Raw genomic sequence first — 57,671 nt, forward strand, 5'->3', positions numbered from 1 at the left:
GTGCGCAGCCTGGCGCACCGCTCGGCGCAGGCGGCCAAGGAAATCAAGGTGCTGATCGGCGATTCGGTGGACAAGGTGGGGGCGGGCAGCCGGCTGGTGCAGGACGCCGGCAAGACGATGGGCGATATCGAGCAGTCGGTGCGCCAGGTGGCCGGCTACATGGCGGACATTACGGCGGCCAGCCAGGAGCAGAGCGAGGGTATCGAACAAATCAACCAGGCCATCACGCAGATGGACGACGTGACGCAGCAAAATGCGGCCCTGGTCGAGCAGGCCGCCGCCGCCGCGGCCGGCATGCAGCAGCAGGCCGTGCAACTGGCGACGCTGGTCGATTCCTTCCAGCTGGTGCGCAGTGTGGCGGCCCGGCCGGCAGCCCGGGCTGCCGCGCCGCGCAAGCAGTTATCAGTGACGAGCCTGCTGAAACCGCAACTGGCGTGATGCAGCGCCAGGCGCTGGCGCTGGAAAAGCCCGCTTACACCGCCTGGCTGACGGCGTAGATTAGCAGGCCGGCCAGGCCGCCGACGATGGTGCCGTTGATGCGGATGAATTGCAGGTCGCGCCCGATCGCCAGTTCGATGCGTTCGCTCATTTCTTCCTTGCTCCACAAGTCGAGCCGGCCGGCGATGAAGGCGCCCACCTCGCCCCGGTAGCGCCGTACCAGCGCGCCGCTGCCGGCGACGATGGCGCCATTCAGCCATGTGCGCGCATGTTCGTCCTTGCCCAGTACCTGGCCCGTGTTGCGCGCCACGCTGGCGACGGCTTGCGCCAGCACGGGGGCATCGGCGTGCAGGTCGGCCAGCAGGCGCGCGTGGATGGCGTCCCACAGCTCGCCCAGCATCGCTTGCACCGTATCGCTGGCGATCAGCTGCAGCTGGTAGCGGCGCACCGTGTCCTGCCACTGCGGGTCGGCCTTCAGGTGCAGCGCGCTGTCGGCGATCCAGCCGGCGATGCGCTGGCGCAGCGGGTGGGCCGGGTCGATGCGCACGGCGAGGGCGAATTTTTGCAGCGAGGCGATCATGCGCGGCTCGTACGCCTTCACGGCCTTTTTCACCAGCGCGTTCTCGATCTGGAAGGCGCCCAGCACGAAGTCGCCGATGGCGGCGTGGTGCGCCTCGTCGTCCAGGTAGGCGGCGCCCCGGTCGAGCAGGAAGTCCAGCAGCTGCTGCGGCTTGCCGTCGGCGATCAGCGCGTCGATGCAGTCGGCCGCCACGTCCGATACGTTCAGCTGGCCCAGGTAGCTGCTGGCCTGTTCGCGCAGCAGGCGGCCCAGCGTGTCGTGGTCGGCCATCGCCAGCAGCTGTTTCACCACGCCGGCGCTGGCCATCCCCAGTTGCCGCGCATGGACCTCGTCACTGAGCCAGGTGCCCAGGCGCGCGGCGGGATCGGCTTGCACGATGCGCTCGGCGATGCCTTGCTCGGTAATGAAATGGTTTTCCACGAAGGCGCCCAGGCTGCGCCCGATGTCCGCCTTGCTGTTCGGGATGATGGCCGTGTGCCACAGGGGGATGCCGAGCGGGTGGCGGAACAGGGCGACGACGGCGAACCAGTCGGCGATCGCGCCCACCATCGATGCTTCGGCGAATGCCTCCACATAGCCCCAGGCGGGGTGGCCGCCTCGTTGCGAGCGGGCCACGGCGAAGACCAGCGCGGCCAGCAGCAGCAGGCCGGCGGCCAGCCACTGCATGCTGCGCAGGCGCGCGCGCTTGAGCTGGTCCGTGCTCTGGTCCAGCTGGGCGATGAGGTCGGGGGAAGGTTGCATGGATGGCGGTCTGCACGGTTGCGTGACCGCCATCTTACTGCGATGGCGCAGTGACGGGCTTACTGTTGCGGATGCAGCAGCGAACGGCGGCGCGCGTAGCCGAAATAGATGGCCAGGCCGATCACCAGCCAGATGGAAAAGGCCATCCAGGTGACCCAGCTGAGGAAGGTCATCAGACCCACGCACAGGATCACGGCCAGCGCCGGCACGAACGGCACGCCGGGGCAGCGGAACGCGCGCGGCAGGTCGGGACGCTTCTTGCGCAGCACCACCACGGCGACGGAGACCATGGTGAAGGCGGCCAGGGTGCCGATGTTGATCAGTTCAGCGAGGATGTTGAGCGGGATCGTGGCGGCGATCAGGCCGAAGACGATGCCGACCAGCCAGGTGGCGAAGAACGGCGTGTGGAAGCGCGGGTGCACGGTCGACAGGCGCTTGGGCAGCAAGCCGTCGCGCGACATGGCGAAGATGATGCGCGTCTGGCCGAAGGCCATCACGAGGATCACGGTGGTCATGCCGAGGATGGCGCCCAGGTCGACGAAGCCGGCGATCCAGTTTTCGCCCGCATACTGCAGGGCCAGCGAGACGGGATGGTCGACACCGAGGAATTTCTGATACGGCACGATGCCCGTCATGATGGCCGACACCACCACGTACAGCACGGCGCACACGGCCAGCGAACCGATGATGCCGATGGGCAGGTCGCGCGACGGCTTCTTGACTTCCTCGGCGGCCGAGGTGACGGCGTCAAAGCCGATGAAGGCGAAGAAGACGAGGGCTGCGGCGCTCAGCATGCCGTGGTAGCCGAACGGCATGTAGGGCTGCCAGTTGGCCGGCTGCACGTGGCGCGCGCCGAAGATGATGAACAGCAGCACCACGCCCACCTTGATGGCCACCATGATGTTGTTCAGGCGCGCCGATTCGCGCACGCCCCAGCCCAGCATGGCCGTCAGCAGCAGCATGATGACGAGGGCGGGCAGGTTGATGAAGGTGGTCACGCCGGGCAGGGCGCCCGGTGCGGCCGTCAGGGCCACGGGCAAGGTGATGCCAAAGCCCGACAGCAGCGATTGGAAGTAGCCGGACCAGCCGACGGAGACGGCGGCCGCGGCCAGGCCGTATTCGAGCAGCAAGTCCCAGCCTATCATCCAGGCGGCCAGCTCGCCCAGGGTCGCATAGCTGTAGGTGTAGATGGAGCCGGCCACGGGCACGGTGGAGGCGAATTCCGCATAGCACAGGGCGGCGAAGCAGCAGGCGACGGCCGCCACGACGAACGACAGCGACAGGGCGGGGCCGGCCGTCAGCGCACCCGTGCCGGTAAGCACGAAAATACCGGTGCCGACGATGGCGCCGATGCCCATGAGGACAAGGTCGAACGGTCCCAGCACCTTGGCCAGACCTCCCGGCTTCTTGCTGTGGGCAATCATGTCATCCAAATTCTTGGTTCTAAATAAGCTCACTGTGTCTCCTGGTGGTTTTTGTCATGGCGCCATTGCCGCCTCGTGAGTAGCACGACGCAGCCAGATTCTAGCCCACGCGCCCGTGATTCTAGAAGGAAAACCGTACGCTACCGTGCGCGCCGGCCCTGTCAACTTGACCGGCAGGCAAAAAAACAGCCCCGGACGGTGGGTCGGGGCTGGAAAGGAGACTGCTACAGTTGGTTACTCGGGCTTACTTGGAAAAGTGCGCTTCGATCTCTTCCAGGGTCTTGCCCTTGGTCTCAGGCAACAAAAACGCGGCCGCCAGGAAGTACAGCACGGTGCAGCCGGCGCCGAAGAAGAACAGGGTCGAATAACCGTGCAAGCCCACGGTCGGCAGGAAGATGGCGGCGATCACCGTCGAGACGAACTGGTTGACCAGCAGGGCGATGCTCATGCCGTTCGAGCGGATGCGGGTCGGCATCAGCTCGGAAAGGGCCAGCCACACGCACACGCCCGGTCCCACGGCAAAGCTGGAGACGAACACGCAGATGGCGATCGCCACCAGCCAGCCGTGCGTGGACGGGGGCACGGGGCCCAGGCTGGCCTTCTCGATGCGCAGCGGCGCCTCGCGTCCGGCGGCCGGGTCGGCGAACGGGTTCAGGTGCAGCTTGCGGAAGAACACGCCGATCACGCTGTCGGCCTGTACGGCGTCTTCGCGGGCGATCGTCACCTGGCGCAGTACGGGGTCGTCGCTGCGCAGGCTTTTCACGTTGGTGAACGGACCGTAGGCGTAGGCGATGGTCAGCTGCTGCGGCGTGCCGTCGGCGGCCGCGCCCAGGGCCGTCAAGGTGGCCGCATCGAGGTGCACGGCCAGGCCGTCGTTTTGCACCTGGGCGGCGATGGCGGGGCGCACGTCGGCCAGGTGGGCTTCGGCGCCGCGGAACAGCAGCCCGGCCGCCAGCAGCGAGACGACGATGCCGCCCGTGCCCAGCATCAGCAGGAACTTGCGGCCCTTGCGGTCGACCAGCAGCACGGCCACCACCGTCATCACGGCGTTCAGCACTTTCAGCAAGACGTCCGCCATATTGGCCGAGGCGCCCGACAGGCCCGCCTGGTTCAGGATATTGACGACATAGGCGAGGATGGAATTGATGCCCGTCGCCTGCGTGCAGGCGAGGATCAGGCAGGCCAGCAGGAAGGGCAGCACGTAGCGGCGGCTCAAGAGCGGGTCTTTTGCCCTGGCATTGCCGCTGGCCTTGGCCGCGTTCTCGGGCGTATCGAGCATTTCGCGCAGTTCCAGGTCGGCGGCGGCGGGCAGGCGCGTGCGCAGCAGCGACTGGCGCGCCTGTTCGACGCGGCCGCGGCGCGCCAGCCAGCGCGGCGACTCGGCCAGCAGCAGGGCGCCGATGGTGAATACGAGGCCAGGCGCCAGGCAGACCCAGAAGATGCTGCGCCAGGCGTGGTCCTTGGCGGCGAAGATGGCGGCGATGCGGCCCGCTTCCGGCAACGACTGCGCCGCTTGCGTGGCCGTTTCCACCGTTTGCGCCTGCAGCAGGCCGATCAGGGCGGCCGCTACCAGGCCGATGGTCAGCAGCAGCTGGAACAGGGCGGCACCGCGCCCACGCTGTTGCGCGGGCAGGCATTCGGCCAGGTACAGGGGCACGACGACGCCGATCAAGCCGCCGCTGATGCCTTGCAGCAGGCGGCCCAGCAGCAGAGGCGTGTAGCCGTCGGCCAGGGCGATCAGCGGGATGCTGGCGCTGAACAGGGCGCCGGCCAGGAACATTACCCAGCGCCGGCCCAGGATATCGGCCAGGGCGCCGGCGAACAGCGACGACAGCACCGAACCCAGGAGCACGGCGGCGACGATAAAGCTCAGCTGCTGGGCCGTCAGTTTCCAGGCCACGGAGGCCGTCGATTCCAGGTAGGGCAGGGCGCCGGCGATGATGCCGATGTCTATGCCGTACAGCAATCCCCCCATGCCGGCAATAAATAGCAGGTAGCGCATGGCCCACACGGGGGCCTTGTGTGACGTGTCGTGCATGGTAACTCCGGGACGGGGTTGAGGTTGGGGGCTGGTTCTAGAGACGGAATCTAGCGAGTGGAAAGATCGATGGCCGCGCCTTCGACGAAGACGGACACGGGCTGTAGTGTGGAATCGAGGACGACGATATCGGCCCAGGCGCCCGGTGCCAAACGGCCCCGTTCGGATTCGCCCAGGTAATCGGCCGGGTACAGCGACAAACGGTTCGAGGCGTCGGCCAGGTCCAGGCCCAGGTCGACGAAATTGCGCAGGGCCTGGTCCATGGTCAGCACGCTGCCGGCCAGCGAGCCCGTGGCCAGGCGCACGCAGCCCATGCATTTATAGACGCGCTGCGTGCCCAGGCCGTATTCGCCGTCGGGCATGCCGGTGGCCGAGGTGGCGTCGGTCACGCCGTACAGGCGCGGGATGGCGCGCAGGGCCGCGCGCAGGGCGCCCTTGGCCACGTGCTGCAGGTCGGGGATGATTTCCGCATATTCGGCATGCGCCAGCGCCGCGCCCACCATGCCCGGGTCGTAGTGCGTCATGCCCGTCATGCCGTTGTACAGGTGGGTAAAGCCCGAGACGCCGGCCTTGAGCGCGGCCACGCCATCGTCATACGTGCCGGCGCTGTGGCCGATCTGCACGCGGATGCCCATCGCCGCCAGTTGCGGGATCAGTTCCAGGTGACCGGGGATTTCCGGCGCCATGGTCAAGACCTTGATCGGGGCGATGGCATGGAAGCGCTGCACCAGCGCCAGGCTCGCTTGCACCACGTCGGGCGGCTGCGCGCCCAGGCGGTGCAGGTTCAAAAACGGTCCTTCCAGATGCACGCCCAGCATGCGTGCGCCGTTGGCGGGACGTTCGGCGATAACGCCGGCCAGTCCTTGCAGCGCGCGCACGATCGACGGCTCCTTGGCCGTCAGTGTGGTGCCCAGCAGGGCCGTGGTGCCGTGGCGCGCATGCACCTGCGCCACGGTGGCGCCCGCGTTGCCGCCTTCCATGATGTCGACGCCGGCCGCGCCGTGCACGTGCAGGTCGATGAAGCCGGGCAGGATGGTGAGCGCGCTGTCGGCGGCAGGGTCTTCTTGTATCTGGACGATGCGCTGGTCAAAAGTGATGGTGCCCGTGATCCAGCCAGATGGGGTAAGGATTCTGCCGCTCAGCATGTGTTATTCCGCTATAAAAAGTTCGATGCCCAGCTTGTGCAGCCCTTCGCGGTATTCCTGGCTGATGCTGGCATCGGTGATGACGGTATCGACGCGGTCCAGCTGCACGATGCGGTGCAGGCTGACGCGGCCGAACTTGGAGGCGTCCGTGAGGACGATGATTTTCTTGGCCCGTTCCACCATCTTGTGGTTCAGGCTTGCTTCCGCTTCGTGGTGGGTGGTGACGCCGAACTGCAGGTCGAAGCCGTCCACGCCCAGGAACAGCTTGTCGAAGCTGTAGGCCTGCAAGCAGGTTTCGGCCTGGCTGCCCTGGATCGACAGCGACTGCTTGCGCAGCAGGCCGCCCGTGAGGATCAGGTCCACGCCGGGCGCGTCGGCCAGCTCCCACGCGATGTTCAGGCCATTCGTGGCCACCGTCACGCCGGTGGCGTCGCGCAGATGGCGCGCCAGCGAGATGGTGGTGGTGCCCGAGTCGATGATGATGTTGTCGCCCGGTTCCACCAGCCGCGCCGCATAGGCGCCGATGCGCTCCTTCTGCTCGTGGTTGATGGCATCCTTCTGGCGTATCGTATGCTCGGGCGGCGGCGTGCGCGTCAGGGTCGCGCCGCCGTGGCTGCGCGTGGCCATGCCTTGCGCTTCCAGCGCATTCAAGTCGCTGCGGATGGTGACCGCGGACACGCCGAGCTTTTCCACCAGATCGGTCACCTGCACCGAGCCCTGCTGGGCAAGCATTTGGAGGATGGATTCACGGCGTTGGCTGGTATTTCGCATGGTGGCGGGCTCAGTAAAAAATGAAAATACCGAGCTTAACAGATTGCCGCTTCGGCAATGACGGCCACTGCCGCATTGCGGTTGCAGGCGCGCGCATATTGCGCCAGCAAGCTGCCGATCTTGTGCTCGATCAAGGCTGGCGCTTCCGCTTTCAGGCTGCCCTGCACCACGGCCAGATACTGTTCCGGCAAATGCTGGCTCAGCAGCGGCAGTGGAATCGCCACGGCATCGAGGTTGGCCAGCAGCTTGCCGACGGCGGCCGCCACTTCCGGCTCGCCCCAGTAATAGCGGCAACGGTCGCTCAAGCCGTAGCGGCGCATCAGCCGCTGTTCTTCCGGCGTGCCCAGGTAATGTTTGATCCAGTTCTTCGGCTTGGCCACCATCACGTCGTCGAGCACCTGCATCAGCTGCGAGGTGGCGTGCGCCGGCAACAGTTCTTCCTCGATCTGGCACAGGGCGAACAGCGCTTCGCGCAGGGCGAAGGTGGCGGCCGGGCCCACTTTCAGGATGGCGAAATGGTCGCGCACCATGGCGTGCAGGGCGGACTCGCGCTGGTAGTCGGTCGAGTGGGCTTCGAACACGAGGCCAGGCTGCTCGGCCACGAAGGCCGACAGCTCGGCGGCGGCCTGCGCATCGTAGTGCTGGATGCTGCTCTGGTCGAAATCGACGCCCGGCTGCACCACCATGGCGATGACGCGGCGCCAGGCGTCGTGCAGGCCTTTGTCGAGGAAGGCGCGGCAATGCACGTCGAGGGTGCGGCGCGCGGCCTGCGGGCTGGTGACGGCGCCGGCCTGCGCCAAGGACGCTTCGCCGCCGGGAACCGGCACTTCCGTGCCGATCACGTAGACGGGCGGCGCGAAGCCGGCGGCGGCCGCCGCCGTTTCGGCGACGATGCACAGGCGCGCCGAACGGGCGGCCACGGTTTCATCGTCGAGCTGCAGGGGATCATCGGCACAGCGCATGCTGCAATCGAGGTGGATTTTATGGAAGCCGGCCGACGCATACGCGGCGATCAGGGTCTCGGCGTGGGCCATGGCGGTGGCCGCGTCGAGGTGCTGCCAGGCGTTCGGACCCAGATGGTCGCCGCCCAGCACCAGGCGCTCGGTCGGGAAACCCTGTTCCCGGGCCAGTGCCAGCATGGTGTCGCGGAAAACGTTTGGTGTCATGCCCGTGTAGCCGCCGAACTGGTCGACCTGGTTCGAGGTCGCTTCGACCAGCAGCACGGTGTCGTACTCGCTGGCCACGCGCATGGCGGCGCGCAGTACGCTCGGCTGGCTGCAGCAGACGGCGTACAGGCCCACGCGCTCGCCGCGGCGGTGCGCCTTGATCACTTGCTGGATGGGCGACAGGGTAAAACTCGGGTTTTCCGCTTGCTTCATCATGTTGACGCCTTTATATGTTGTCGTATCAAAAGGGCCGCGCCGCGCGCGCCGCCGGCGTCGCCAAAGCGGGGCGGCAGGATGGGCGGCACGTGCACGCCGGGGAACAGGTGGCGCTTGACGGCGGCCGGAAGCTTGTCGTACAGGTGCGGCAATTTCGACAGGCCGCCGCCGAGCACGATGACGTGCGGGTCGTAGGCCAGCACCAGGCCGGCCAGGGCGTGGCCCAGCAAGTCGAGATGCACGGCCACCGTGCGTTCGGCCACGGCGTCGCCCATGTTGGCGCGTGCCACGATGGCCAGCGGCTCGGCGCCATCGCCGCCAAAGTGCGCGTGGAGTTTGCTCATGGCGGGGCCGGAGACGTAGCGTTCCAGGCAGCCAGCCTTGCCGCACGGGCAGGCGTAATCGATCAAACCGTGCTGCGCCAGCAGGGTGGCGGGCAGGCTCCAGTGGCCCCATTCGCCGGCCACGCCGTTCAAGCCGCGCAGCAGCTGGCCGCCCACGCAATAGCCGCCGCCGGCGCCCGTGCCGAGGATGGCGCCGAACATGCTGGCGGCATGGTCGGCCGCGCCGCCTTGCGCTTCCGACAGGGCGAAACACTGGCAATCGTTGCCGATGGCGACAGGGCGCTGCAAGGCTTGTTGCAGGGTTTGCGCCACCAGGCGGCCGTTCAGGGCCGGCACGTTGGAGCTCAGTTGCCGGCCGCTGGCGCTGTCGATCACGCCGGGCAAGCCGATGCCGACGGGCGCCGTCGTGCCCAGGGCGGCGTCGCCGCGCGCCACCAGGTCGACGATCGCCTGCACGAAGGCGGCAAAATCGTCGCCCGGCGTGGCCACTCTCTCTCGGAACGTTTCGGTCAGCGCGCCGTCGCGGTCGGCAAAGGCGACCAGCTCCATCTTGCTGCCGCCGATGTCGATGCCGTGAAAGCCCTGGATGGAATTAGAATTGGTCATGGCCATAGATGGTGACGCCCTGCACGACACGGTTGACGATGCCGCCGGCGAATGGATTGTCGGGGCGCAGTTGCAGCAGCGCGGACTGGTGCAGCGCATATTGCTGCGCCATCAGCAGCCACAGCGGGGCAAGCCAGGCGTCGGGCCAGGCCGGCGCGTCGGCCGCCAAGTTGGCAGATAAGTCGCCGCCGATGCCCACCGTCAGGCACGTCTGCGCCACGCTGTCGCGCTGCAGTTCCTGCAGTAAGTCGTCTTCGTACTGGCGCGCCAATGGCTTGCTGCTGCGCAGCAGGATCACCAAGGACTCCGTGGTGACTGCCGATTTCGGGCCATGGCGGAAGCCCAGCGGTGTATTCGCCATGGCCATCACGCGCCCGCCCGTCAGTTCCAGGATTTTTAATGCCGCTTCCTTGGCCAGCGCTTCCAGCGGGCCGCTGCCCAGGTAAACGACGCGCTGCACCGGCTGCGAGCCCAGGTCCGCCACGGGAGCCGACCAGTCGCGCAGGGCGTCTTCGCCCAGCTGCGCCAGGGTCTCGAGGCGCGCCACGTCGACGTCCTTGCCCAGTACCGACAGGGCCGCCAGCAGCATGCTGCTAAAGCTGCTGGTCATGGCGAAGCCGCGGTCGCAGCTGCCTTCCGGCATCAGCAAGTTATATGTATTGCTGTCGTTGGCGCCCTGGCGCGCCAGCTTGCCATCGGCGTTGCAGGTGATGTTCAGGAAGCGCGCACCGGGCACGACCTGGCGCAGCAGTTCCACGGCCGCCAGGCTTTCCGGGCTGTCGCCGCTGCGGGCAAACGAGACGAGCAGGGTGGGCGCATCCGCTTCCAGGTACAGCTCATGGTGCGTCAGCAAAGTCGTGGTGGCGATGGCGCGGATCTGCGCGGGCCAGGCGGCATTCAGGGTATCGACGACGATTTCGCCCACATACGCCGAGCTGCCGGCACCCGTCAGGATCACGCACTGCTGTGGATGGGACAGCGCATCGCCCAGAAAGGCGGCCAGGCTGGCTTGCTCGCTGCGCAAAATGCCGGCCAGCGCGCGCCAGATGGCGGGCTGATGGGCGATTTCCTCGGCCGTGTGCAGGCCGCCGATGTCGCGCCAGGTTTGAATGTCACGCTGAAGAAGGGTAGTCATGAGAGGTCAGTAAAGTGTTTGTTGGAGAAAGCATAAATACTAAATTTCGAAAAGTCAAATACGAAAGTCAAACGAAAGTAAATAGTTGTGTGGCTTGCGAAATAATGGCGTCGAACTGGTGCTTTTCTGGACATCAATCATGTTGCGCTGCCGCATGAAACCCCGTCGTGCCGCCGCCTGTCGCTGAAATGCGACGATAACGAAAGTATGTTTTGTGAAATTTTGGTGAAACGTAAGAAAAATGCGCCAATTCTGGGCATTTTATTAATAAATAGGCTTAATAACTTTCTTTTGATTGACGATATTTATTTTTCTTCTTAAAGTATTTCCATCACTTCGATTTTCTGAAAGCCCGCAGATGAAACCTCTCCCGCTTCCCCGCCGCGCCCTTGCCGCCTGCGTTCTCGCCGCCCTTGCCACCCTGGCCGCCCCTGGCCTGCAAGCCGCGCCTATCGGCAATCTGCAGTCGCTCTCCGCCGTGCATGCGGCCGACGTGGCCAAGGGCGAGGCGCTGGGCTGGGATCTGCGCAGCGACACGGGCATGCAGCTGCGTATCAGCCTGCCGCAGGCGGACGTGTTGCGCATCCAGGCGGGCGGCAAGGGGGGCTTGACGGGTCCCGGCGACAAGGCCGCGCCCATCGTCGTGGGCCAGCCTGCCGCGCAGGTGGCGTACCAGATCGATGAGCAGCCCGGGCATATCCTGATCAGCACCGAAGCCCTGAACCTGCGCATCGACCGCAAACCCTTGCGCTTTACCTTGTACCGCATGGGCGATGCGGTGCCGCTGTGGCGCGAAGTGCAGCCGCTGTCGCTCGACGACAAGCAGGGCGTGCAGGTGCTATCGAGCTTGCCGGGCGAGCGCTACTTCGGCGGCGGGCAGCAAAATGGACGCTTCGAGTTCAAGGGCAAGCAGGTGCCCGTGTCGTATTCGGGCGGCTGGGAAGAGGGCGACCGGCCGAATCCCGCGCCATTCCTCATGAGTTCACGGGGCTGGGGCATGCTGCGCAATACCTGGTCCGACGGGCACTACGATTTGCGCGACAAGGAACAGATCTCGCTGCAGCACGCGGAAGGGCGCTTCGATGCGTATTTCTTCGTCGGCAAGGACTTGCGCGACGTCGTCGCCCGCTACACGGACTTGACGGGCCGCGCGCGCATGCTGCCCCGCTGGGCGCTCGAATACGGCGACGCCGATTGCTACAACGATGGCGACAACGTGAAAAAGCCCGGTTCCGTGCCCAAAGGCTGGAGCGACGGCCCCACCGGCAAGACGCCGGACGTGGTGGAAACCGTGGCGCGCCAGTACCGCGAACACGACATGCCGGGCGGCTGGATTCTGCCCAACGACGGCTATGGCTGCGGCTACACGAACTTGCCGGAAACGGTGAAGGGCCTGGCCGGCTATGGCTTCCGCACGGGCCTGTGGACGGAAAACGGCGTCGACAAGATCGCCTGGGAAGTGGGCCAGGCGGGCAGCCGCGTGCAAAAGCTGGACGTGGCGTGGACGGGCAAGGGCTACCAGTTCGCCATGGATGCGAACAAATCGGCCTACGACGGCATCCTGAACAACTCCGACAGCCGCCCGTTTTTGTGGACGGTGATGGGCTGGGCCGGCATCCAGCGCTACGCCGTGGCGTGGACGGGCGACCAGAGCGCCAGTTGGGACTACATCCGCTGGCACATTCCGACCCTGATCGGCTCGGGCCTGTCCGGCCAGGCGTATGCCTCGGGCGACGTGGACGCCATCTTCGGCGGCAGCCCGGAAACCTATCTGCGCGACTTGCAGTGGAAAAGCTTTACGCCCGTGCTGATGGGCATGTCCGGCTGGGCCGCGGCCGAGCGCAAGCACCCGTGGTGGTTCGAGCAACCGTACCGCGACATCAACCGCCGCTATCTGAAGCTCAAGATGCGTTTGACGCCGTATATGTACACCCTGGTGCGCGAAGCGGAGCAATCGGGCGCGCCGCTGGTGCGTGGCCTGATGTGGGATTACCCGCAAGACCCGGCCGCCTACACGGAAGCCTATAAGTATCAATTCCTGCTGGGGCGCGACGTGCTGGTGGCGCCCGTTTACCGCAGCCAGGCCGTCAGCGGCGGCTGGCGCAAGGGCATCCACCTGCCGCAAGGCACGTGGTACGACTACTGGGATGGCCGCCAGGCCACGGCGGACGCGAAAGGGCGCGACCTCGATATGCAGGTGACCCTGGACAAGCTGCCCGTGTTCGTGCGCGCCGGCGCCATCCTGCCCATGTATCCGGAAATGCTGTACGACGGCCAGAAACCGAAGGACCAGCTGACCCTCGATATCTACCCGCACGGCGATTCCGAATACACCCTGTATGAAGACGACGGCAACACGCGCCAGTACCAGGGCGGCGCCTTCAGCCAGCAAATCATCCGCATGCGCCAGACGGGCGGCGACGTGCAGGTCGACATCGGCGCCGTTGAAGGCAAGTACCAGGGCCAGGAAGCGCGCCGCGGCTATGCGCTGCGCATGCTGGCGGGCCAGCGACCTGCCGCCGTCAAGGCGGGCGAACGGCTGCTCGCGGCGTCCGCCGACCGCGCCGCCTACGACAAGGCGCTTGATGCCTGGTTCTTCGATCCTGCCGACCGCCAGGGCACCTTGCACGTGAAAGTGGCGGCGCAGGATATCCGCCAGCCCTTGGCCTTGCAGGTGGCTGGCGCGCTGGGCGTGGCGCGTATCGATGCCGACTTCCCCGCCGCCCCCGTGCCGGGCCGCGCCTTGCCGGCTGACGCCATGCAGGTGGTGTCGCGTCCTGCGGAAGAAAGCGGCTATCCGCTGGAAAACGCCTTCGACGGCAAGCCCGAGACCTGGTTCCGCACCGTGCGCAGCCCGTCCGTGAAAAGCGGACCGCATGAATGGGTGATCGGCTTTACGGAACGCCGCCTCGTCGATGGCATCGAACTGGCGCCGCGCAACGATCAGCACTGGAAGCATGGCCAGGTGCGGGATTACGAAATCTACATCGGCGACAACAACGGCGAGTGGGGCGCGGCGCTTGCGCGCGGCACGCTCAAATTGCAAGAGGGTACGCAGACGATCAATTTCCCCGCCACGGCCGGGCGCTTGCTGCGCTTCCGCGTCATGAGCACGCAAAATCCGGAAGGCGATGGCGCCGCATCCACCGACCCGATGGTCACGGCGGCGCAGGCCGGGCCGGTGGCGCGCGCGTTCGACGCGGCGCTGGCGACCGACGTGGCGCCCGTGACCTTGTCCGCATTCCGCGTGCTCGAGCACCGCGTGGCCGAAGCAGAAGAGGTGCAGCGCTATCTGTCGGACTTGGCGCTGCCGAAGACTGTCGCGAAAGACCGGCCGGCCGGCAAGGCCGCCGAGATGCGCATGAACGGGCTGTGGTTCCGCAAGGGCCTCGGCGTGGGACCAGCCAGCCGCATCGACTTGCAGCTGGCGGGCAACTGGAATCTGCTGCGCGCCGACCTGGGCGTGGACGATAGCTGCCGCAGCGCGGGCGGCTTGCAATTCCAGGTCTGGAGCGGCGAGCGGCTGCTGTACGACAGCGGCCTGGTCACGGCTCCCGGGGTGGTCAAACCCGAAATCGACGTGCGCGGCCTGAGCCAGCTCAGTTTGCGCACCCTGGGCGCGCGCGGCGCCCACCCGGCCCAGGTCTGCGGCAACTGGGCCAACGCCGTGCTGACCGGCACGGAGGGCGCGACAGTCAAGCCGCGCTAACTACTTCAATCATTTCACTAACAACGAGCCCCTCTTCGGACCGGGGAGGGGCTCTTGCAGCCTGACGAAAACAAATCACTTATAAAAGGGAGATGGGAATGCACTTGAAAAAACTGATGTCCGCCATGGTGGCGGTCGGACTTGGCTCAACCGCGTTGGCGTCGACGGCGCTGGCAGCGGAGGAAGAAAAACTGGCGCGCGTCGAAGTGACGGGTTCCAGTCTGAAGCGCATCAACGCGGAAACGGCGTCGCCCGTGCAGGTGATCAACGCCAAGCAGATCGAAAACATGGGCGCGCTCACCTTGCTGCAAGTGCTCGACAACCTGCCCGCGGCCCGTCCGGCGCAGCAGGACTTCCGCTCGATGTTCACGGGTTCCGATGGCGGCTCGCAGGCGAACTTGCGCGGCATGGGCGCGCAGGGCACGCTGGTGCTGCTCAATGGCCGCCGCCTGTCGTTCTATGGCGCGCCGGCCGGTTTCCAGACCATGTTCGTCAATATCGACGCCATTCCCGCCGCCGCCATCGAGCGCATGGAAATCCTCACCGATGGTGCGTCGGCCGTGTATGGCTCCGATGCCGTCGCCGGCGTCATCAACGTGATCACCAAGAAGTCGTATCAGGGCCTCGAGGCGCGCGCCAACGGCGAGTTTTCGCCCAGCGTGAAAGCGTACGGCGAGCGCCAGGCCAGCGTGCTGTATGGCGTGGGCGACCTGGCCAGCGACGGCTACAACGTCTACGGTTCCGTCAACGTCTACCAGCGCGACCGCATCGCGCTGGCCGATACCTGGCAGAAGCGCCCCTCGTATTTTTATGTGAACAATCCCAATTTCATCCCGAACATGCGCGTGGGCGTGGGCAGCGAGCCGGGCGTGATGAATCCGGGGACCTTCTTTGTCTTCGACAAGGCCAACAACAATGCCCGCACCCAGCGCGCCGCACCCGGCTGCAACAACAGCATCACCGAAGCGTCGGGCACGCGCTGCGTGTGGAATGCGCTGCCCAACCAGCTCGATACGGGTCCCACTTCGGAGCGCGCCACGGCCTACTTGAGCGGCCGGCTGAAGCTGGGCGGCGACATGGAAGCGTTCGCGGAAGGTGCGTTCACCCACATCAAGATGCGCGGCGAGAATGGCCCGTCCAGCTTCAACAGCGGCAGCACGAACAACTGGTTCGCGCGCAATACGGGCACTACCCTCAATACCTTCGCCACGCCTTTCCTGAGTCCCAACAACGTCTACCTGAAGGGCAAGCTCGATGCCGACATGGTGGCCAAGATGGGCGGCGCGGCCGGTTTGAATTACCTGCTGCAGGATGCCACGGGCCACTTCGGCCAGAAGAATGTCGATGAAAACTACCGCGCGCTCGTCGGCCTGCGCGGCAGCATCGGCGGCGGCTGGGATTTTGAAACGGCGCTCAGCGTGGCGGGCAGCCATTCCACGCTGTTCCAGACGGCGAACCTGAATATCAATGGCTTCAAGCAGGCGTTCGGCCCGTTCACGAAAGATCCCGTCAGCGGCCGCACGTATATCTCCGACAATCCCGCCTACAAGTTCGGCGAAATCAGCGAGGCCAATGCGGCGCTGCTGCGCGCCGCCTATCCGACCTTCGCCATCGAATCGTGGACCAAGCTGATGACGTGGGACGCCAAGCTGGAAGGCACCCTGTTCAAGCTGGGCGAGCGCGAAGTGCGCGCCGCCGTGGGCACCAACGTCATGCGCGAAAGCTTCCTCACGCCCGGCAACGCGGATGCGGCCAATGGCCTGATCACGCAGCAGGGCGGTTCCTGGTTCGATGGCAAGCGCACCATCGCCGCCGTGTTTGGCGAAGTGGTGGTGCCGCTTTCCGACACCCTGGAAGTCAATGCGGCCGCGCGCCTGGACAAATACCCGCATTTCTCGGCCAACCTGGCGCCCAAGCTGGGCGTGATCTGGCGCGCGCGTCCCGACCTGATGCTGCGCGGGACGTATTCGGAAGGCTTCCGCGCGCCCAACCTGGCTGAATCGGGCTCGGGCGGCGTCTTTGCCCAGGTGGGCGGCATCCGCGATACGGTGCGCTGCGATGAGACGAATGCCATGGCGCGCGCCCTGATGAAGTCCAGGGTGGCGACGGACGCGGACCTGGGCAAGAGCCTGCTCAATTCGAACTGCTCGACGACGGTGGGCGGCCTGACGCCGCCGAACCAGAACCTGCGTCCGGAAAAGGCCAAGATTTCCACCGTGGGCCTGGTCCTGCAGCCGGCCAAGGACGTGAGCATCTCCATCGATTACTGGTTCATCAACCGCCGCGACGAGATCGTGCGCCAGGACTTCAACGAACTGTTTACGGAACTGGTGGACAAGTACGGCCCGACCCTGGCCGGTACATCGAGCGCCATCCGCAACGACTTGACGGACACGGACCGGGGCAATATGGCGGCGGTGGCGGCCATGTGCGCCAATCCCGCCAACGCGGGCGTGTGCGCGGGCGGCGTGCCGGGCTACTCGGTGGGCAACCTGGGTGGCTTGATCAACTCGTATTCGAACCGCGGCCGCACCCTCATGGACGGCGTGGACATCGACGCGCGCACGCGCTTTGCGCTCGGCGACTGGGGCAAGCTGAGTACCGGCATCGCCGCCACCATCCGCAAGCGCGACACCCACGACAGCGAAGACGGCAGCGATATCAAGGGCAATACCGTCGGCTACTACGATTCGCCGCGCTACCGCGCCACCGTCAACGCCGACTGGAGCTACCGCAATTTCGTCAGCAGCGTCTTCATCAACTATTCTGGCAAGACGCGCTGGGCCTACGGTCCGTGGGACAAGGACAACACGCCGGAAAACTGCACCGCCGCCTCGGTATCGCTGCCGGCCGGCCAGTGCAAGGGCGCGCCGTCGTACACCACGGTGAACCTGGCCTTCAGCTGGAAGCCGCTCAAGAACCTGGACGTGGGCCTGAACGTGAAGAACGCGTTCAACAAGCAGCCGTACTACGACCCGAACGGCTGGGAAGGCTACAACCATAGCCAGGACCTGTTCGGCCGCCAGTTTGCCCTGTCGGCCAGCTACAAGTTCTTTTAAGACGTGACGCCGCCCCGGCCTGCCAGCGGGCCGGGGTATCGTCATGAAAAGAAAAAGACAATATTCCGAAATGCGCAATACGAAAGATAAACGTAAGTGAAAGGGGATTGCCATGGCTACTTTCGCGTTTTTCCATCGGGATTGCCGTGTGGAATGTCTCCTGCGGGCCGCCTTCTTGCCGGCGCGTGTATCCGCCACGCCACGATAACGAAAGTTATTTGCCGCATCACGGATTGAATCGAAAGATAAAACGTCTTTATTTACTGAATTTAGCGATAAATTTGCGCTGTAACTTTCTTTTTGTTGACGATACTTATTTTTCTTTTTAAAGTAATCCCAAGAAAACGAAAATCAGCCAAGACGGACTGATTTCCCGGAAGGAACGGCTGCCTGGCTCTCCCTTCCGACGCTCACCATAAAAATTGCATCCCCCCGACTTCGCCCTGGAGCGGGGAGGGCGCGTATAACCCTCGATATAGACGGAGAGACACATGCATACCACCCGACTCAAATTGCGCGACATCAGCCGCGCCGCCGCGATCGTGATCGCCCTGGCGGCCGGCGTGCCAGGCCAGGCCTGGGCACAGTCGAACGCCACCAGCACCATCTTCGGCGAAGTGAGCGCGCCCGCCGGCGCCACCGTGGTGCTGGAAAATCTGGCGACGGGCGTGCAGCGCACCCTGACGCCGGATACGTCGGGCCGCTATGTGGCCAACTCCATGCCGCCGGGCCGTTACGCGGTGCGCGTGCTGCGCGCCGGGTCGGTCGAAGCGTCGCAGGAAGTCGAAGCCCTGATCGGCGCGGGCGCCGAAGCGAACTTCGGCCCGGCCAGCGCGGCCGGCCCCGTGGGCCAGGAACAGACCGTCGTGGTGAAGGCGTCGCGCAATCCGATCGACGTGTCGAACACGAACAATGGCGTGATCTTCACGGCCAAGGAATTGAAAGCGCTGCCGGTCGGCAATGACGTGGCCTCCATCGTGCAGCTGACGCCGGGCGTGTCGCGCGGCACCAATAGCGTGTACGGCAATGCGCCATCGATCGGCGGCTCGGGCCAGTCGGAAAACGCGTTCTATGTCAACGGCTTCCCCATCACCAACATCCTGACCCAGGTGGGCGCGTCGGAACTGCCGTTTGGCGCGATCTCCAACCTGCAGGTGCTGTCGGGCGGCTATGGTTCGGAATTCGGCCGCTCCACGGGCGGCGTGATCAATATCACCACCAAGAGCGGCGGCAACAAGGTCGAATTCGGCGGCAAGGTCTCCATCATTCCCCGTTCGCTGAAAGGCGAGCCGGAAAACACGTATTACCCGAACACGGGCGCCAATCCCAAGACGGACGGCAATCTGCTGTACTGGAACCGCGACAACGGCAGCACCAGCAAGGTGGTGGGCCTGTACGGCAGCGGTCCCCTGATCAAGAACAAGCTGTTCGCCTTCGTGGCGCTGGAACAGACGCGCACCGACAGCCAGGCCGTCGCCGCCACCGCCGACTCGGGCACGGCCCTGGCGCGCGGCTGGAGCACGAGCCAGAGCAAGGTGGACCGCATGACGGCCAAGCTCGATTTCAACCTGACGGACGACCATCACTTCGAATATACCAAGCTGTATGACCGCACGAAGACGGACAGCCAGGCGTATGGCTACAGCTACGCCACGCATGCGAGCAACGGCGTACAGGCAGGCAAGGGCGAGACGACGGTCAACTGCTGCGGCTCGTCGGCCGCGCCGGGCGCCAACATCGACATTTTCAAATATACGGGCTACCTGACGGACAACCTGACCGTGACGGCCATGATGGGCGAATCGCGCACCTCGCACACGCGCACGCCGAATGGCTACAATCCGCTGCTGGCGCAAACGTCGTCGAACGCATCGACCCAGGTGCCGGGCCTGAGCTATGCCAATCCGCAGACGGTGACGGGCACCCTGGTCGACCCGTCGTCGGAAGACCGCCAGAAAGCCAAGCGACTCGATCTCGAATACAAGCTGGGCAAGCATTCGCTGCGCGGCGGCATCGACCGCATCGACGTGGAATCGAAAGTGGGCCTGAGCCTGGCCGGCGGCTACCGCTGGAGCTACCAGCGCGCGACCGATCCGAACCGCCCGATCAACGGCGCGTTTGAGACGCCGGCCCAGGGCGGCGGCTACGGCGCGCAAGGCTACTACGTCAGCAAGGACTTGAACGCCAACCTGGCGCGTCCGACCAGCGTGCAATCGGCGCAATACATCCAGGATCACTACCAGGTTACGGAACGGGTGCTGCTGGACCTGGGCCTGCGCCGCGAACAGTTCACCAACTACAGCACCGATGGCGTGGCCTTCATTTCGCAGCGCAATATGATCGCTCCGCGCGTGGGCGCCACCTGGGATTACCTGGGCGACGGCACCCTGAAATTCTTCGCCAACGGCGGCCGCTACCACCTGCCGGTGCCGTCGAATTTGTCGAGCAACATGGCCAGCCCTTTCCTGGCCACCAGCGAGATGTACACCTACACGGGCGTCGATCCAGTCACGGGCGCGCCGACGGGCCTGCACGCGATCAGCAAGCCGTATTCGGCCAACAACGCGTATGGCCAGAGCCGCGATGCGCGCGAAGTGACGGCCATCGGCTTGAAGCCGCTGTCGCAGGATGAATTCTCGCTCGGTTTCGAACGCGCCCTGAGCAAGAAGCTGGTGGTGGGCGCCAGCGTCCTGTACCGCAAGCTGAACGACACCAACGATGACACCTGCGACGCGCGTCCGCTGCAAGCCTGGGCCACGCGCAACAGCGTCGACACGAGCAACTGGGGCGGCTTCCAGTGCGCCATCATCAACCCGGGCCGCGACAACAGCCTGATGGTGGACTTCGACGACGGCAAGGGCTTGCGCCGCGTGGATATTTCGGCGGCCGAGTGGGGCAACCCGCTGCCATCGCGCACCTACCGCGCCCTGAACCTGTTCGTCGAGCACCCGTACACGAACGGCTGGTACGGCAAGCTGACCTACACCCTGTCTGCGCTGAAGGGCAATATGGAAGGCCAGACGGACAGCATCGGCGGCGGCGACGTGGGCCTGACGGTCAGCGACGACCACAAGGAACTGATGTACAACGCCTATGGCTACCTGCCGGGCGACCACCGCCATGCGTTCAAGGCCTACGGCTTCATGCAGGTGATCCCGGACGTGACGGTCGGCGCCAACCTGTCGCTGACCTCGGGCGCGCCGCGCAACTGCATCGGCGCGCTGCCCGATAACCTGAGGTTCGAGAACGACTACGGCGATTCCTACTTCTATTGCAATGGCAAGCCGGCGCCGCGCGGCAGCCAGGGCCGCCTGCCATGGCAAGCCCAGCTGGACATGAATCTGGCCTATACTCCCAGCGCCGTCAAGGGCCTGAGCCTGAAAGTGGACGTGTTCAATGTGTTCAACAGCCAGACCGTGACCCGCTACAACGAAACGCGCGAAGACCACGGCGCCATCGCCCGCAGCTATCTGCAGGTGGCCGGCCGCACGGCGCCGCGTTCCGTGCGCTTCACGGCGGAATACACTTATTAAATTGCAACCGGCCCGCCGTGCGGCGGGCCGGCGACGATCATTACCAATGGAAGCGAGAAGAGACCAATGACGACACAATTCAATCGACGCAATTTCCTGTCCGCCAGCGCCGCGCTGGCCGGTGGTGCCATGGCAGGCAGCGCCTTGCTGCCTGGCGAGGCCAACGCCGCACCCGCCGCCGGCCGCGACAAGGTCCGCCTGGGCCTGATCGGCACGGGCATGCGCGGCCAGGTGCTGCTGGCCGAACTGGTGCGCCGCGACGACGTGGAAGTCGTTGCCCTGTGTGATATCGAACCGATCATGCTGAAACATGCGCTGGGCCAGGTGGAAAAAGCCGGCAAGCCGCGTCCGCGCACGTATGGCGAAGACCGCGACCAGAAAGCCTACAAGCGCATGCTGGACGCGGGCGGCCTCGATGGCGTGATCATCGCCACGCCGTGGGAATTCCATGCGCCGATGGCGATCGCCGCCATGCAGGCGAAGATCGCCGTCGGCTGCGAAGTGGTGGCCGGCATCACCCTGCAAGACCACTGGGATGTCCTGAATACCCAGCTGAAGACGGGCACGCCGTACATGTTGCTGGAAAACGTGTGCTACCGCCGCGACGTGATGGCGGCGCTGCAGATGGTGCGCGCGGGCCTGTTCGGCGAACTGCTGCACCTGCAAGGCGGCTACCAGCACGATCTGCGCGCCGTCAAATTCAACAGCGGCAATCCGGCCAAGCCGTACGGCGGCGGCGTGGAATTCGGCGAAAAGGGCTGGTCCGAAGCCCATTGGCGCACGCAGCACTCGGTCGAGCGCAACGGCGAACTGTATCCGAGCCATGGCATCGGCCCCTGCGCCATGTACACCAACATCAACCGCGGCAACCGTTTTACGCGCATCAACGCCTTCGCCACCAAGGCGCGCGGCTTGCACGACTACATCGTCAAGCAGCCGGGCGGCGCGCAGCATGCGAACGCCAAGGTGAAATTCAAGCTGGGCGACGTGGTCACCACCACCCTGGCGTGCGAGAACGGCGAAACCATCATCCTGCAGCACGATACCAGCCTGCCGCGCCCGTATTCGCTGGGCTTCCGCGTGCAAGGCACGGACGGCCTGTGGATGGACTTGAACAATTCCATCCATATCGAAGGCGTCAGCAAGCCGCACCAGTGGGACGACTTCAAGGCTTACCAGGACAAGTATGAGCATCCCGTATGGCGCAAGTACGCGGCGCAAGCCGAGGGCGCGGGCCACGGCGGCATGGACTTCTTCGTCATCCACGCCTTTGTCGAAGCATTGAAGGCCAACGCGCCGATGCCGATCGATATCTACGATGCCGTCACCTGGAGCGCCATCACGCCGCTGTCCGAGCAATCGATCGCCGCCAACTTCCAGACCCTGGACTTCCCGGACTTCACGGGCGGGCAGTGGAAATCGCGCAAGCCGATCTTCGCCCTCGACGGCAAGTACTAAGCCTTAACGACCCGCTACCGCACCAGTTGCCGTAGCGGGTTTTTTCTTTCCCTATCCATTTTTCAACCGCGGCGCAGGCGCGCAGGCCCTTGTTCGTCCGCCGCAAGCCGTACCACACCAGGAGACGTTGATGAAGCACACAAGTTCATTGCTCTTTGCATTCCTTCCCGCCATGCCGATGCTGCTGGCGGCCTGCGGTGGCGCCACCGCCACCGGCTCGGGCGGCACCGCCTTGCTGGCCGCCACCGTGGCCGCGCCCGCCACGTCCGCCACCGTGGAACTGGCCGGCAACGCCTTCATCACCAGCGGGAATGAGGGCGCCGTCATCAGCGAGCGCGGCCTGTCTGGCTGGAGCAATCCCGCTGCCGTCGCCAGCACCTACTTCCGCGTGGGCGGGGCGGGACCCGTGCAGGTGGCGCTCGACGCCAGCCTGGCCGATGGCGGCAACAGCACCATCCGCGTGAAGGTCAACGGCACGCCGTTCGACGTCAAGCTGGCCGGCAAGGAACGCAAGACCTATGCCGTGGGCACGGTGAACGTGGCGGCGGCCGGCTATGTGAAGGTGGACTTGCAGGGACTGTCGCGCGTGAAGGACACGTTCGGCGACGTCTCCGCGCTGAAGGTGACGGCCAGCGCCGCGCTCACCTACGCCAACGACCCCGCCAATTACTACTGGTCGCGGCGCGGCCCGTCCGTGCACATGGGCTACACGGTGCCCGCCAATACCGAGTATTTCTATAACGAGATGACGATTCCCCAGGGCCAGGACGCGATCGGCTCCTACTTCATGGCCAACGGCTTCAGCCAAGGCTACATGGGCATCCAGGTGAAATCGCCGAGCGAGCGCTGGATCTTGTTCTCCGTGTGGGATGCCGACAATGGCGCGAAAACCACCCTGGTCAGCAAGGGCGCCGGCGTGGTCGACAATGCGTTCGGCGGCGAGGGCACGGGCGGCCAGACCTATCTGTCGTATAACTGGGCGGCCGGCACGACGTACCGTTTCATCACGCGCGCGCGGCCCGACGGCAATGGCGGCAGCGATTACTCGGCCTGGTTCTTCGCGCCCGAGACGGGCAAGTGGCGCTACATCGCCACCTGGAAGCGGCCGGCGATTTCCACGTATTTGACGGGCGTGCATTCCTTCCTCGAGAATTTCATCGATACCCTGGGCTACACGGAGCGCCGCGTCCAGTTCGGCAACCAGTGGGCGAGGAACGTTGCCGGCACCTGGTCGGAAGTGACGGCGGGGCGCTTCACGGGCGACGCCACGGCCACCAATGCGCAGCGCATGGATTACGCGGGCGGCGTGGAAAACGGCAGGTTCTATCTGCATAACGGCGGCTTCTTTGCCGACTACGTGAAGACCAGCCAGAACTTCACGCGGCCCGCGACAGGCCAGGCGCCCGCCGTCGATGTGAGCGCCTTGCCGATGCAATAGGCGTGGGTGCTTAGCCCGGCCGCTTGCCCGCCATCGCTTCGATGCCGCGATAGTAGGTGAGCGGCCGGCCTATCGTCACGCCCATCAAGGCCGCGGCCTGGATGATGTCGTTTGTATCGCGCCGGTACACGAGCAGCGCATCCATTTCGTCGGAGCCGTTGCCGTCGATCTGGATCAGCTCATAGCCGCCTTCGTCCACGGCGCGCTGCACCAGTTCCGTATCGAGCCACTCGAAATAGGGCAGCGCGCTGCCGCGGCCTGCCTTGAGCAGTTCGTACGGGAAGTCGGGGAAGTCGTCGAACATGTCCTGTATCTGTTCGTGCAGCTCATCGAGCTTGTCGCTCGACGCCATATAGCCGCCCAGTTGCGAGAGGATCTCCAGCGCATAGGCCTGGGCATCGCTGTCGATCCACTCGTCGCGTGGCGCGGAAGGCGCGGCGGTGATGGCGGCGACGGCCTCGTCGAGCTCCTCGCCTTCCAGGTCACCGCAGGTCAGTTTGGTCAGCAATTCGGATAGCAGCATGTTCGCCTTTCAATGGGGGATGCATGGCCAGGGTGGCCGGCTTGTCGATGATGTTGCCGATACTATCATTGCCGCGTAGCCGGGCGCGTTCTGCTGAATTTGCAATGCAGGCTACGCCACCGGATACGATCAGCAAGGAAATTTTGGAAAGAAGCGCGTCAAACAAGCGCTGGCAGGGCGCTTGCGCCGCAGCAGCGCATGGATATAGAATGCGAATCATTATTATTTGCGAATCAGGGAGTATGCGACGTGTCGGCTGCCCAACCCGGCGCTCACCAGGAGGTGGGCAGCCTGTATCACGAACACCACCGGTGGCTGCAAGGCTGGCTGCGGCACAAGCTGGGCAACGCCTTTGACGCGGCCGACGTGGCGCACGACACCTTCATACGCCTGCTCAATCGCGACGAAGCCATCGCCGCGCGCGAGCCTCGCGCCTTTTTGACGACGGTGGCCAAGGGCGTGCTGGGCAATCTGTACCGCCGGCGCGACCTGGAGGCGGCTTACCTGGAAACGCTGGCGAGCCTGCCGGCGCAGCACGCGCCCGATCCCGAGGCGCAGGCGATCCTGCTCGAAGCCCTGTTCGACATCGACCGCCGCCTCGATGGCCTGGCGCCTGCTGTGCGCCGCGCGTTCCTGCTGTCGCAGCTCGATGGCATGCCGCAGGCGGCCATCGCGCTGGAATTGAATGTCTCGCTGGCGACCGTGCAGCGCTACCTGGTCAAAGCCATGCATCAGTGTTTCTTTGCCCATCCGGCATCGTGATGGGCGCCTTCACGCCGGAAGCGGCCAGCCTGCAAGCGGTGGAATGGCTGGTGCGCCTGCAGGCCGGAGACGCCACGTCGGAAGTGGAGCAGGCCTGGCGCGCCTGGCGCGACAGCGACCCCGAACATGAGCAAGCCTGGCAGCATGTGGAGGGCTGCATGGCGCGCATGCGTGCCTTGCCAGCGCCGCTGGCGCACGGCACGCTGGCGCGCAAGCCGGTCCATGCGCCGGCGAATGCGGCGCGCCGGCAGTCGCTCAAGCTGCTGGCGTTGCTGGCCGTGGGCGGCGGCGCCTGGCTGGCGGGCGGCGATGAGCAGGCGCGCTTCTGGCTTGCCGACTACCGCACGGGCACGGGAGAATTACGCCACGTCGTGCTGGACGACGGCACGCGCATCGCGCTCAATACGGCATCCAGCATCGACGTGCGCTATGACGCGGGCCAGCGCCTGGTGACGGTAGTCAAAGGCGAGATCATGGTCAGCACGGCGCGCGATCAGGCCGGCCGGCCATTTGTCGTGCAAACGGCACAAGGCCGCTTGCAACCGGTGGGCACGCGCTTTGCCGTGCGCGTGGAAGGAGAGCGCACGCAGCTGGGCGTGTTCGCCGGTGCCGTCGACATTCAACTGGAACAGGCGCCCGATGCGGCGCGCAGGCTGCAGGCGGGCCAGCAAACCAGCTTTACGGCGGCGCAGATCGGCGCCGTTCGGACCTTGGCTGCCGGCGCGGATGCGTGGACGGCCGGCATGCTGGTGGCGCACGACATGCCGCTGGCGGAATTTATCGGCGAACTGGCCCGCTACCGCCCGGGGCGCCTGGCTTGCGATCCGGCCATCGCCCACTTGCGCGTGTCCGGCATCTACCCGCTGGCCGATACGGGGCAGGTGCTCGACATGCTGACGCGCACCTTGCCCGTCGACGTGCGCCAGACCACGCGCTTCTGGGTGAGCGTGGTACCGCATCGGCAGCCTGCATGAATATTTTCTGAAAAGTGAGGGGTTTGCGATTTTCGCGTGACATAGCAAGTGAACCCTTCATTCACTTTCAGGAAAACAGTCCGCATGCCCAGCACAACACTTATTCACGTTTCTTCCGCCTCCCGTACCTGCCGCCGCAGCGTGGCGGCGCTGGCCGTCAGCCAAGCTCTGTGGCTGCTCGCCGCCAGCGGCGCCACCATCTTCGCTCCTGCGGCCCAGGCCGCGAATGCGGCGCGCATCGCGCTGGCGATACCGGCCGGCTCCCTGGAACAGGTGCTGGTGCGTTTCGGCCAGGAGACGGGTACCATGATTTCCTACCAGGCCACCGCCTTGGCGGGCAAGCGCAGCGCCGGCCTGACCGGTAGCTACAGCGTGCCTGAAGCGCTGGGCGCCATCGTCGCCGGCTCGGGCTTGCGCGCCGTGCCGCAGGCCAATGGCGGTTATGTGCTCGACGTGGCAGCGGCCGATGGCGGCCAGACCATGCCCGAGATGAGGGTCAGTGCCAGCTTTGATGCGAACGGCGCGACGGAAGGCAGCGGTTCCTATACGACGCGGACCATGCGCTCGGCCACGCGCCTGGGCCTGTCCGTGCGCGAGACGCCGCAAGCCGTCAGCGTGGTCACGCGCCAGCAGATGGATGACCAGAACCTGCAAACGGTGGAAGAGGTGCTGCAAAACGCAGCCGGCATCGCCATCAACCGCTACGACAGCGACCGCACCTCGTTCTTCGCGCGCGGCTTTTCCATCGCCAGCTACCAGTACGACGGCATTCCCACCACGGTCGACAATGCGTTCAATGTGGGCGACAGCACGCTGGACATGACGGCCTACGACCGGGTCGAGATCGTGCGCGGCGCCACGGGCCTGTTGACGGGCGCGGGCGAACCGTCGGCCACCATCAACCTGGTACGCAAGCGCGCATTGTCGGCGCAGCTGGCCGGGAATGCGGCCCTGAGCCTGGGTTCCTGGCAGAATGCGCGCGCCAGCGCGGACCTGTCCACACCCCTGAGTGCTGATGGCAAGGTGCGCGGAAGAGTCGTGGCCAGCTACCAGGACAGCGAATCGTATGTGAATCTGTATCATGGCAAGAAGGCCATGGCTTACGCCACCGTGGAGGCGGATCTGGCGCCCGGCAGCGTGCTGATCGCCGGCTATGAATACCAGGACAACCGCCCGCGTGGCGGCATGTACGGCGGCCTGCCGCTGTGGTACGCGGATGGCGAACGGGCCACGTTTTCCCGCTCCACCACCACGGCCACCACCTGGAGCCGCTGGTTCAGCACCAGCCAGACTGCCTTCCTGCGCCTGGAGCAGGAACTGGGCAAGGGCTGGAACCTGACGGCCATGCTGAATCATGGCTGGGGCAATTACTCGGCGGCCGAACTTTTCGCCAATACCTGGCCGGACAAGGCCACGGGCCAGGGCGTGACGGGCTACGCCGGCTTTTACTCGGGGACGCGGCGCCAGGACAGCGTCGACGCCTATGTGCAGGGACCGCTGCAGCTGCTGGGGCGCACGCACGACCTGGCGTTCGGCGTCTCGGGCAGCAACCAGTTCGCCAGCAACCCCGGCATTGCCGGCGGCAGCGTCGACTACGGCAATTTTCATCAGTGGCAGGGCGTGACGCCGGAGCCGGACTGGAACGACCCGAATTTCTCGCGCTGGAAGCTGCTCGACACGGTGCAGCAGCGCGGCATCTATGGCACGGCGCGTTTTTCGCTGGCAGATCCCCTGAAGCTGATCGTCGGCGCGCGCTACAGCCGCTACAAGGCGGACCACGTCGACGACTGGGGCGGCGGCTATGCGTATGCCAAGCACGCCGTCACGCCATATGCTGGCCTGGTATGGGATATCGATGCGCAGCATGTGCTGTACACCAGCTACAGCAAGATCTTCAAGCCGCAGGGCTACCAGGACCGGTTCGGCCGCTATCTCGACCCCGTGCAAGGCAAGAATGTGGAAGCGGGCGTGAAGGGCGAGTATTTCGGCGGCAAACTCAATGCGGCGCTGGCCGTGTTCCGCATCGCGCAGGATGGCCTGGCGCAGGAAGACACGGGCCATTTTGTCGGCAATTCGCTGACGCAGGCGTACTACGCGGCCTCGGGCACCACCAGCAAGGGTGTGGAACTGGACGTGTCGGGCGAGCTGGCCAAGGGCTGGAACGTCTCGGCCAGCGTGTCGCATGCCGCAGCCGAGGACAACACGGGCGCGCGCCTGAACAGCTATGTGCCGCAGACCTTGGCGCGCGTGTTTTCCACGTACCAGCTTCCTGGCGGCTGGCGCGCCTTGTCCGTGGGCGGCGGCGTGAACTGGCAGAGCGGCGCCTACCGCGATGCCACGGGGCCGAAGGGCACGGAGCGCGTGGAGCAGGGCGGCTATGCCGTGGCCAGCCTGATGGCGAAATACGCGCTGTCGCGCCAGCTGTCCCTGCAGGCGAACATCAACAACGTGTTCGACAAGCATTACTACAGCCAGCTCGGCATGTACAACCAGGGGTACTGGGGTGCGCCGCGCAACGCCAGCGTTACCCTGCGCTACATCTTCTGATGCGCTTGCCTGGTGCTACAGCGGCCAGGCCTGTTTGGTGACGGCCACGGCGACGATGTAGGCGAAGACCAGCACGGCGAGGGCGAAGGCGGCGCCGCGCACGGCCGGCGTCTTGCCCCGTTTCAGCGCAATGGTGCCCAGCACGATGTAGGCCACCAGCGCGCACAGTTTGGCGGCCAGCCAGGGCTGGCTGCCCGGCGACTGGCCGCTCCACACGGCCAGGGCGATGGCGCTGGCCAGCAGTGCCGTGTCGACCAGGTGCGGCAGGATTTTCACCCAGCGCTGCTGCAAGGCGGGCGAGGCGCGCAGCATCCAGGCGCCGCGCAACAGGAAAAGACAGCCGCTGGCGGCGGCGCAGCCCATGTGGAAATGTTTGAGGCTCAGATAATCCATGCGTGATGTGGTGGCGTTGATTGATGGTGGCGCCAGCATAGCCGCCTTTGGCGTCCTGCGCCATACGCCGTCGGGACGAGATGCAGCTAACGCAGGAATTTCACGTACACGAACTCCGGATCGCCCTCATCGAGATGGTCGATCCGGCCGCTGCGCACGAAGCCCGCGCCGGCGAACAGCCGTTGCGCGGCGCCGTTCGACTGGTTCGTCGAGGTGAATAGCTTCCCTGTCTGGCACGCGTCCGCGGCGGCCGCCAGCAGGCGCAATCCCACGCCGCAGCGCTGGTGCGCGGGCGCGACCACCACCAGCGAGACAAAACCGTGGCCGAAGAAGTCGTCGTGCAGGAGCACATAGCCTGCCATCTGGCCGGCCCGGAGGGCCACCTGGCAGTGGCCCTTGCCGACGGCGGCGCGCACGGCCTCGCCGCGCTCCGGGTGCGTCTGGGCATAGGCATCGCAAGCCAGCATGGCTTTCACATCGCCAGCTTGGGCCACGCGCGTGATGATGTCGTCTGTTTCGTGCCTGTTCTGCATGCCGCTCCTTTTCTCCAGGCGCCGAGTGTGCCAAAAATGCGCCGGTTTGTAAAACACCCGCCATCCAGGCTAGGCGCGCACCCCGTCATCTAGTCACTTTTGCCGATGCGGCTATCCAGATTGCCTTCCCGGAATCACCCTGTGGCCGATAGTGCCTTTCGCCGCTGCCACGTAAGCTGGTCGGGACGGCTGGCCAGACGGCCAGTGCATTCATGGAGAAACATCGTGGCTACCCTAGATGGCACTAACAAGAACAGTAACAGCAGTAACAAGGCAGTCGAACCGGGCATGCGGCGCAAGCAGGCGTCCGTATTAATCAGCAGTACCTTCGCATTTACCATCTGCTTTGCAGTCTGGATGATGTTTGCCGTACTGGGCATCCCCATCAAGACCAGCCTGGGCTTGACTGAAACGCAATTCGGCCTGCTGGCCGCCATGCCCGTGCTGACGGGCTCCCTCGTGCGCGTGCCGCTGGGCATCTGGACAGACAAATACGGCGGACGCCGCGTCTTCTTCCTGCTGATGCTGGCCAGCGTGGTGCCGATCTACCTGATTTCCTACGCCACCGCCTACTGGCATTTCCTCGTGCTGGGCATGTTCGTGGGCCTGGCGGGCGGTTCGTTTTCCGTCGGCACGCCGTACGTGGCGCGTTGGTACGAAAAAGAGCGCCGCGGCCTGGCGATGGGCATTTTCGGCGCCGGCAACTCCGGTTCCGCGCTGACCAAGTTCGTCGCGCCGGGCATCGTCGCCGCCTTCGGCTGGCAGATGCTGCCCAAGGTGTATGCGGTAGCCATGCTGGCCACGGCCATCATCTTCTGGCTGTTTTCGTACACGGACAAATCGCACCTGGCGCCATCGGGCGAAAGCTTTTCCGAGCAGATGAAGGTGCTGAAGGATCCGCGCGTGTGGCGCTACTGCCAGTACTACTCGGTGGTGTTCGGCGGCTACGTGGCGCTGGCCTTGTGGATGACGAAGTACTACGTGGCCGAATACGGTTTTGATCTGAAGCACGCGGCGCTGCTGGCCGCCTGCTTCTCGCTGCCGGGCGGCGTGCTGCGCGCGCTGGGCGGCTGGATCTCCGACAAATACGGTGCGGCGAAAGTTACCTGGGCCGTGATGTGGGTGTGCTGGGTGTGCTTCTTCCTGCTGTCGTATCCGCAAACGCAGATGGTGATCGAGACCGTCACGGGGCCGCTGGCCTTCCATATCGGCCTGTCGCCGCTGTGGTTCACCGTGCTGCTGTTCATCGTCGGCATCGCCATGGCTGTCGGCAAGGCGTCCGTCTTCAAGTTCATCGGCGATGATTTTTCCGACAACATCGGCGCCGTCTCGGGCGTGGTGGGTCTGGCCGGCGGCTTGGGCGGCTTCATCCTGCCCGTGATGTTCGGCGCCCTGGTGGACTTCACGGGCGTGCGTTCGAGCTCCTTCATGCTCCTGTACGGCACCGTCTGCGTTTCCCTCGTCTGGATGCATTTCTCGTTCAAGCCGCTGCGTGCGGCACCAACTACTCAACCTGCAGGAGTTAAAGCATGAGCCGCTATATGATCAATACCTGGGAGCCGGAAACCCCGAGCTTCTGGCAAAGCACGGGCAAGGCCACGGCCGCGCGCAATCTGTGGATCTCGATTCCCGCGCTGCTGCTGGCGTTTGCCGTGTGGATGGTGTGGAGCGTGGTGGTGGTCAACCTGCCCAACATCGGTTTCACCTACAGTAACAACCAGCTGTTCTGGCTGACGGCCTTGCCGGGCCTGTCCGGCGCCACCTTGCGCATCTTTTACTCGTTCATGGTGCCAATCTTCGGCGGCCGGCGCTGGACGGCCATTTCCACGGGTTCCCTGCTGATTCCCGCCATCGGCATCGGCCTGGCCGTGCAGGACGTGAACACCGGTTATCCGACCATGCTGATCCTGGCGCTGCTGTGCGGCTTCGGCGGCGGCAATTTCGCCTCGTCGATGGCCAACATCAGCTTTTTCTATCCAAAGGCGAGCAAGGGCTTCGCGCTGGGCATGAATGCGGGCCTGGGCAACCTGGGCGTGTCGGTGGTGCAGTTCGTCGTGCCGCTGGTGATCACGTTCGCCGTCTTCGGCGCCTGGGGTGGCGATTCGCTCACCTGGGTCAAGAATGGCGTGAGCAAGGAGATGTGGCTGCAAAACGCGGGCTTCATCTGGGTGCCGTTCATCGCGCTGTCCACTTTGCTGGCCTGGTTCGGCATGAATGACCTGGCGTCGGCCAAGGCGTCATTTTCCGAACAGGCCGTGATCTTCAAGCGCAAGCACAACTGGCTCATGTGCTGGCTGTACACGGGCACCTTCGGCTCCTTCATCGGTTACTCGGCCGCGTTCCCGCTGCTGATCAAGATCCAGTTCCCCGACGTGAACCCGCTCGATTACGCCTTCCTGGGACCGTTGGTCGGCGCCCTGGCGCGCGTCGCCGGCGGCGTGATTTCCGACAAACTGGGCGGCGCCCGCGTCACCCTGTGGTCGTTCCTGCTGATGATAGGCGCCGTGCTGGGCGTGCTGTACTTCATGCCGCAAGCCGGCGGAAGTGTGCACACTGCGGGCAGTTTCAGCGGCTTCTTCTGGATGTTCATGCTGCTGTTCGCCGGCACGGGTATCGGCAATGCCTCGACCTTCCGCATGATCCCCGTGATCTTCCTGACGGAGCACCAGCGCGCGGCGGCCGGCAAGGGCAAGGCGGCGCAGGAACAAGCGATCGTCGACGCCAACAAGGAAGGCGCTGCCGTGCTGGGCTTCACGTCGGCCGTGGCTGCCTACGGCGCCTTCTTCATCCCGAAAAGCTATGGCACCTCGATTGCGCTGACGGGCAGCCCCGACGCGGCCCTGTGGTGCTTCATCGGCTTTTATGTCAGCTGCATCGCCATCACCTGGTGGTGCTATGCGCGCAAGAATGCGCCGATGCCTTGCTAAAGTTGGAACGTCTGGCAAGTCGTTCTTGCCAGACGTTGAGGAAATGAGAGTATGTCATGGAAGAACTGGAAAAATTCGTCAACGGCTTCAGCCTGTTTCAGCAGCAGTATTTCAGCGAGCCGCAAACCTTGTACGACAGCCTGCGTGACGGGCAGCGGCCCACGACCCTGCTGATCGGCTGCTGCGATTCGCGCGTCGATCCCATGCTGCTGACGGGCAGCGACCCGGGCGACATGTTCGTCGTGCGCAATATCGCCAACCTGGTGCCGCCGTGCACGCCTGACGCGCCGCCCGGCGTCAGTTCGGCCATCGAGTTCGCCGTCTGCAAGCTCGAAGTGGCCAGGGTCATCGTGCTGGGCCATGCGCGCTGCGGCGGCATCCGCGCGCTGCTGGAACCGCAGCCGCGCGCGGAAGGGCAGGAAACGGACTTCGTGGGACAGTGGATGCGCATCGCCGAACCGGTGGCGCAGCGCGTGCGGCGTGACCTGGCGCACCGCTCGTCGGAGGAACAGCACCATGCGTGCGAACTGGCCAGCATCCTGCAGTCGCTGGACAACCTGCTCACCTACCCGTGGCTCAAGCGCCGGGTGGAGCAGGGCGTATTGAAACTGCATGGCTGGTATTTCGACATCGACAGCGGGGCACTGATGGCCTATTCGGCGCGCCAGCAGCAGTTTTTGCCGCTCGTCTGTCCGATAGAGCGGGCGCGCCATCTGCATGAGCGCCCTTGGCCGGATGCGGCCAGGTAATCCGAAACGTGCCGCCAACAATGTGTCGGATTACGCTACGCTAATCCGACCTGCATCTGGTAGGTCGGATTAGGCGGGGCCGCCGAGGCCGCAGGCCGTAATCCGACAAGTCCCCTCAGCTAAAACGCAATAAATCCCCGCTGCGGTCAAACGCCAGCAGGCTGTCGATGCGGCCTTGCTCGATCGCCGTCACCATGGCGCGCAGGGGCGCTTCGCATTCCTGCGCGGCGGGCGGCTGGCCCTCGCGACCCGCCAGTCCCGCCACGAAGACCACGTCCCAGTGCGTCTGCATCTGTTTCGACTCCTCCTTCAATGTCTCGAAGCTGCCCAGTTCATCGGGCAGCTTGTCGGCGCACATCACGGGCGTGAGGGACTTGCCCTGGCCGCCAGGCTGGGCCTGCGCCTGGGTAAAGGTGAACAGCAGGCGTTGCGGCTGCTCCTGGTTGCGGGCGCTGTGCAGCAGGCTGGCGTAATCGGTAATCGGCATGGTGCTCTTTCTCTGTGTTGAACGATGCCGACAGGTATACCGCAGCTCGGTCGCGGCGCCCATAGGCAATAGTGACTACCCATCTATGCATTCCTGGTGCCGGAAACCGACTTCTTGCCAATACCGCCGCGCAGGGCGCGTCGATAGACTGTTTGTATCGACGCGTGGGCCATCCGGCTTGCAGCGTTTTTATGACCTGGCGCCGCTCCTGCGGCGCAATGTGGAGGTAGCATGAGTCACTTTCTGGACCGTCTTAAATTTTTTAGCAAGCCCGCCGAGCCGTTCTCGAACGGCCATGGCACCGTGGTCGATGAAGACCGCACCTGGGAAAACGCCTACCGCCAGCGCTGGCAGCACGACAAGATCGTGCGCTCCACGCATGGCGTGAACTGTACCGGCTCGTGCAGCTGGAAGGTGTACGTCAAGAATGGCCTGATCACCTGGGAAACCCAGCAAACCGATTACCCGCGCACGCGCCCTGACCTGCCCAACCACGAACCGCGCGGCTGCCCGCGCGGCGCCAGCTATTCCTGGTACGTGTATTCGGCCCAGCGCGTGAAATACCCGATGGTGCGCGGCCGCCTGATGGAAATGTGGCGCGAAGCGCGCAAGACCATGGACCCCGTCACGGCCTGGGACTGGATCAGCCAGGACCCCGTGCGCTCGCAGCAGTACAAATCCATCCGCGGCCTGGGCGGCTTCGTGCGCGCCACGTGGGAAGAATCGAATGAAATCATCGCCGCCGCGAACGCGCTGACGATCAAGAAATACGGCCCGGACCGCATCGTCGGCTTCTCGCCGATTCCCGCCATGTCCATGGTCAGCTATGCCTCCGGCACGCGCTACCTGTCGCTGATCGGCGGCGTGGCCCTGAGCTTCTACGACTGGTACTGCGACTTGCCGCCGGCCAGCCCGCAAGTGTGGGGCGAGCAGACGGACGTGCCGGAATCGGCCGACTGGTACAACTCGACCTATCTGATGGTGTGGGGCTCGAACGTGCCGATGACGCGCACGCCGGACGCCCACTTCTACACGGAAGTGCGCTACAAGGGCACGAAAACCGTGGCCATCTCGCCCGACTACGGCGAAATGGTGAAGTTCGGCGACATCTGGCTGGCGCCGAAACAGGGCACCGATGCCGCGCTGGCGCTGGCCATGGGCCACGTCATCCTCAAGGAATTCCACTCGGAAGGCCAGAGCGCCTACTTCCGCGACTATGCGCGCCAGTACACGGACTTCCCCATGCTGGTGCTGCTCAAGGAGCATAACGGCACCCTGGTGCCCGATTACTTCCTGCGCGCTTCGCACCTGGACAACAACCTCGACGAAACCAACAACCCGGAATGGAAAACCCTCGTCATCGATGAAACCACGGGTGCCATTACCGCGCCGGCCGGCTCCATCGGCTTTCGCTGGGGCGAATCGGGCAAATGGAACCTGGAACAGAAGGCGGGCGGCAGCGGCGCGCCCATCGTGCCGATGCTCTCCATGATCAACGACAGCGACGCCGTCACGGAAGTGGGTTTTGCCTACTTCGGCGGCAAGGACGCGTCCGACATGCTGCTGCGCAAGGTGCCGGTGAAAACCATCCGCCTGGCCGACGGCACGACGGGCCTCGTCACCACCGTGTTCGACCTGACCCTGGCCAACTACGGCATCGACCGTGGCCTGGGCGGCGAGAACGTGGCCGAGAGCTATGACGACGACGTGCCGTACACCCCCGCGTGGCAGGAGAAGCACACGGGCGTGAAACGGGCCGACGTCATCACCGTGGCGCGCCAGTTCGCGGAAAACGCGGACCAGACGCGCGGCAAGAGCATGGTCATCGTGGGCGCCGGCCTGAATCACTGGTACCACATGGACATGACCTACCGCGGCATCATCAACATGCTGATGATGTGCGGCTGTATCGGCCAGTCGGGCGGCGGCTGGGCCCATTACGTGGGCCAGGAAAAACTGCGTCCGCAAACGGGCTGGACGCCTTTGGCCTTCGCCCAGGACTGGGTGCGCCCGATGCGCCAGATGAACGGCACCTCGTTCTTCTATGCCCACACGAGCCAGTGGCGCCATGAAAAGCTGGAAACGGGCGACATCGCCTCGCCATCGGCGGCCGGCGGCACGGGCGACCTGACCCTGCTCGATTACAACGCCAAGGCCGAGCGCATGGGCTGGCTGCCATCGGCGCCGCAGCTGCAGACCAATCCGCTGGAGGTGGCCAAGGCCGCCAAGGCGGCAGGGCAGGCGCCGGCCGCGTATGCGCTCGACCAGATCAAGGCGGGCCAGCTGCAGTTCTCGTGCGACGATCCGGACAATCCGGCCAACTTCCCGCGCAATATGTTTGTCTGGCGCTCGAACATCCTGGGCAGCTCGGGCAAGGGCCACGAGTACTTCCTGAAATACCTGCTGGGCACGCAGAACGGCTTGCTCAGCGACGAAGACGACTGCATCACGCCGAAACAGGTGAAAGTGCGCCCGGCCGCCGAAGGCAAGCTCGATCTGCTGGTGGTGCTGGATTTCCGCATGTCGACCACCTGCCTGTATGGCGATGTGGTGCTGCCGACGGCCACCTGGTATGAAAAGGACGATCTGAATACGTCGGACATGCATCCGTTCATCCATCCGCTGTCCGAAGCCGTGCAGCCCCTGTGGCAATCGAAGTCGGACTGGGAAATCTACAAGGGGCTGGCAGAGAAATTCTCGGAAATCGGCGGCGAGCTGCTGGGCACCCAGCAAGACATCATCCTCACCCCGCTGATGCACGATACGCCGGGCGAACTGGGCCAGCCCTTCGATCCCAAGGATTGGCGCGCCGGCGAATGCGATGCGATTCCCGGCAAGACCATGCCGAACATGACGGTGGTCGAGCGCAATTACCGCGACGTCTACAAGAAGTTCACCTCGATCGGACCGCTGCTGGAAACCATCGGCAATGGCGGCAAGGGCATTTCCTGGAAAACGGGCCATGAAGTCGAGGTCCTGCGCGGCATCAACCGCACGGTGCTCGATGAAGGCGTGTCGAAGGGCCAGCCGCGCCTCGATACGGCCATCGATGCGGCCGAGATGATTCTGTCGCTGGCGCCGGAAACGAATGGCCACGTGGCCGTCAAGGCCTGGGCCGCGCTGTCCGCCATCACGGGACGCGAGCACACGCATCTGGCGCTGCCGCGCGAGCATGACAGCATCCGCTTCCGCGACGTGCAGGCGCAGCCGCGCAAGATCATTTCCTCGCCCACCTGGTCGGGCCTGGAAAGCGAGGAAGTCAGCTACACGGCCGGCTATACCAACGTGCATGAACTGATCCCATGGCGCACCCTGACGGGCCGCCAGCAGTTCTACCAGGATCACCTGTGGATGCGCGACTTCGGCGAGGGGCTGTGCGTGTACAAGCCGGCCATCAACACGAAGACGACGGAAGCGCTGCTGGGCACCAAGCCGAACGGCAACAAGGAACTGGCGCTGAACTTTTTGACGCCGCACCAGAAGTGGGGCATCCACTCCACGTATTCGGACAACCTGCGCATGCTGACCCTGTCGCGCGGCGGACCGCACGTGTGGCTGTCGGAGACCGACGCGCAAGCTGCCGGCATCGTCGACAACGACTGGATCGAGGTCTTCAACGTGAACGGCAGCCTGACGGCGCGCGCCATCGTCAGCCAGCGCATCCCGGCCGGCATGACGATGATGTACCACGCCCAGGAAAAGATCATCAACGTGCCCGGCGCGGAGATGACGGGCAAGCGGGGCGGCATCCATAACTCGGTGACGCGCGCCGTGCCCAAGCCGACGCACATGATCGGCGGCTACGCCCAGCTGGCGTACGGCTTCAATTACTACGGCACGGTGGGCTCCAACCGCGATGAATTCGTATTGGTGCGCAAGATGAACAAGGTCGACTGGCTCGAAGGCCCGTTGCAGGAAGAAGGAGCATAGTATGAAAATCAGAGCGCAAATCGGCATGGTGCTGAACCTGGACAAGTGCATCGGCTGCCACACCTGTTCCGTCACCTGCAAGAACGTGTGGACCAGCCGCGACGGCGTCGAGTACGCATGGTTCAACAACGTGGAAACCAAGCCCGGCATCGGCTATCCGAAGCAGTGGGAAAACCAGGACAAGTGGAATGGCGGCTGGCGCCGCACGGACTCTGGCAAGATCGAGCCGCGCCAGGGCAGCCGTTTGAAGATCCTGGCCAATATCTTCGCCAATCCGAACCTGCCCGCCATCGACGAGTACTACGAGCCGTTCACCTACGACTACGAGCACCTGCAAAGCGCGCCGCTGTCGCAGACGCCGCCGACGGCCCGTCCGATCTCCGTGCTGACGGGGAAAAAGATGGAAAAAATCGAGTGGGGCCCGAACTGGGAAGATGACCTGGGCGGCGAGTTTGCCCAGCGCAGCAAGGACAAGCTGTTCGACAACATGCAGAAGGAGATGTACGGCACGTTCGAAAACACCTTCATGATGTATCTGCCGCGTCTGTGCGAGCATTGCCTCAATCCGACGTGCGTGGCGTCTTGCCCGTCCGGCTCCGTGTACAAGCGCGAAGACGACGGCATCGTGCTGATCGACCAGGACAAGTGCCGCGGCTGGCGCATGTGCATCTCCGGTTGCCCGTACAAGAAGATTTACTACAATTGGTCGTCCGGCAAGGCGGAGAAGTGCACGTTCTGCTTCCCCCGCATCGAGGCCGGCCAGCCTACCGTGTGCTCGGAAACGTGCGTGGGCCGCATCCGCTACCTGGGCGTGCTGCTGTACGACGCCGACAAGATCGAGGCTGCCGCCTCCGTGCCGCAGGAGCAGGACCTGTACCAGGCGCAATTGGGCCTGTTCCTCGATCCGCACGACCCGGCCATCATCGCCGAGGCGCGCCGCCAGGGCATCCCGGACCTTTGGCTCGAAGCGGCCGTCAAGTCGCCCGTCTACAAGATGGCCGTCGAGTGGAAAGTGGCGTTCCCGCTGCATCCCGAATACCGCACCTTGCCGATGGTGTGGTATGTGCCGCCGCTGTCGCCGATCCAGGCGGCCGCCGAATCGGGCAAGCTGGGCGTGAACGGCATGCTGCCCGACACCCAAAGCCTGCGCATTCCCGTACAGTACCTGGCCAATTTGCTGACGGCCGGCGACCAGCCGCCCATCGTCACGGCGCTGGACCGCATGCTGGCCATGCGTGCCTACATGCGCAGCAAGACGGTCGAGAAGGTGGAGAACCTCACGGTGCTCAAGCAAGTGGGATTGACCCAGGCGCAGGTGGAGGACATGTACCACATCATGGCCATCGCCAATTACGAAGACCGCTTCGTCATCCCCAGCAGCCACAAGGAAATGGCCGAGGACAGCTTCAACGAGAAGGGGTCGTGCGGCTTCAGCTTCGGCAACGGCTGCTCGGACGGCAGCAGCGAACCGACCTTGTTCGGCAAGAAAAAACACGGTTCGGCCATCTTCATGCAGATGCCGAAGTCGCGCAAAACGGCGCCAGGCGCCTAAGGAACCGATATGAACAACGCTATGCATCACTATCAAGTCCTCTCGCGCCTGCTGCTGTATCCGGAGCCGGAGCTGATCGCGCACCTGCCGCAACTGGAGGCCGCGCTGGCGGCCGTGCCGGAGCAGCAGGCGCTGTTGCGGCCTTTGCTGGCGCACCTGGAAAGCAGCAGCCTGATCGACCTGCAGCAGCAGTACGTGGCCACATTCGACCGCAATCCCTCGCACTCGCTGCACCTGTTCGAGCATATCCACGGCGAATCGCGCGACCGGGGCCAGGCCATGGTCGACCTGATGGAGGAATACAAGCGCCACGGCCTGCAAATGGTGGGCGACGACTTGCCCGACTTCGTGCCCCTGTTCCTGGAGTTTTTGGCGCAGCTCGACGAGGAAGTCTCGGCGCCGCTGCTGGGCGACGCCGTCCACGTGCTGGCGCACATCGGCCGCAAGCTGACGGCCAACGGCAGCCCGTATGCGCCCGTCTTCACGGTGCTCGAACGCCTGAGCCCCGTGGCGGCCGAAATGCTGGCCGAACCGCCGGTGCGCGACATGGATGAAGCGCTGGAAACCTTCGGTCCCGGTGCGGATGGCGTCGAGCCCTTGCTGCGTCAAGCCCCGGGCGGCGTCCATCCCGTGCATTTTCACCCGCAGCCGCGCCGCGCCGCTTGAAGCGCGCCCGCATGAGGAGAGTACATCATGAGTAATTATTTGCATCAATTTGTGTATGGCATTTATCCATACATCGCGCTGGCCATCTTTTTTCTCGGCAGCCTGATCCGTTTCGACCGCGAGCAATACACGTGGAAGTCCGATTCCAGCCAGCTGCTGCACCGCGGCAGCCTGCGTTTGGGCAATATCCTGTTCCACATCGGCATCATCGGCCTGCTGTTCGGCCATGCGGCCGGCTTGCTGACCCCAGTCTGGGTGTGGGATACCTTGGGCGTGTCGCATAGCCTGAAGCAGGGCGTGGCCATGGCGGCCGGCGGCGTGATGGGCGGCCTGTGCCTGGCCGGCATCCTGATCCTGCTGGCGCGCCGCTTCGGCAATGCACGGCTGCGCGCCGTCACCACGGCCGGCGACAAGCTGGTGATGGTGTGGATTTTGCTGACCTTGCTGCTGGGCCTGTCCTCGATCTTCGTCTCGGCGTCGCACATGGATGGCCACATGATGGTCTTGCTGATGAACTGGGCGCAGCACATCGTCACCTTCCGCGGCGACGCCGCCAGCTTCATCGTCGATGCGCCGCTGGTGTTCAAGCTGCACCTGTTCATGGGCATGTCGCTGTTCGTCATCTTCCCGTTCACCCGTCTGGTGCACGTGTGGAGCGGCTTTGGCGCAGTCGCTTATCTGGGACGCACTTGGCAACTGGTTCGTCGCCGTTAAGAAAGGAGTCATATCATGGGAATCTCCGTCAATGGCATCGATATCGACGATGCCGACATCGCGCAGGAACTGCCGCATCACGACGGTGCCGGCAATCCGCTGAAACAGGCCGTGCATGAACTGGTGCTGCGCCGGCTGCTGCTGGACGAGGCCGAACGCCTCGGCGTGCAGGGCGGCAGTATTGATGACCGCGTCGAGGCGCTGTTCGCGCAGGAAGTACGCGTGCCGCCCGCCGACGATGCGGCTTGCCGCACCTTTTATGCGCAGCGCCCGCAGCTGTTTCGCAGCGGCGCGTTGGTCGAGGCCCGCCACATCCTGTTTCAGGTGACGCCGGAGGCGCCTTTGGAGCTGCTGCGCACGACGGCGCAAGCCGTGCTCGATGCCCTGAAACTGGCGCCCGAGCGCTTCGCCGAACTGGCGGCGCAGTATTCGAACTGTCCGTCCGGCGCCTTGGGCGGTAGCCTGGGCCAGCTGTCGCCGGGCCAGAGCGTGCCGGAATTCGACGCCCTTGTGTTCCGCCTGGAGGCAGGCGCGCTGGCCGGCCATTTGCTGGAAACGCGCTTCGGCTACCACATCGTGCAGGTGCTGCGCCGGGTCGAAGGCCAGGCCATCCCGTACGAAGCGGTGCAGGCGCAGATCGCCGACCGCCTGGCGCGGGCGGCGTGGCAGCGCGCCGTGCACCAGTACCTGCACCTGCTCGTGGGGCGGGCCGACATTGCCGGTATCGAGCTCGAAGGCACTGCCAGCCCGCTGGTTCAGTAAGTAGAAATGCGTAGCTAAAAAGGCGTAGGCCGCTAGGCCTTCTGGGGCACAGCCAGATCGTGCCCCAGCCTTTACAATCACGGAAGAATCAGGAGTAGCGTCATGGGTAGCGTCAAGTTGCAGGACCGTTTTGGCCGTTCGATCGATTATGTGCGGCTGTCCGTCACCGACCGCTGCGATTTGCGCTGCGGTTATTGCATGCCCAAGGGATTTCGCGGCTTCGAGGAGCCGAAGGACTGGCTGACGTTTGACGAAATCGAGCGCCTGCTGGGCATTTTCGTGCGCCTCGGAACGCGCCGCGTGCGGCTGACGGGCGGCGAACCCCTGTTGCGGCGTAACCTGCCGCAGCTGGCGCAAAGGCTGTCCGCGCTGCCCGGTCTGGACGACCTGTCGCTGTCGACCAACGCCACCCAACTGGGCAAGCATGCCGTGGCCTTGCGCGCGGCCGGCGTGGACCGCATCAACGTCAGCCTCGATTCGCTCGACCGCGCCTGCATGCAGCAGATCACGGGGCGCGACAGCCTTCAGCCCATTCTGGACGGCCTGATGGCGGGCAAGGCGGCCGGTTTCGACCCGATCAAGATCAATATGGTGGCCATGCGCGGCGTCAATGACGGCCAGATCGAGGCCATGGCGGCCTTCTGCATCGAGCAGCAGTTCATCCTGCGCCTGATCGAAGCCATGCCGATGGGCAGCACGGGCCGCAATGCCAGCTACATGCCGCTGGGTCCCGTGCGCGAACGCCTGGCGGCCCGCTTCGGCCTGGTGCCGCAGGCGATGGAACTGGGGGGAGGGCCGGCGCGCTACATGGCGACCCCCGACGGACGCTCGAGCATCGGCTTCATTACGCCCATGTCGCAGCATTTTTGCGCCACCTGCAACCGGGTGCGCCTGTCCGTCGATGGTACCCTGTACCTGTGCCTGGGACAGGAAGAGAAATTCGCGTTTGGCCCCATGCTGCGCGGCGGGGCCACGGATGCGCAGATCGAGGCAGCGATCCGCGCCGCCATCGAACTGAAGCCGCAGCAGCATGATTTCAATACGCAGCCCGATAAAATTATCAGGTTCATGGCGCAGACGGGCGGCTGAGTGGAGGTGTCACTGCTGGGGTCAGACCCGCCGGGTCTGACCCCGGATCTTTGCCTGTGGGTGGAGTGATGTCGCTGACTTGACTGCATAGGGGCCACAAACAGGCATTCATTAGGGGTAGTATGAAATTCAAGGCGATGTTTTCCTCCTGGCAGAAGCTGTCGACCAAGATCGTCGGCGCGCTGCTGCTCATGCTGGTGCTGGCCTTGAGCGCCATAGGCTGCACCCTGTTTTTGTCGTGGCAGCTCGAAGGCAGTTCGGCCGCCATCAACGAGACGGGCCGGCTGCGCATGCAGACCTACCGCCTGACCCTGCTGCTTGCCAGCGACGCCCGCGAGCAGGCGCGCCAGCAAGTGCTGCTGATCGACGAGACCCTGGCCAAGATCGGCCACGGCGACCCGCAGCGTCCCCTGTTCCTGCCCCCCAGCACGGCCATCAAGTCCGAATTCGAACGCATCGGCGTCGCCTGGCGCAGTGCATTGCGTCCGGCCGCCCTGGCCGCCGATTCCATTGTGCGCGCGCGCCAGTTCGAGCATGATGCCGACACTTTCGTGGGACAGGTGGACCAGCTGGTGCGCCTGATCGAGCACGATAGCGAACAGCGCACCTTCTGGCTGCGCGCCTCGCAGCTGATCCTCGTCGGCATGGCCGTCATCGGCACGGTCAGCATGATTTACCTGATGTTCATGCTCATCATCGAACCGGTGACGCGGCTGCGCCTGGGCATGCAGCGCATGAAGGAGCGCGACTTCAGCGTGCGCCTGGCCGTCGAGAGCAATGACGAATTTGGCCAGCTGGCCAGCGGCTTCAACCAGATGGCCGACCGCCTGCAGGCGCTGTACGGCAACCTGGAAGAGGGCGTGCGCAGCAAGACGGCCACGCTCGAATACCGCAACCGCGAACTGGCGCTGCTGTATGAAAGCGCGGCCTTTTTGCAGCGCCCGCAGCCGCTGGAAGACATCTGCGGCGGTTTCATGCAGCGCATCGTCGATTATTTCGAGGCCGACGGCTCCACCGTGCGCGTGCTCGACGCCGAGCGGGGCAACCTGCACATGGTGGTGCATACGGGCCTGTCCGAAGAACTGGTGGCGTCCGAGCATTGCCTGAAGGTGGGCGACTGCCTGTGCGGCACGGCCGTCGAGATGAAGGTGGCGAAGGTGCACGACATGCGGCGCATCGACAAGGCGCACGAGCTGCGCTGCCACCGCGAGGGCTTTGCCACCGTCTCGGTTTTCCATATCCACGCGCACGAACAGCACCTGGGCTTTTTCAACCTGCATTTCCGCCATGCGCGCGTGTTTTCCGCGCGCGAGCTGGCCTTGCTGGAAACCCTGGGCCAGCTGCTGGGCATCGCGCTGGAAAACCTGCGCCTGGCCGCGCGCGAACGCGAGATGGCCATTTCCGAAGAGCGCAACCTGGTGGCGCAGGGCCTGCACGACAGCATCGCGCAAAGCCTCAACTTCCTCAACCTGCAGGTGCAGATGCTCGACGACTCCGTGCGCAATGCGCGTTTCGACGAGGTGGCGGGCATCGTGCCGGCCCTGCACGCGGGCGTGAAGGAAAGCTACGAGGACGTGCGCGAACTGCTGGCCAATTTCCGCAGCCGCCTGATGGAGGATGACCTGATCGGCTCCCTGCGCGCGGCGCTCGACAAATTCCGCCGCCAGACGGGCATCGACGCCGAGCTGCTGGCCGACGTCGACGGCGCGCCATTCCCCCGCGAGCAGCAATTGCAGTTATTATTCATCGTGCAGGAAGCGCTGTCGAACATCCGCAAGCACGCGCAGGCCAGCCACGTCGAGGTGCGCCTCGCCGATCACCAGGATTTTACGCTGACGATCAGCGACAACGGCGTCGGCTTCGACGCTGCTGCCGTGCTGGAAAAGGGCGACAGCCATGTCGGCATCCATATCATGCGCGAGCGCGCGCAGCGCATCGACGCCACGTTCGACGTGCATGCCTGCCCCGGCGGCGGCACGACCGTCGAACTGCATTTGTCGCGCGAGCAGCGCCGCGCCGCCTAAGCCACTATCAGAAAGTATAAAAAAATGGAGACTCCCGATAAACCGATCACCGTCATGCTGGTGGACGACCACGCGCTGTTCCGCAGCGGCATACGCTCGCTGCTGCAGCGCCATACGGACTTTTCCGTCGTCGGCGAGGCGGCCGATGGCGTGGAAGGCATCAAGCGCGCCATCCAGCTGCAGCCCGACGTGGTGCTGCTGGACCTGAACATGGCCGGCATGTCCGGCGTGGAAGCGCTGCAGCTGATGCAGCACGACTGCCCCGATACGGCCATCGTCATGCTGACCGTGTCGGAAGACGCCGAAGACCTGGCCACGGCCCTGCGCGCGGGCGCCTGCGGCTATTTGATCAAGAATATCGACGCCGACTACCTGGTGCGCGCCATTCGCCGCGCGGCGGCCGGCGAAGTCGTCATCGCCGAAGCGATGACGGGCAAGCTGGTGGCGCAGCTGCAGGCGGGCACGCGGCGCGAGGAACCCGTGTCGGAACTCGACAAGCTCACGCCGCGCGAAAAGGAAATCATCGACTGCCTGTCGCGCGGCGAGAGCAACAAGGGCATCGCCCGCACCCTCGACCTGGCCGAAAGCACGGTCAAGATCCACGTGCAGAACGTGCTGAAAAAACTCAACCTCACGAGCCGCGTGCAGGCGGCCGTGTACGCGGTCGAGCACCGCCAGGGCAAGTAGCCCGAGTTGGGGTCTGACCCGCCGGGGCAGACCCCGTGGTGACTTCTCGCTATCTCTCTAGTCCTTTATGCCGATGGCGGCATCTGCGCTTTTAAAGTAGTATATTGAATATATCTTTAAAGGCGACTCCATCATGGCCATCACCCCGATCAGCGAACCTTCTCCACCTTCCACGACAGCAGGCGCCGCTCCCTGGCATGCCGGCCACGCCGTCTGGCAACTGGGCTTCCGCCCGTTCTACCTGCTGGCGGCCGTGTTTGCGGCCATCGCCATTCCCCTGTGGCTGGCCAGCTATGCGGGCCTGCTGCCGGGCGGTCTGCAGGCGGGCCTGGGATGGCACATGCATGAAATGGTGTTCGGCTTCGCGCTGGCCGTCGTCGTCGGTTTCCTCTATACGGCGGGGCGCAACTGGACGGGCTTGCCCACGCCGCACGGTGCGCAGCTGATGGCGCTGGCGGGGCTGTGGCTGGCGGGACGCGTGGCCATGCTGTGCGGTCCCGGCCTGCTGCCGGCGCTGGTCGACTGGCTGTTCCTGCCGCTGGCCGCCTGGCCCCTGTACCAGGTGCTGCGCCGCTCGGGCAATACGCGCAATCTGTTCCTCGTCGGTCTGCTGGCCTTGCTGGCGCTGGCCAATGCCCTGTTCCACGCGGCCGTGCTGGGCTGGCTGCCGCTGTCGCTGTTTGTGCCCGTGCAGGCGGCCATCTTCATCATCGTGCTGATCGAATCGGTGATCGGCGCGCGCGTCATTCCCATGTTTACCCGCAATGGCGCACCTGGCAGCACGCCGGTGGCCAGCCCGAAACGCGCGCTGGTCGCCGTGGCCTGCATGGCGGCGGCCGCGATCGCGTGGCTGGCCGGTGCGCCCGCCTGGCTGACGGCGCCGCTGGCCTTGTGCGCGGCAGGCGTATCGCTGGCCAATCTGCTGGCCTGGCAGCCGCAGCGCACGGTGCGCGTGCCGCTGCTGTGGATTTTGCACCTGTCGTATGCGTGGATCGGCATCGGCTTTGCGCTGCTGGCGGCCGCCAGCCTGGGTCTGCTGCCGGCCAGCGCCGCCTTGCACGCGCTGACGGTGGGATCGATGGCGGGCCTGATCATCGGCATGATGACGCGCACCACCCTGGGCCACACGGGACGTGCGCTCAAGGGCGGCAGGGCGGAAGCGGCGATGTACTGGCTGATCCAGCTTGGCGCGCTGGCGCGCCTGCTGGCTGCCGTCGGTCCCGCCTCGCTGTCCATGCCGCTGCTGCTGGCGGCCGGCGCGTGCTGGTCGCTGGCCTTTGGCCTGTATGCGTGCGTGTATGCGCCTTATTTGTGGCGTGCCAGGGTGGATGGCCGCGAAGGCTAGCCTGGCGTCAGAACGGGCGCCAGGCCAGCAGTTTCTTGATTTCCGGCGTCCAGTAGGACAGCGATTCGCCCACGACGAATAGCAGCATGCCCAGCATGAAGGCTCTCAACAGCAAATCCCTGCACCAGATCATGGTGTCTCCTAAAATTTCATATTGGCAAGTCTATCATTGGCATGCGCTGCCATGTTGCGTTTCTGGCATGGCCGCATGACCGGGTGCCGGCGTCTGTGCCGTGAATGCGGCGACGGCATCGATGGCGTGCGCCAGCGCCTGTTCCAGGGCATCGAGCGCGGCCGACGCATCGCCGCCCGCGTGCAGCAGCTGTTCGGCTTGCTGGGCGGCTTGCAGGGTGGCGGGCAGGGCCAGGCTGCCTGCCACGCCGGCCAGCTTGTGCGCCAGCGCGGCGGCGTCGCCGCGTGCGTTGGCCGCCAGCAGCGCGCGCATGGCGCCCACCGTGTTGCGGTAAGTGTTGCCGAAGTGCGACAGATGCTGGCGGTAGGGCGCTTCGTCGAGCCACTGCGCCATCCCTTGCGCCAGGTCGATCACGGGCGCCGCGCCGCCTGCCCGCAAGGGCGTCGCCGCTTCGGTCGCTGCCGGCGGCAGAGCCGGCAGCCCTTGCGCATGGCGCCGGTGCGCGCTCGCGATCAGGGCGATGGTCTGCGGTACGTCGAACGGTTTGCTGATGAAATGGTTCACGCCCGCTTCCAGCGCCGCCGTGCGCTGTGTCCGGAACGCCCCAGCCGTCAGGGCCACCACGGGCAAGTCCTGGAACTGCGGCAGCTGGCGCAGCGCGCGCGTCGCCTGCAAGCCATCCATGACGGGCATCTGCACATCCATCAGCACGATGTCGACGTCGGACGGGTGGGCCAGCAGCCAGTCCAGCGCCTGCTGGCCATCGCAGGCGAACGAGGGCAGGGCGCCCTGGTCGCACAGGATATGGTTGACCACGTCGCGGTTGATGTCGCTGTCGTCGACCACCAGCACGCGCACGCCGGCCAGCACGCGTGCGCCCAGCGCTGCGTGGCCCGTGTCCAGGCCGGCCGCTTCAGCACGCCGCTGGCGCGCTTCCATCGTCGCGTTGTACAGGCTGGAAGCCGTCACCGGTTCGTTGAGGATGGCATCGGCCGGATTGGCCGGGTCCGTATGGCGGCGCGCGGGCGCTGTCGCCGGTGCGCCGCTGGCCGCCAGGATCACGATGGGGCAATCCTGCGGCGGCAGGTGCTCGCGCAGGGCGCGCGCCGTGGCTTCCCCGTCCATGTCCGGCATGCGCGCGGCCAGCACGATGACGCCGGGCCGCGCGTCCTCGGCGCAGGCGAGCGCATGCTCGAGCGCCGCCTGGCCGCCGGAGACGGCATGCACGCGCCAGCCCAGGCCCTGCGCGACGGCGGCCACGCCGGCGCGCGAGTCGGCCTTGCCGTCGGCCAGCAAGACGCGCAAGCCCTGCATGTCGGGCGAGGACGGGGCGCTGGCGGGCATCAGCTCTAGCGGCACCGTGAAACTGAATGTGCTGCCCTGGCCCATGACGCTTGTCAGGCGCATGGCGCCGCCCATCAGGCGCACCAGCTGGCGGCAGATGGTCAGGCCCAGTCCCGTGCCGCCGAAGCGGCGCGTGGTGGAGCTGTCGGCCTGGGCGAAGGCGGAAAAGATCGCCTCCTGCACCTCGGGCGCGATGCCGATGCCCGTGTCGCGCACGCTGAAACACAGCACCGCGGCGTCGCCGTCGCGGCTCTCCAGCGCGCTCGTCAGCTCGACCGCGCCTTGCGCGGTGAACTTGATGGCGTTGCTGGTCAGGTTGACCAGCACCTGTTCCAGCCGCAGCGCGTCGCCCATCACCTGCTCGACGCCATCGGGCAGCGGCCCGATGCGCACTTCGATCGGCTTGTCATGCGCGGCCACACCCATGCTGGCGGCGATCTTTTCGATCACGTCGGCCAGGCGGAACGGCGCCCGTTCGATGGTCATGTGGCCCGCCTCGATTTTCGATACGTCGAGCACGTCGTTGATGATGCCCAGCAGGGACTGGCCGGCGGCGCGGATCTTGCGCGCCATGAGCAGCGCTTCGCCATCGAGGCCGTCGCGTTCCAGCAGCCAGGCCATGCCGAGGATGGCGTTGAGCGGCGAGCGGATTTCATGGCTCATGTTGGCGAGGAATTCTGCCTTGCTGCGGTTGGCCGATTCGGCCGCGTCGCGCGCCAGCAGCATGGCCTCTTCGGCCTGCTTTTGCGTGGAAATATCCTGGGCAAAGATCAGGGTCGCCGGTCCATCCTTGAGCACCACGCGCGTGGTGGTCTTGTACATGGGCACGGGCAGGCCCTGCTTGCCCAGGCCCACGGCCTCGAACACCTGTTCGCTGGGCGAATCCGCCTCGATCAGCGCTTCATTGGCGGCCAGCGCCGCCAGCGATGGCGCGGAAATCATGGCGGACCAGGGCAGGCCGTTCAGATTGTCATCCGCCGTGTAGCCGTGCAGCCTGCGGTAGCGGGGATTCGAGTAGATGAAGCGGCCGTGGCGCAGGATGGCGATGGCCACGGGCGCGTCTTCGATCAGGGTGCGAAAGCGCGTTTCGCTGTCGGACACGGCTTGCATGGCCTGGCGCTCCGTTTCCTGCTCCGCATGCCAGGCGGCCTGCTGCCGCCGCCGCCGCTGGCTCCAGAACAGCAGGCTGGCCGCGGCCAGCGCCAGCACGGCAAAGGAAAGGACGTAGCCGAGCGCCTGGCGTTGCAGCGGGGCGGCGATGGCCGCTTCTTCGCGGCTCAGGCCGATGATGAGGGCGCGGTCCATGTGCAGGGCCGGCGGGGCGATGGTCGCCATGGCCATGACGCGGGGGGCGGCGGGGGCGCCGGCAATGTCGACGCCGCTCAGGACGCCCGCCTGATAGCCGCTGTCGCGAAAGCGCCGCAGGAAGCTGCCGGGGACGTCCATATTGGCGCCATTGGCAGTCCTGGCCGGGTAATTCAGGAACTGCCGGCCGTCGCCATGCAGCACCACGGCCCAGACGTCGGGCGCGTACATGGCGGTGCGGAACTTGGCCGTGAAGTATTCGGGGGCGAAGGTGGCCACCACCACGCCGGCAAAGCGGCCTTGCTTGTCCTGCACCATGCGCGACGCCGTGATGACCAGGTCGCCCTTGAAGGTATGGAAGGGCGCCGAGATGTACAGCATGCGCGCATCGGGGGCGTCGCGCGCCGTCTGGAAGTAGCCGCGGCGCGAAAAATCCTGGTCCGCCAGTTCCGCGATGTTGGTGGCGACCGGCTTGCCTTGCGCATCGATGACCAGCATGGTGCGCACGCCAGGCATGGCGTCGACCAGCGCGGCCAGGCGCCGGGGCAGCGCTTGCCCGGCGTCCGGTGCCGTGCCGGCGGCCAGATAGTCGCGGATCACGCCGCCCAGCACCAGGTTGGTTGCCTCCAGGTCGACTTCGATATTTTTTGCCAGCAGCGCCGTCAGCACGCTCAGGCGCTCGCGTTCGGCCGCGTCGTGGCGCGCCGCCTCGGCCAGATGCGCATAGGCGAGGGCGGCAGCGACGATGAGCAGCCCGAGGAGCAAGAACAGCCATTCGATCCATTGTCTGCGCACCGCCGCCGCATCTGTGTGATAGGTCATGTGGCGATGCTATACCCGATATGGATTGAGAACAACTTTTGCGCACAACTATGCATGTGATAGTGTGGCCAATTTGCCCCCAAGGGACAGGGGCAGGTGCAGGCGGAAGACGGCGCCCTGGCCCGGCGCGGATGCCACGCCGATGCTGCCGCCCATCAGCACGACGAGCTGGCGCGCGATGGCCAGGCCCATGCCTGCGCCGTCATGGGCGCGGCTCGGCGAGTCGTCCGCCTGCGAGAATTTGTCGAAGATGACGCCCTGCTGCGCCTGCGCGATGCCGATGCCCGTATCGCGCACTTCGATCTGCAGGTCCGCGCCGCTGTGCATGACGTGCACGTCGACCCTGCCCGCAGCCGTGTAGCGGATGGCGTTATCGAGCAGGATATCGAGCACGCGCACGAGGCGCACGCGGTCGCAATCGATGCAGGGCGGCGTGGCGGGCGCCACGTGCGCGGCCAGCTGCAAGCCCTTGCGGGCCGCGCGCGGCCGGTGCGGCGCCAGCGCCAGTTCCAGCAACTGGTCCAATGGCGCGGCGCTGGACTGCAGCCTTACCTGGTCTTGTTCGAGCGCGCTCAATTCCATCGCCGCCTCGACCATGGCCAGCAACTGGCGGCCGCTGTCCTGTATCGTTTGCGCGTAGGCGGCCTGTTCCGGCTGGCGCAGCTGCTCCAGCAGCAGCTCGGAAAAGCCGAGGATGCCGTTCAGGGGCGTGCGCAATTCATGCGACATGTTCGACAGGAAGCGCGACTTGGCCTCGCTGGCGGCGATGGCCCTGGCGCGGCTGTCGACCAGGCGGCCGATCAGCAGCACCAGCGCGGCCCACGACAGCACGATCAGGGCGCTTGTGATGGCCGCCATCAGCAAGGCCTGGTCGCGGCGCGAGACGTAGTCGGCCAATACCGTGTCGCGGTCCAGCCCGACCAGCATGTACAGCGGGTAGCCGGCCAGTTTTTCGAACGCGTAAAAGCGCAGGACACCGTCGACGGGACTGCGTTCGGTGAAGCCGCCCCGCGTTTTACCTTGCATCAGAGAAAACACCTTGCTGCCGCCGATATCCTGGCCGATGGTGTCGACGGCGCCGACCCGGCGCGCGCGCACCACGCCGTCGTTGCCGACCAGTTCGGTGGAGCTGTTGTCGCCCAGGTCGACTTCGTCGTACAGGCGGGTAAAGTAATACGGGTCCATCGAGACCACCACCACGCCCTTGAAGCGGCCATCGGCATGGTTGATGCGGCGCGTCATCTGGATCGACCATTTTTTTGACACGCGGCCCAGCACCGGCTTGCTGATATACAGTTCGCCGCTGTCGCGCTGCATGTGTACCCGGATGTGCTCTCGGTCGGCCAGGTTGGTGGGCTGGAAAGGGCGGCTCGACAGCACCATGTCGCCCTGTTCGTCGACGATGGTAAACAGGTTGTACAGGGGGCCGGGATTGAGGCCTTGCCGCAGATCGGCCACGATGTCGAGGCGGCTGCCCAGCGCCTGGTAGCGGCTGCGCAAATACGTGACCGCCTGATCCGCCGCCTCGATCGTGCGGATTGCGTGTTCGTCAAAGACGCGCGCCATGCTGCGCGCATCGCGCCCGGCGCCGGCGACGGCGGCGTCGTAGGCGTGCCGCAGTTGCAGCATGGTGATGCCCCACAAGCCCGCCAGCAGCACGGCCATGAAGAGCGACAGCAGGGTACGCGTATCCCAACGCTCCCAACGCTCCCAGGCCATGGCCTTCCAGTATCTGTGCTGCCGCATGCCGCCTCCGCAAGGTCTGCCAGTTGTGCCGTTGTGCGAGGATGCCCGGCGTCGCTGGTGCGTCGTTTTATCAATTATAGCGAATATAATTGATTTTAACGATTAAAATGATTTTTTTGCGGGGAAAGTGTTGTATTGTGCGCGGCCCGGGCGGCTAAGTAATCCTCGGGAAATTATTGTGAATTTATGACGAACAGAACCGGATGCTGTGCAAGGCGCCTGCAGTGACGCAGTGCGAGCACTGCTAGCTGCGGGCAACACAGCACAGCGCCGGTTATGGAAGTCAGAAATTACAATAATTTATTGGGGGTTACTTCGCGTATCGCCGCCTGGCGCGTCAGCCAGCGGTCGACCATTTCGCGCAGCTGGGCGGCCGTAAACGGCTTGGACAGATAATCGTCCATGCCGGCCGCCATGCAGCGCTGACGGTCGTCCTCGGTGACGCCGGCCGTGAGGGCGATGACGGGCAGGCGCGGCGCGCCGCTGGCCGCTTCGCGGGCGCGCAGGGCCCGGCACGCCTGGTAGCCGTCCATGACGGGCATCATGCAGTCCATCAGGACCAGGTCGTACTGCTGCTCGGCCAGCGCCTGCAAGCCAAGCTCGCCGTTTTCCGCCGTGTCGATGCGGTAGCCGCGCGCGCCCAGCTGCAGGCACACCAGCTGGCGGTTCAGCGCCGTGTCTTCGACCAGCAGGATGCGCGCGCCCCCTTCCGAGGCTGTGGCGGGCGGGGCGGCCGGTTCCGATGGCGGCACTAGCGCTGGTTCCGGCTCCGGCTCCGGCGCCTGGGCCGGCATGCAGGGGATGCGCACGGTGAAGCGGGAACCGGCGCCGGGCGCGCTGCTGCAGAAAATCTCGCCGCCCAGCAGTGCCACCAGGTGCTTGCAGATGGTCAGGCCCAGCCCCGTGCCGCCATAGGCGCCGCTGATGCTGTCGTCGGCCTGGCAAAACGGCTCGAAGATGCGGCTCAGCTGCTGCCCCGTCATGCCGATGCCGTGGTCGCTGACCATGGCGACGAGGCAGGCGCTGGCGCCGTCCGGCGTGGCCGGTTCCAGGTGCAGGCGCACGGTCACCGTGCCGGAGGGCGTGAACTTGATGGCATTGCTGAGCAGGTTGCCGAGGATTTGCGCGAGGCGCGTGCGGTCCGAGCAGATCAGCGGCGGCACGCTGTTGCCGATTTCGTTGACCAGGAACAGCTGTTTGCTATCGGCCTGCGGGCGGTGCAGCGCCAGCACGTCGTCGAGCAGCAGGCGCGGGTTGAAGTCGCGCAGCTCGATGCCCATCTGGCCTGCCTCGACCTTGGACAGGTCGAGGATATCGTTCAGGATGCGCATCAGGTGCTGCACGCCATCGCCGATGCGCTGCGCATGCTGCCGCTGCGACGCATCGAGCGCGGTGTCCTGCAGCAGTTCGGCCATGCCGGCGATGCCCGCCATCGGCGTGCGGATCTCGTGGCTCATGACGGCCAGGAAGCGCGACTTGGCGGCATTCGCCGCTTCCGCGCGCGTTTGCAGCGCCAGCGCCATGGCCGCGTCGCGCTCCTGGCGCCGCAGCAGGGCCAGGATCAGCGCGATGGCCCCGGCCAGCACGAGCAGGCTGACCACGGCCGCCCCGCCCATGGTGCGCAGCATGCGCCGCCAGGCCGCCAGATACACCGCGTCCGTGACGGTCACGTTGACGGCCAGCGGATAGTCGCGCACCAGCCGGATGCCGGCCAGGCGGTCGACCGTGCGTCCTTGGTCAGCCGCGCGCGGCGTGTCCACCTGCAGCACGCCATCGCTCTTGCCCTGTTCCAGCAGGCGGTAGGTGCTGCCCGTCAGGTTGCGCTTGCCCATCATCTCGGGCACGGCCGGCCAGCGGGCCAGCAGCGTGTAGTCGCTGCGGTACAGGGAAAAGGCCGTGTGTTCGCCGATGCTGGTGCTCTGGAAGAATTTGCTGAAGAAGTCGCATGACAGGCCGACCAGCACCACGCCCAGGAAGCGGCCGTCCGGTCCGCTGATGCGCCGGCTGATATAGAAGGTCCAGGCGCCATTGCCCTTGTTTTGCACGGGCGCGCTGACGTGCATGCCGCCGTTCGGGTGGCGCCGGTGATACTCGAAGTAATCGCGCTCGCCGAGGCGGATGGACGGCGCGGGAAAGGCGCGGCTGAAGGCCAGCACGCTGGCGTCGCTGCCGACGATCGATACGACGTCCACTTGCGGCACGCCGCCGATCTTGTGCCGCAGCGTCTGGTGCATGGCCTGGGTACCGACGGCGGCGGCCAGCGCCTGCGCGTCCGCGGGGGCGGCGGCCTCGATCTCGTTGCTGACGCTGTCGAGCACCAACCGGGCCGCCGTCATGCTCTGCGCCGTGTTTTCCGCCAGCAGCAGCGACAGGTTCGACAGGTCCTGTTTCCAGTCATCGACGGCTTCGCGGTGCAGCAGCACGCCGGAGACGGCGATGCGCAGCGCCAGCAGGCCCACCAGCACCAGGCCCACGACGGTCGTCATGGTGCGCGGCCGGTAGCGGTGCACCAGGCGCAGGACGGCCTGGCGCGCGTTCATTCCTGCGCGCCCGTGTATTCAAGCATGCTGCGGCGAACCTCCTGCTCCACCGCGCCGAGCAGCGCCGCCGTTTCGGTCAGCCAGTCCGCTGCCGCCGCACCTTGATGGCGCACCAGCTGCTCGAGTGCCGCCAGGCGCGCCACCAGGGCGCTGGCCCCCAGCAGGGCCACGGTGCCGCGCAAGGTATGGCAGCTATGCACGATGGCTTGCGCCGCACCGCCGCGCACGGCCTGCTCGACGCGCGCAAACATGGCCGGCGACGTGTCGAGGTAGGTCTGCGACAGGGCGCGGAACATCTCCAGGTCGTGGCCGGTGGCGTGGAACAGCACGGCAGGATCGATGTGGCGATAGGCTGGCATGGCGGCTCCGTGGCGAGGGGAAAGCGGTGGCGGGAAGGTGACGCGCTAGGCGGCCAGGCTGTTGCGCCGCGCATGGCCGGCGCAGCAGGCGCGCAGATAGCCGCGCAGTTCGTCGTAATTGACGGGCTTGGCAAAGAACACCACGCCGGGTGGCACGCCGCCCCGTTCTTCCAGCTCTTCCTGCGTCAGGCTCGACAGCATGGCGATGTGCATGTCCGCCAGCAGCGGGTCGGCCAGGATGGTACGAATCACTTCGTAGCCGTCGATGCCTTCCATGACGATGTCGGCCAGCAGGATGTCGGGCTGGTCGCGGGCGATTTCCATCAGCGCCTGGTAGCCGTTCTCGCAAAAGCGCAAGTCCGCCTGCAAGCCCCATGAACCGATCTGTTTTTCATACAGCGCGCGTTCGATGGGATTGTCCTCGATCACGAGGATGGACGGCGGACGGCCCGATGGGACGGGGCGGTTGGCCCGTGCCGCGCGCTGGTCCTGGCCCGGCTGGCCGGGATTGCCCTTGTAGGCCTCGACGGCCGCGAGGGGAATGCGCCGGTGGCCGCCCTTGGTCTTCCAGGCTTCGATCACGCCGGCCTCGACCAGTTGTTGCACCGAGGTGACCGAGATGCCGAGGATTTCTGCGGCCTTTTGGGTAGTGCAAACGTCTGCAGTGTGCATGATGGGCTTTATGGTCGCGGATGTAGTTGAAGGGAATGATACGCAATCGGGCTCAAAAAATCAATTTCAACGAATTATATGAATTCACTAAAAACCTCGCGTGCGGCGGGCCGGACTCGCGTGCGCGTGCGGCAGGGGGCAATATGCGTCTGCGGTTCCAGGAGATCGCGCCGCTCGCTGCACTCGGCGCTGCTGTGGCGCAGCAGGGTTTCCATGTCGTTTCTGTCCAGGCCCAGTACCCGCGCGGCGGCCAGGACCGGCCCGCGCGGCCCCGCGCCGTTGCGCAATATCAGGTCGGCGAAGCCGCTGGCCAGCTTCAGCAGCCAGGCCAGGTCCGTCATGTGCCCGGCCTGCCCGAAGCCGGGCGGCGCGGCATGGCAGCGCACGGCATCGCACAGGATGTCCGGCATGCCCCAGCCCCGCATGAGCATGGCCGACAACGCCAGCTGGTGGCGGCCGAAGCGCTGCGACTCTGCGCACAGCAGCCGGGCCCTGGCGCCATTGCCGTACTGGCCCAGCAGTTCTCCATATTCCTGCGGATGCCAGGTGGCCAGGGCCAGCTGGCCGCAGTTGGCCAGCAAGCCGCAGCTGTACAGCTCATCGGCCGGCGCCAGCTGCAGCGCGTCGCCGGCCACGCGGGCGGCGCACGCCATGGCCAGCGCGTGCGACCAGTAGCGCTGCGCGTCGAAGTGCGCGCACGTGGCCGCCGGCAGGGCCGGTGCGGCGAACGCCTGGCGCAGGGAGGGCAGGCCGATGGCGGCCAGCATCGCCGCGCTGACCGCCGCATGCGTGCGCCCGCCCGGCGGTACGCCCGCATTCGCCAGGCCGATGACCTTGCCCGTCAGGGCGGGATCGCAGCCCAGTTGTTCCGCCAGTTCATCGAGCGATACCTGCTGCTCGCACAAGTTTGCCAGCCAGTGGCAACGCCCGGCGGGCGAAGGCAGGATGGCGCCGCCGGGCAGGTGCGCCAGGTCGATATGCGCGCTCATGGCCGGCTCCCGACGCCGCTGCGGTCATCGGCTTGTGCCGCGCCCGCCGTCTGCAGGACCGTGACGGCCTGCGACAGCGCGTCGAGCGCCATCAGCAGTTCCGCATGCAGGCGGCGCAGCGCGCCGATATCGTTGGAAAAGCCCGCGTGCACGGCCTGGCGTGCCAGCGCCTGCAGCGGGAGCAGGCCCATGGACTGGCTGCCGTCGAGGATTTCCTGCGCCAGCACGCGCGCCGGCGCGGTCCGTTCGCAGCGCAGCGCATGGGCGATGCCGGCCAGGCGGTCGCGCGTCTCGGCCACGAACAGGGCCAGAATCTCGCCCTGCAGGCGCCGGTCGTAGCCGAACATGGCGTCCAGGCGGGCCGCGTCGAACGGCGGCGTGTCCGGCGCCCTGGACGCTGGTGGTGGCGGTGTGCTGTCCGCCACCTTGGCCGGCGGGACCATTTTGCGCATCTGCAACAGTGCATGCAGATCGGCCGGTGCCGTGCAGCCGGCCTGGCGCCCGCGGGTACGGCGCCAGAGCAGGGCGGCCAGCAGCAACACCAGGCCGGCCAGGGCCAGCGCCGTGCGCATCAGCGACAGGTCTTCGCAGCGAAGGAAGGGGGGGATGGCGAAGAGGGTGTTCATGACTGTGCTCCAATGAATGCTATCTAGGCAAGTGATGCTGCGGGATGGCGGACCTAAAAGACGTCCCAGTCGCCCGCATCGGCGGTGGCCGGTGCCGCGGCTCTGGCCTGGCCTGCGGGGCGCGTGGCGACCAGTTTGAGCGCCGCCTTGTGCTGTGCGGGCCGCCGCGCGGCGTGTGCTTGCGGCGCCGCGCCGGCCTGGGCAGGCGCCAGCTTGAAGGCGCCCACCACGCCAGCCAGCCTGGCCGCCTGCTCCTGCAGCGACTGCGATGCCGCCGCCGCTTCCTCGACCAGGGCCGCATTCTGCTGCGTGACTTCATCCATCTGCGTGACGGCGCGGTTGATTTCCTCGATGCCCGTGCTTTGTTCCGCGCTGGCGGCCGAGATTTCGCTGACGATGTCGGTCACGCCGCGTACCGTGTCGACCACTTCCGTCATGGCGGCGCCGGCCTGCTGCACCAGCTTGCCGCCTTGTTCGACCTGTTCCACGGAGTCGCCGATCAGTACCTTGATTTCCTTGGCGGCGGCCGCCGAACGGTGCGCCAGGTTGCGCACTTCCGTGGCCACGACGGCAAAGCCGCGCCCCTGTTCCCCGGCGCGTGCCGCTTCCACGGCCGCATTCAGGGCCAGGATATTGGTCTGGAAGGCGATGCCGTCGATGACGCTGATGA

43 protein-coding genes (2 of these 43 running past the window's edge) are annotated in these 57,671 nt (G+C 65.5%); 21 read left to right on the forward strand and 22 right to left on the reverse strand.

Going from position 1 to position 57,671, the window contains the following annotated elements; all coding sequences use genetic code 11:
* Nucleotides 1–438 carry the end of a methyl-accepting chemotaxis protein gene (locus AC3RCG_RS13740; RefSeq protein WP_492401627.1) on the forward strand. Its footprint begins 1,173 nt before the window's first position, so 438 of the gene's 1,611 nt are visible here — the last part of the coding sequence; its start codon lies off the left edge, out of view; the stop codon is at nt 436–438.
* 34 nt (nt 439–472) lie between these two features.
* Here AC3RCG_RS13740 and AC3RCG_RS13745 read toward each other — a convergent pair whose 3' ends face one another.
* From AC3RCG_RS13745 to AC3RCG_RS13780, 8 genes are all read right to left on the reverse strand, one after another.
* The gene (locus tag AC3RCG_RS13745; protein ID WP_492401626.1) at nt 473–1,759 is read right to left on the reverse strand and encodes a DUF445 domain-containing protein; all 1,287 of its coding nucleotides are present in this window, start codon (nt 1,757–1,759) and stop codon (nt 473–475) included.
* Between the two features lie 59 nt (nt 1,760–1,818).
* On the reverse strand, nt 1,819–3,216 hold the full coding sequence (gene bcaP, locus AC3RCG_RS13750; RefSeq protein WP_070223661.1) for a branched-chain amino acid transporter BcaP: 1,398 nt from the start codon (nt 3,214–3,216) through the stop codon (nt 1,819–1,821).
* A 211-nt stretch (nt 3,217–3,427) separates the two neighbouring features.
* Nucleotides 3,428–5,221 (reverse strand): MFS transporter, encoded by a 1,794-nt coding sequence (locus AC3RCG_RS13755; protein WP_121669268.1) that lies wholly within the window; start codon nt 5,219–5,221, stop codon nt 3,428–3,430.
* A 50-nt stretch (nt 5,222–5,271) separates the two neighbouring features.
* A complete protein-coding gene (locus AC3RCG_RS13760) occupies nt 5,272–6,366 on the reverse strand; it encodes an N-acetylglucosamine-6-phosphate deacetylase (RefSeq protein ID WP_492401625.1) in 1,095 nt (364 codons plus the stop codon).
* A 3-nt stretch (nt 6,367–6,369) separates the two neighbouring features.
* The gene (locus tag AC3RCG_RS13765; protein ID WP_070223655.1) at nt 6,370–7,137 is read right to left on the reverse strand and encodes a DeoR family transcriptional regulator; all 768 of its coding nucleotides are present in this window, start codon (nt 7,135–7,137) and stop codon (nt 6,370–6,372) included.
* 35 nt (nt 7,138–7,172) lie between these two features.
* Entirely contained in the window at nt 7,173–8,516 is a 1,344-nt protein-coding gene (locus AC3RCG_RS13770; RefSeq protein WP_492401701.1) for a D-tagatose-bisphosphate aldolase, class II, non-catalytic subunit, read from the reverse strand.
* The gene (locus AC3RCG_RS13775) at nt 8,516–9,469 is read right to left on the reverse strand and encodes an ROK family protein (RefSeq protein ID WP_492401624.1); all 954 of its coding nucleotides are present in this window, start codon (nt 9,467–9,469) and stop codon (nt 8,516–8,518) included. The genes AC3RCG_RS13770 and AC3RCG_RS13775 overlap by 1 nt, the downstream gene beginning before the upstream one ends.
* Nucleotides 9,456–10,604, reverse strand: a complete 1,149-nt coding sequence (locus tag AC3RCG_RS13780; RefSeq protein ID WP_492401623.1) for an AgaS family sugar isomerase — start codon at nt 10,602–10,604, stop codon at nt 9,456–9,458. The genes AC3RCG_RS13775 and AC3RCG_RS13780 overlap by 14 nt, the downstream gene beginning before the upstream one ends.
* A 358-nt stretch (nt 10,605–10,962) precedes the next feature.
* Here AC3RCG_RS13780 and AC3RCG_RS13785 point away from each other — a divergent pair, with 358 nt between their 5' ends.
* The 5 genes from AC3RCG_RS13785 to AC3RCG_RS13805 all read left to right on the forward strand — a co-directional run bounded on the left by AC3RCG_RS13785 (nt 10,963) and on the right by AC3RCG_RS13805 (nt 23,801).
* Nucleotides 10,963–14,313 (forward strand): TIM-barrel domain-containing protein, encoded by a 3,351-nt coding sequence (locus AC3RCG_RS13785; protein WP_492401622.1) that lies wholly within the window; start codon nt 10,963–10,965, stop codon nt 14,311–14,313.
* Nucleotides 14,314–14,411: 98 nt separating this feature from the next.
* A complete protein-coding gene (locus AC3RCG_RS13790; protein ID WP_492401621.1) occupies nt 14,412–17,372 on the forward strand; it encodes a TonB-dependent receptor plug domain-containing protein in 2,961 nt (986 codons plus the stop codon).
* Nucleotides 17,373–17,863: 491 nt separating this feature from the next.
* A complete protein-coding gene (locus AC3RCG_RS13795; RefSeq protein WP_121669273.1) occupies nt 17,864–20,905 on the forward strand; it encodes a TonB-dependent receptor in 3,042 nt (1,013 codons plus the stop codon).
* A gap of 66 nt (nt 20,906–20,971) precedes the next feature.
* Nucleotides 20,972–22,363 (forward strand): Gfo/Idh/MocA family protein, encoded by a 1,392-nt coding sequence (locus AC3RCG_RS13800; RefSeq protein WP_070223645.1) that lies wholly within the window; start codon nt 20,972–20,974, stop codon nt 22,361–22,363.
* Between the two features lie 130 nt (nt 22,364–22,493).
* Complete coding sequence (locus AC3RCG_RS13805) at nt 22,494–23,801, forward strand: DUF3472 domain-containing protein (protein WP_492401620.1); 1,308 nt, start codon at nt 22,494–22,496, stop codon at nt 23,799–23,801.
* Nucleotides 23,802–23,811: 10 nt separating this feature from the next.
* Here AC3RCG_RS13805 and AC3RCG_RS13810 read toward each other — a convergent pair whose 3' ends face one another.
* Nucleotides 23,812–24,324: a hypothetical protein gene (locus AC3RCG_RS13810; protein WP_099410824.1), complete on the reverse strand. Its 513-nt coding sequence runs from the start codon at nt 24,322–24,324 to the stop codon at nt 23,812–23,814.
* Nucleotides 24,284–24,544 carry a hypothetical protein gene (locus AC3RCG_RS13815; protein WP_143450013.1) on the reverse strand — a complete coding sequence of 87 codons (261 nt, stop codon included), beginning with the start codon at nt 24,542–24,544 and terminating at the stop codon, nt 24,284–24,286. The genes AC3RCG_RS13810 and AC3RCG_RS13815 overlap by 41 nt, the downstream gene beginning before the upstream one ends.
* Before the next feature lie 29 nt (nt 24,545–24,573).
* Between AC3RCG_RS13815 and AC3RCG_RS13820 the strand changes: the two genes are divergently transcribed.
* The 3 genes from AC3RCG_RS13820 (at nt 24,574) to AC3RCG_RS13830 (ending at nt 28,607) form a co-directional block, all read left to right on the forward strand.
* On the forward strand, nt 24,574–25,086 hold the full coding sequence (locus AC3RCG_RS13820; protein WP_099410823.1) for a sigma-70 family RNA polymerase sigma factor: 513 nt from the start codon (nt 24,574–24,576) through the stop codon (nt 25,084–25,086).
* The gene (locus AC3RCG_RS13825; protein ID WP_492401619.1) at nt 25,086–26,060 is read left to right on the forward strand and encodes a FecR domain-containing protein; all 975 of its coding nucleotides are present in this window, start codon (nt 25,086–25,088) and stop codon (nt 26,058–26,060) included. The genes AC3RCG_RS13820 and AC3RCG_RS13825 overlap by 1 nt, the downstream gene beginning before the upstream one ends.
* An 84-nt stretch (nt 26,061–26,144) precedes the next feature.
* A complete protein-coding gene (locus tag AC3RCG_RS13830; RefSeq protein WP_492401618.1) occupies nt 26,145–28,607 on the forward strand; it encodes a TonB-dependent siderophore receptor in 2,463 nt (820 codons plus the stop codon).
* A gap of 15 nt (nt 28,608–28,622) precedes the next feature.
* Here AC3RCG_RS13830 and AC3RCG_RS13835 read toward each other — a convergent pair whose 3' ends face one another.
* Nucleotides 28,623–29,000 carry a SirB2 family protein gene (locus tag AC3RCG_RS13835; RefSeq protein WP_070313629.1) on the reverse strand — a complete coding sequence of 126 codons (378 nt, stop codon included), beginning with the start codon at nt 28,998–29,000 and terminating at the stop codon, nt 28,623–28,625.
* A gap of 86 nt (nt 29,001–29,086) precedes the next feature.
* On the reverse strand, nt 29,087–29,533 hold the full coding sequence (locus AC3RCG_RS13840) for a GNAT family N-acetyltransferase (RefSeq protein WP_070313630.1): 447 nt from the start codon (nt 29,531–29,533) through the stop codon (nt 29,087–29,089).
* A gap of 288 nt (nt 29,534–29,821) precedes the next feature.
* On the opposite strand from AC3RCG_RS13840, the gene AC3RCG_RS13845 reads away from it, so the two are divergent.
* The 3 genes from AC3RCG_RS13845 to AC3RCG_RS13855 are packed head-to-tail and all read left to right on the forward strand — an operon-like array spanning nt 29,822 to nt 33,209.
* A complete protein-coding gene (locus tag AC3RCG_RS13845) occupies nt 29,822–31,066 on the forward strand; it encodes an MFS transporter (RefSeq protein WP_492401700.1) in 1,245 nt (414 codons plus the stop codon).
* The gene (locus AC3RCG_RS13850) at nt 31,063–32,460 is read left to right on the forward strand and encodes a NarK family nitrate/nitrite MFS transporter (protein ID WP_070288168.1); all 1,398 of its coding nucleotides are present in this window, start codon (nt 31,063–31,065) and stop codon (nt 32,458–32,460) included. The genes AC3RCG_RS13845 and AC3RCG_RS13850 overlap by 4 nt, the downstream gene beginning before the upstream one ends.
* A gap of 56 nt (nt 32,461–32,516) precedes the next feature.
* Nucleotides 32,517–33,209 carry a carbonic anhydrase gene (locus AC3RCG_RS13855; protein ID WP_070223626.1) on the forward strand — a complete coding sequence of 231 codons (693 nt, stop codon included), beginning with the start codon at nt 32,517–32,519 and terminating at the stop codon, nt 33,207–33,209.
* A gap of 115 nt (nt 33,210–33,324) precedes the next feature.
* Here the strand turns inward: AC3RCG_RS13855 and AC3RCG_RS13860 are convergent, their stop codons facing one another.
* Nucleotides 33,325–33,696 carry a ribonucleotide reductase subunit alpha gene (locus tag AC3RCG_RS13860; protein ID WP_492401617.1) on the reverse strand — a complete coding sequence of 124 codons (372 nt, stop codon included), beginning with the start codon at nt 33,694–33,696 and terminating at the stop codon, nt 33,325–33,327.
* Between the two features lie 231 nt (nt 33,697–33,927).
* On the opposite strand from AC3RCG_RS13860, the gene AC3RCG_RS13865 reads away from it, so the two are divergent.
* From AC3RCG_RS13865 to AC3RCG_RS13905, 9 genes are all read left to right on the forward strand, one after another.
* Nucleotides 33,928–37,626, forward strand: coding sequence for a nitrate reductase subunit alpha (locus AC3RCG_RS13865; RefSeq protein WP_070313633.1), 3,699 nt, complete (start codon nt 33,928–33,930; stop codon nt 37,624–37,626).
* A gap of 1 nt (nt 37,627) precedes the next feature.
* Nucleotides 37,628–39,178, forward strand: coding sequence for a nitrate reductase subunit beta (gene narH / locus AC3RCG_RS13870; protein ID WP_070313634.1), 1,551 nt, complete (start codon nt 37,628–37,630; stop codon nt 39,176–39,178).
* 21 nt (nt 39,179–39,199) lie between these two features.
* A complete protein-coding gene (gene narJ / locus AC3RCG_RS13875) occupies nt 39,200–39,844 on the forward strand; it encodes a nitrate reductase molybdenum cofactor assembly chaperone (RefSeq protein WP_083287114.1) in 645 nt (214 codons plus the stop codon).
* Between the two features lie 27 nt (nt 39,845–39,871).
* Nucleotides 39,872–40,558 carry a respiratory nitrate reductase subunit gamma gene (gene narI / locus AC3RCG_RS13880; RefSeq protein ID WP_070223616.1) on the forward strand — a complete coding sequence of 229 codons (687 nt, stop codon included), beginning with the start codon at nt 39,872–39,874 and terminating at the stop codon, nt 40,556–40,558.
* Between the two features lie 15 nt (nt 40,559–40,573).
* Nucleotides 40,574–41,320: a peptidylprolyl isomerase gene (locus AC3RCG_RS13885; RefSeq protein ID WP_492401616.1), complete on the forward strand. Its 747-nt coding sequence runs from the start codon at nt 40,574–40,576 to the stop codon at nt 41,318–41,320.
* Between the two features lie 102 nt (nt 41,321–41,422).
* Nucleotides 41,423–42,409 carry a GTP 3',8-cyclase MoaA gene (gene moaA / locus AC3RCG_RS13890; protein WP_070313637.1) on the forward strand — a complete coding sequence of 329 codons (987 nt, stop codon included), beginning with the start codon at nt 41,423–41,425 and terminating at the stop codon, nt 42,407–42,409.
* 122 nt (nt 42,410–42,531) lie between these two features.
* A complete protein-coding gene (locus AC3RCG_RS13895; RefSeq protein WP_230506041.1) occupies nt 42,532–44,433 on the forward strand; it encodes a type IV pili methyl-accepting chemotaxis transducer N-terminal domain-containing protein in 1,902 nt (633 codons plus the stop codon).
* A gap of 24 nt (nt 44,434–44,457) precedes the next feature.
* A complete protein-coding gene (locus AC3RCG_RS13900) occupies nt 44,458–45,120 on the forward strand; it encodes a response regulator (protein WP_034781594.1) in 663 nt (220 codons plus the stop codon).
* 133 nt (nt 45,121–45,253) lie between these two features.
* A complete protein-coding gene (locus tag AC3RCG_RS13905; protein WP_492401615.1) occupies nt 45,254–46,465 on the forward strand; it encodes an NnrS family protein in 1,212 nt (403 codons plus the stop codon).
* Between the two features lie 7 nt (nt 46,466–46,472).
* On the opposite strand, the gene AC3RCG_RS13910 is transcribed toward AC3RCG_RS13905, so the two are convergent.
* The 9 genes from AC3RCG_RS13910 to AC3RCG_RS13950 form a co-directional block, all read right to left on the reverse strand.
* Nucleotides 46,473–46,598 carry a hypothetical protein gene (locus AC3RCG_RS13910; RefSeq protein WP_257218121.1) on the reverse strand — a complete coding sequence of 42 codons (126 nt, stop codon included), beginning with the start codon at nt 46,596–46,598 and terminating at the stop codon, nt 46,473–46,475.
* A gap of 33 nt (nt 46,599–46,631) precedes the next feature.
* Nucleotides 46,632–50,069, reverse strand: a complete 3,438-nt coding sequence (locus AC3RCG_RS13915) for a response regulator (protein ID WP_492401614.1) — start codon at nt 50,067–50,069, stop codon at nt 46,632–46,634.
* A gap of 48 nt (nt 50,070–50,117) precedes the next feature.
* Nucleotides 50,118–51,815 carry a sensor histidine kinase gene (locus AC3RCG_RS13920; protein ID WP_492401613.1) on the reverse strand — a complete coding sequence of 566 codons (1,698 nt, stop codon included), beginning with the start codon at nt 51,813–51,815 and terminating at the stop codon, nt 50,118–50,120.
* Nucleotides 51,816–52,105: 290 nt separating this feature from the next.
* Nucleotides 52,106–54,355: a hybrid sensor histidine kinase/response regulator gene (locus tag AC3RCG_RS13925; protein ID WP_492401612.1), complete on the reverse strand. Its 2,250-nt coding sequence runs from the start codon at nt 54,353–54,355 to the stop codon at nt 52,106–52,108.
* Nucleotides 54,352–54,714 carry an Hpt domain-containing protein gene (locus AC3RCG_RS13930; RefSeq protein WP_070223602.1) on the reverse strand — a complete coding sequence of 121 codons (363 nt, stop codon included), beginning with the start codon at nt 54,712–54,714 and terminating at the stop codon, nt 54,352–54,354. The genes AC3RCG_RS13925 and AC3RCG_RS13930 overlap by 4 nt, the downstream gene beginning before the upstream one ends.
* A 45-nt stretch (nt 54,715–54,759) precedes the next feature.
* Nucleotides 54,760–55,386, reverse strand: coding sequence for a response regulator (locus AC3RCG_RS13935; RefSeq protein WP_070288176.1), 627 nt, complete (start codon nt 55,384–55,386; stop codon nt 54,760–54,762).
* A gap of 74 nt (nt 55,387–55,460) precedes the next feature.
* Nucleotides 55,461–56,375: an HDOD domain-containing protein gene (locus AC3RCG_RS13940; RefSeq protein ID WP_492401610.1), complete on the reverse strand. Its 915-nt coding sequence runs from the start codon at nt 56,373–56,375 to the stop codon at nt 55,461–55,463.
* Nucleotides 56,372–57,001 carry a hypothetical protein gene (locus AC3RCG_RS13945; RefSeq protein WP_492401609.1) on the reverse strand — a complete coding sequence of 210 codons (630 nt, stop codon included), beginning with the start codon at nt 56,999–57,001 and terminating at the stop codon, nt 56,372–56,374. The genes AC3RCG_RS13940 and AC3RCG_RS13945 overlap by 4 nt, the downstream gene beginning before the upstream one ends.
* Before the next feature lie 53 nt (nt 57,002–57,054).
* Nucleotides 57,055–57,671, reverse strand: partial view of a methyl-accepting chemotaxis protein gene (locus tag AC3RCG_RS13950; RefSeq protein ID WP_492401607.1) — the final stretch only. It continues 1,063 nt past the right edge of the window; 617 of the gene's 1,680 nt are visible here — the last part of the coding sequence; its start codon lies off the right edge, out of view; the stop codon is at nt 57,055–57,057.

This window comes from Janthinobacterium sp. GW823-FHT01H08, assembly GCF_058797855.1.

Excerpts from the sequence above, each read along its gene's own strand:
- AC3RCG_RS13795 (WP_121669273.1), top strand. The coding sequence starts at position 17,864 with ATGCATACCACCCGACTCAAATTGCGCGACATCAGCCGCGCCGCCGCG.
- AC3RCG_RS13920 (WP_492401613.1), bottom strand. The coding sequence starts at position 51,815 with ATGCGGCAGCACAGATACTGGAAGGCCATGGCCTGGGAGCGTTGGGAG.
- AC3RCG_RS13865 (WP_070313633.1), top strand. The coding sequence starts at position 33,928 with ATGAGTCACTTTCTGGACCGTCTTAAATTTTTTAGCAAGCCCGCCGAG.
- AC3RCG_RS13900 (WP_034781594.1), top strand. The coding sequence starts at position 44,458 with ATGGAGACTCCCGATAAACCGATCACCGTCATGCTGGTGGACGACCAC.
- AC3RCG_RS13745 (WP_492401626.1), bottom strand. The coding sequence starts at position 1,759 with ATGCAACCTTCCCCCGACCTCATCGCCCAGCTGGACCAGAGCACGGAC.
- AC3RCG_RS13790 (WP_492401621.1), top strand. The coding sequence starts at position 14,412 with ATGCACTTGAAAAAACTGATGTCCGCCATGGTGGCGGTCGGACTTGGC.
- AC3RCG_RS13940 (WP_492401610.1), bottom strand. The coding sequence starts at position 56,375 with ATGAGCGCGCATATCGACCTGGCGCACCTGCCCGGCGGCGCCATCCTG.
- AC3RCG_RS13945 (WP_492401609.1), bottom strand. The coding sequence starts at position 57,001 with ATGAACACCCTCTTCGCCATCCCCCCCTTCCTTCGCTGCGAAGACCTG.
- narJ (WP_083287114.1), top strand. The coding sequence starts at position 39,200 with ATGCATCACTATCAAGTCCTCTCGCGCCTGCTGCTGTATCCGGAGCCG.
- AC3RCG_RS13770 (WP_492401701.1), bottom strand. The coding sequence starts at position 8,516 with ATGAAGCAAGCGGAAAACCCGAGTTTTACCCTGTCGCCCATCCAGCAA.
- AC3RCG_RS13850 (WP_070288168.1), top strand. The coding sequence starts at position 31,063 with ATGAGCCGCTATATGATCAATACCTGGGAGCCGGAAACCCCGAGCTTC.
- AC3RCG_RS13780 (WP_492401623.1), bottom strand. The coding sequence starts at position 10,604 with ATGACTACCCTTCTTCAGCGTGACATTCAAACCTGGCGCGACATCGGC.
- AC3RCG_RS13835 (WP_070313629.1), bottom strand. The coding sequence starts at position 29,000 with ATGGATTATCTGAGCCTCAAACATTTCCACATGGGCTGCGCCGCCGCC.
- AC3RCG_RS13925 (WP_492401612.1), bottom strand. The coding sequence starts at position 54,355 with ATGAACGCGCGCCAGGCCGTCCTGCGCCTGGTGCACCGCTACCGGCCG.
- AC3RCG_RS13825 (WP_492401619.1), top strand. The coding sequence starts at position 25,086 with ATGGGCGCCTTCACGCCGGAAGCGGCCAGCCTGCAAGCGGTGGAATGG.
- AC3RCG_RS13845 (WP_492401700.1), top strand. The coding sequence starts at position 29,822 with ATGCGGCGCAAGCAGGCGTCCGTATTAATCAGCAGTACCTTCGCATTT.
- AC3RCG_RS13915 (WP_492401614.1), bottom strand. The coding sequence starts at position 50,069 with ATGACCTATCACACAGATGCGGCGGCGGTGCGCAGACAATGGATCGAA.
- AC3RCG_RS13840 (WP_070313630.1), bottom strand. The coding sequence starts at position 29,533 with ATGCAGAACAGGCACGAAACAGACGACATCATCACGCGCGTGGCCCAA.
- AC3RCG_RS13855 (WP_070223626.1), top strand. The coding sequence starts at position 32,517 with ATGGAAGAACTGGAAAAATTCGTCAACGGCTTCAGCCTGTTTCAGCAG.
- moaA (WP_070313637.1), top strand. The coding sequence starts at position 41,423 with ATGGGTAGCGTCAAGTTGCAGGACCGTTTTGGCCGTTCGATCGATTAT.
- AC3RCG_RS13895 (WP_230506041.1), top strand. The coding sequence starts at position 42,532 with ATGAAATTCAAGGCGATGTTTTCCTCCTGGCAGAAGCTGTCGACCAAG.
- AC3RCG_RS13885 (WP_492401616.1), top strand. The coding sequence starts at position 40,574 with ATGGGAATCTCCGTCAATGGCATCGATATCGACGATGCCGACATCGCG.
- AC3RCG_RS13815 (WP_143450013.1), bottom strand. The coding sequence starts at position 24,544 with ATGATTCGCATTCTATATCCATGCGCTGCTGCGGCGCAAGCGCCCTGC.
- AC3RCG_RS13860 (WP_492401617.1), bottom strand. The coding sequence starts at position 33,696 with ATGCCGATTACCGATTACGCCAGCCTGCTGCACAGCGCCCGCAACCAG.
- AC3RCG_RS13760 (WP_492401625.1), bottom strand. The coding sequence starts at position 6,366 with ATGCTGAGCGGCAGAATCCTTACCCCATCTGGCTGGATCACGGGCACC.
- narH (WP_070313634.1), top strand. The coding sequence starts at position 37,628 with ATGAAAATCAGAGCGCAAATCGGCATGGTGCTGAACCTGGACAAGTGC.
- AC3RCG_RS13755 (WP_121669268.1), bottom strand. The coding sequence starts at position 5,221 with ATGCACGACACGTCACACAAGGCCCCCGTGTGGGCCATGCGCTACCTG.
- AC3RCG_RS13910 (WP_257218121.1), bottom strand. The coding sequence starts at position 46,598 with ATGATCTGGTGCAGGGATTTGCTGTTGAGAGCCTTCATGCTGGGCATG.
- AC3RCG_RS13805 (WP_492401620.1), top strand. The coding sequence starts at position 22,494 with ATGAAGCACACAAGTTCATTGCTCTTTGCATTCCTTCCCGCCATGCCG.
- AC3RCG_RS13930 (WP_070223602.1), bottom strand. The coding sequence starts at position 54,714 with ATGCCAGCCTATCGCCACATCGATCCTGCCGTGCTGTTCCACGCCACC.
- AC3RCG_RS13785 (WP_492401622.1), top strand. The coding sequence starts at position 10,963 with ATGAAACCTCTCCCGCTTCCCCGCCGCGCCCTTGCCGCCTGCGTTCTC.
- AC3RCG_RS13830 (WP_492401618.1), top strand. The coding sequence starts at position 26,145 with ATGCCCAGCACAACACTTATTCACGTTTCTTCCGCCTCCCGTACCTGC.
- AC3RCG_RS13810 (WP_099410824.1), bottom strand. The coding sequence starts at position 24,324 with ATGCTGCTATCCGAATTGCTGACCAAACTGACCTGCGGTGACCTGGAA.
- narI (WP_070223616.1), top strand. The coding sequence starts at position 39,872 with ATGAGTAATTATTTGCATCAATTTGTGTATGGCATTTATCCATACATC.
- AC3RCG_RS13905 (WP_492401615.1), top strand. The coding sequence starts at position 45,254 with ATGGCCATCACCCCGATCAGCGAACCTTCTCCACCTTCCACGACAGCA.
- AC3RCG_RS13765 (WP_070223655.1), bottom strand. The coding sequence starts at position 7,137 with ATGCGAAATACCAGCCAACGCCGTGAATCCATCCTCCAAATGCTTGCC.
- AC3RCG_RS13800 (WP_070223645.1), top strand. The coding sequence starts at position 20,972 with ATGACGACACAATTCAATCGACGCAATTTCCTGTCCGCCAGCGCCGCG.
- AC3RCG_RS13775 (WP_492401624.1), bottom strand. The coding sequence starts at position 9,469 with ATGACCAATTCTAATTCCATCCAGGGCTTTCACGGCATCGACATCGGC.
- AC3RCG_RS13935 (WP_070288176.1), bottom strand. The coding sequence starts at position 55,386 with ATGCACACTGCAGACGTTTGCACTACCCAAAAGGCCGCAGAAATCCTC.